The organism is Pseudomonas sp. NFACC08-1, from assembly GCF_900106735.1.
Lineage (GTDB): Bacteria > Pseudomonadota > Gammaproteobacteria > Pseudomonadales > Pseudomonadaceae > Aquipseudomonas > Aquipseudomonas fluorescens_Q.
On record NZ_FNNL01000004.1, the window covers coordinates 170211 to 227441 of the forward strand.

The following is a 57231-nucleotide window of genomic DNA, read 5'->3' on the forward strand; positions in this document are numbered from 1 at the left end:
CACCAGGGCTCACCTCTGTGGGCTCGGGTGTTAAACGTCATAAATAGGGGAAGAGCCTTAAAGCTCTTCCCCTATTTTGTATCTGGAGTCTGTACATGGAAAACCTGGATGCGCTGGTCGCTCAAGCACTAGAGGCTGTGCAAAGCGCTGAAGATATCAATGCCCTGGAGCAAATCCGGGTTCTGTACCTTGGCAAGAAGGGCGAGTTGACCCAGGTGATGAAGACCCTGGGGAACCTGCCGGCCGAAGAGCGTCCGCAGGTCGGTGCGCTGATCAACGTTGCCAAGGAACGTGTCACAGAGGTCCTTAACGCGCGCAAGGCGTTGTTCGAGGAGGCGGATCTGGCTGCCAAACTCGCCGCCGAGTCCATCGACGTGACCCTGCCTGGCCGTGGCCAGACTTCCGGCGGCCTGCATCCGGTCACCCGCACGCTGGAACGCATCGAGCAGTTCTTCACCCACATCGGCTACGGCATTGCCGAAGGCCCTGAGGTCGAAGACGACTACCACAACTTTGAAGCGCTCAACATCCCAGGCCATCACCCGGCCCGGTCGATGCATGACACCTTCTACTTCAATGCGAACATGCTGTTGCGCACCCATACCTCGCCGGTACAGGTCCGCACCATGGAATCGCAGCAGCCGCCGATCCGCATCGTCTGCCCAGGCCGTGTGTACCGCAGCGACTCCGATATCACCCACTCGCCGATGTTCCACCAGGTCGAAGGCCTGCTGGTTGATCGCGACATCAATTTCGCCGACCTCAAAGGCACGATCGAAGAGTTCCTGCGGGTGTTCTTCGAAAAAGAACTGGCCGTGCGTTTCCGCCCTTCGTACTTCCCGTTCACCGAGCCTTCCGCTGAAGTCGACATGGAATGCGTGATGTGCAGTGGCAAAGGCTGCCGCGTCTGCAAACAGACTGGCTGGCTGGAAGTCATGGGCTGCGGCATGGTTCACCCGAACGTGCTGCGTATGTCCGGTATCGATCCGGAAGAATTCTCGGGTTTTGCTTTCGGCATGGGCGCCGAGCGCCTGGCCATGCTGCGTTACGGTGTGAATGACTTGCGCCTGTTCTTCGACAACGACTTGCGATTCCTTGCGCAATTTCGCTAGGCCGCAGTCCGTAACGAATCTATTGGGAGAGCAGGATGAAATTCAGTGAACAGTGGCTGCGCGGCTGGGTAAGCCCGCAGGTAAGTCGGGACGAGCTGGTTGCTCGCCTGTCGATGGCCGGCCTCGAGGTCGATAGCGTCACGCCGGCCGCCGGTGATTTCAGCGGCGTGGTGGTGGGCGAGGTGTTGAGCACCGAGCAACACCCAGACGCTGACAAATTGCGGGTTTGCCAGGTCAGCAATGGCGCGGAAACCTTCCAGGTGGTCTGCGGCGCGCCCAACGTGCGCCCGGGTCTGAAGATCCCGTTCGCCATGATCGGTGCCGAGCTGCCGGGCGACTTCAAGATCAAGAAAGCCAAGCTGCGCGGCGTCGAGTCCAACGGCATGTTGTGCTCCCAGGCCGAGCTGCAGATTGGCGAAGGCAACGATGGCTTGATGGAACTGCCGGCGGATGCGCCGGTGGGCCAGGATATTCGTGAATACCTGGGCCTGGACGATGCGAGCATCGAGGTCGACCTGACGCCGAACCGTGGCGACTGCCTGTCCCTGGCCGGCCTGGCCCGCGAAGTCGGCGCGCTGTATGCCGTCCCCGTGACGCGTCCTGTGGTCGCGGCCGTGCCAGCGGTGCATGATGAGGTGCGTTCGGTTGAAGTCCTCGCGCCAGCGGCGTGCCCACGTTACCTGGGCCGCGTGATCCGTAACGTCGACCTGTCGAAGCCGACGCCGCTGTGGATGGTCGAGCGCCTGCGCCGTGCCGACGTGCGCAGCATCGACGCCGCCGTCGACATCACCAACTACGTGATGCTGGAGCTGGGTCAACCGCTGCACGCGTTCGATCTCGCCGAAATCAACGGCGGTATCCGCGTGCGCATGGCCGAAGAGGGCGAGAAGCTGGTCCTGCTCGACGGCCAGGAAGTGACCTTGCGCAGCGATACACTGGTGATTGCCGACCATTCCCGCGCCTTGGCGATTGCCGGCGTAATGGGGGGCGAGCACAGCGGCGTCTCCACCACGACCCGTGACGTATTCCTTGAAAGCGCGTTCTTCGACCAGATCGCAGTGGCTGGCAAGGCGCGCTCCTATGGGCTGCACACCGATGCCTCGCACCGTTACGAGCGTGGCGTGGACTGGCAACTGGCCCGTGAAGCCATGGAGCGCGCCACTGGCCTGCTGCTGGACATCACCGGTGGCGAAGCCGGCCCGATCATCGAAACCGTCAGCGAACAGCACCTGCCGAAGATCGCTCCGATCACCCTGCGTGCCCAACGCATCACCCAGATGCTGGGCATGGAAATGGACGCTGCCGAAGTCGAGCGCCTGCTCAGTGCCCTTGGCCTGGGTATCAGTGCGGATGGGGCAGGGCAGTGGCGCGTCGAAGTGCCAAGCCATCGCTTCGATATCAGCCTGGAAGTCGACCTGATCGAAGAACTGGCCCGCCTGTATGGCTACAACCGCCTGCCGGTTCGCTACCCGCAAGCACGCCTGGCCCCACAGGCCAAGGCTGAAGCTCGCAGCGACCTGCCGGAACTGCGCCGCCTGCTGGTGGCCCGCGGTTATCAGGAAGCGATCACCTACAGCTTCATCGATCCGCGTCAGTTCGAGCTGTTCAATCCGGGTGTCGAGCCGCTGTTGCTGGCCAACCCGATCTCCAACGACATGGCGGCCATGCGCTCGTCGCTGTGGCCTGGTTTGGTCAAATCGCTGCAGCACAACCTGAACCGTCAGCAGGATCGCGTGCGTCTGTTCGAAAGCGGCCTGCGCTTCGTCGGTCAACTGGACGGCTTGAAGCAAGAGTCGATGCTGGCCGGTGTGGTCTGCGGCAGTCGCTTGCCGGAAGGCTGGGCGCAAGGTCGCGATGTCGTCGATTTCTTCGACGTCAAGGCTGACGTGGAAGCGGTGCTCGGCTTCGCCGGTGCGCTCGACGCGTTCACTTTCGTGCCGGGCAAGCATCCAGCGCTGCATCCTGGACAGACCGCACGTATCGAGCGAGACGGGCGTGAAGTCGGCTATGTCGGTGCCATTCACCCGGAACTGTCGAAAACCCTGGGCCTTGATCGTCCGGTCTTCGTTTTCGAGCTGGTTCTGGCTGAAGTCGCCCAGGGGAAAATGCCGAAATTCCAGGAGTTATCGCGCTTTCCTGAAGTGCGTCGTGACCTGGCGCTGCTGGCTGATCGCGACGTTGCATCCAGCGCTGTGCTGGAGGTAATCCGTGAAAATGCAGGCGAATGGCTCACGGACCTCAGGCTATTTGACGTGTATCAGGGTAAAGGCATTGATCCGCATAGAAAAAGCCTTGCAGTTGGCTTGACCTGGCAGCATCCATCGCGCACTCTTAATGACGATGAGGTGAATACCGCAACGCAGAACATCCTCACCTCGCTCGAAAACAGGTTGAACGCCACGTTAAGGAAGTGACGTATGGGGGCTCTGACGAAAGCTGAGATGGCGGAACGTCTGTATGAGGAGCTGGGCCTGAATAAACGGGAGGCCAAAGAATTGGTCGAACTGTTTTTCGAAGAAATCAGGCACGCTCTGGAAGACAACGAGCAGGTCAAGTTGTCCGGTTTCGGCAATTTCGACCTTCGGGACAAACGCCAGCGGCCTGGCCGCAATCCGAAAACGGGAGAAGAAATCCCGATCACGGCTCGCCGTGTGGTCACCTTTCGTCCAGGGCAGAAGTTGAAGGCCCGAGTTGAGGCTTATGCTGGAACCAAGTCATAACGACGAACTACCCGTCATCCCGGGCAAACGCTACTTCACCATTGGTGAAGTCAGCGAGCTGTGTGCGGTAAAGCCGCACGTGCTGCGCTATTGGGAGCAGGAGTTTCCTCAACTCAACCCGGTCAAGCGCCGCGGAAACCGCCGGTATTATCAGCGACAAGACGTGCTGATGATCCGGCAGATCCGCGCGCTGCTGTACGATCAGGGGTTCACCATCGGCGGCGCACGCCTGCGCCTCTCCGGTGATGAGGCCAAAGACGATACAACCCAGTACAAACAGATGATCCGCCAGATGATCGCCGAGCTTGAAGATGTGCTGGTGGTGCTCAAGAAATAAATTTCTGCTTTTAAATACTTCCAGTTTTCAAAAGCTTGCGATATATTCCTGAGCGTTCCGTTGAGAAGCGGAACAAGATTCACGCCTAGTCGGGGCGTAGCGCAGTCCGGTAGCGCACTAGCATGGGGTGCTAGGGGTCGAGTGTTCGAATCACTCCGTCCCGACCATATTTTTCAATGACTTAGCCCAATCTGAAAAGGTTGGGCTTTTTCATGCCTAAAAAATACCCCCGCATTGCCTGGGTGGCAGGGCTGAAAATCCAGAGCCGTTTCTAACGTTCCTGCTTCATCCACCAGGTTCTGTCATGGACGAAAACGGCCCCAGTGCTCATCCAACAATACGTTCGGTTGTCGTGGCTCACCTTGAAGCACTGTTGCGAGAGTCGGTCATGGCCGACAAGGCCACGGAGGTCGCGGCTGTGCGTGTTTCTACACCTAACTTCACATACACATGTTCCAGATGTTTGTTCACGGTGCGTGGGCTCAGATCAAGAATGGTGCCGATGTCGCGGTTGGTCTTGCCGCAGGCCACCCAGCGCAGAACCTCGACTTCCCGACCGGTGAGCTGAAAGCGTGCCGACAGCACCCTGTGCGCCGGCTCGTCGTCCAGGCTCGGCGGGGCTGGTTGTGACGCCGCTCGGGCTGACAGCAGGATGCGCGAGGTGCGCAGGTGCGCGGCGACCCGGGCCAGCACTTCGTCGGTCTGGATCGGCTTGGTCACGTAGTCGCTGCCACCCACTTCAAAGCCCTGGACCACATGCCTGCTTTCCGTCAGCGCGGTCATGAACAGCACTGGAATATCGGCGTTGGCCGGTTGCTCCTTGATCCGCCGGCAGGTCTCGAAGCCGTCCAGGCCCGGCATCATCGCATCCAGCAGGATCAGGTCTGGACGCCGGCGTTCGATGCGGTTCAGGGCGCTGAGCCCGTCGAGGGCCACCAGCACCATGTAGCCGGCATCATTGAGGGCGTCGGAGAGCATGGCGAGGTTGTCCGGGGTGTCGTCCACAATCAACACGACACCGGGTTCAGCGACTGTGGTCAGTGCATTCATCTTCTGCCTCCTTGAGGGCGCGGTTGATTTCGTCCAGGCGAAAATTTTTCAGCAGCTTGCGTAGCGAACTGATGAAAGGGGCGGTGGCTGGCGTCTCGGCCTGGATGGCGTCGAGTTTTTCGTGCAGACCGCGTACGTAGCCGATGGCGCTGAGTTCGCCGAGGGCGATGAGGTCAGGCTGTGAGGGCAATATCCCCGGTTCGGGGAATGTCGCAGGGGCTGGTTTTTCGCGGCGCAGCCAGTGCAGGTCGAGTTGTTTCTGGATCCGCTCGAGCAGCTCCGGGGTGTGTACCGGCTTGGCAAGGTAGTCGTTGCAGACACTGGCCAGGCTGCGCTCGCGCTCGTCGTTAAAGGCATTGGCCGATATCACGATGATCGGTGCCGTGGACAACGCATTGCGGCGGATCAGCCGGCTGGTTTCCCAGCCATCCATCGTCGGCATCGACAGGTCCATGAGAATCAGGTCCGGCCCCAGCAGGGCGACCTGGCGAATCGCTTCCTGGCCGTTGCTGGCCTGGACCACTTCAAAGCCCAGGGGCGTAAGCATGCCGCTGAGGACCTTGCGATGGTCCACATGGTCGTCCACTACCAGCACCAGACGCCGCGGCCCCTGGTAGCCGATGATGTCGTGTTCGACATGGATCACCGCTTGCGGCACCCGTACTTGCGAGAGAAACAGGCGCACCTGGAAACAGGTGCCCTTGTCCTGCTGACTCTTGACCTGCAACTCGCCGCCCATCAGCGAGGTGAGCATGCGGGTAATGGTCAGGCCCAGGCCAACGCCCTTGTCCTGGCGCATCAGATCACCGCGCTCGAAAGGCTGGAAGATTCGCTCGATGTGCTCGGGGTCGATGCCGATACCCGTGTCGATGATGTCGAAGGTTGCCGTCTCGCGCATGTAACTGACCCGCAGGCAGACTTCGCCGCTGTCGGTGAAATTGACCGCATTGCCCAACAGGTTGATGAGGATCTGCCGGACGCGCTTTTCGTCGCCTCGCACCACCGCCGGCATCTTGCCGATCAGCTCCAGGCGAAAGCGCAACCCTTTGTCCCGTGCTTGTGGGGTGAACATCAGCTCCAGATCGTGGATCAGTTCCGGAAAGGGGATTTCCGTCGGTTCCAGGCGCAATTTGCCAGCCTCGATCTTGGCCACATCGAGCAGGCCGTCGATCAGCGACAGCAGGTGCGAGCCGCTGCGCAGGATGGTCGCCAGGGCATCCTGATGCTGCTCCGGCATGGCCGCATCGCGCTGCAGGATCTGGGTAAAACCGAGGATGCTGTTCAACGGTGTACGCAGTTCGTGGGACAGTCCGGTGACGTAGCGACTCTTGGCCGCGTTGGCCGCCTCGGAAGCCTCCTTGGCATCTTGCAGGGCCTGGTCGGTCAAGCGGTGGGCTTCGATTTCCTGCATCAGCAGCAGGGTCTGGCGGTCCGATTCTTCCTGGGCCACGCGGCGGCTTTCCCGCGTCAGAACGACCCACCAGGCGAGGATGGCCGCCAGTACCGAGAGCGTCAGAAAGGCCTGGAAAAATGCCTGGTACAGCGTCGCCTGGGCTTGCGGCGAGTGGGGCAGTCCCTGGGAGGCCTGGCCATAGATCAGCGCCAGAGCGCCGCTGAGCATAAGGATCAGCGCGAGCAGCAGGCCCAGGTAATGCACTAGCCGGGTGTGCAGGCGTGGCACCGTTGCATTGGGCAGCAACCAATGCAACAGCGCTTCGAACTGCGCCGACAGACGCCCGTGAGGTTTGCAGCGATCGCCGCAACGCGCGTCCAGCGAACAGCAAAGTGAGCAGATGGGCGTGCTGTAGGCCGGACAGAAAGCCATGTCGGCGGTTTCGAACGGGTTGCTGCACAGGCCGCAGGTGATCAGCGTGCTCGGTGCCACCGGTTGCAGCAGTAGCGGATCGCTGGTGCGGGCAATGTAATAGCGGCTGCGTGTGGCCCAGGCCAGCAGCGGGGTCATGACCAGCGAGGTGCCGAGGGCGACGAAGGGCGGGGCGGCCTGGGCCAGCGCACCAAATAGACCGAAGTGGGCGAGGACCGACAGCAGCGAGGCAATCAGCATGGAGCCGACGCCCACCGGGTTGATGTCGTAGAGGTGAGCGCGCTTGAACTCGATGTATTTCGGTGACAACCCCAAGGGTTTGTTGATCACCAGGTCGGCGACCACCGAGCCGATCCAGGCGATGGCGATGTTGGCGTAGAGACCGAGCACCTGGTCGATGACGTCGAATACCCCCAGCTCCATCAGCATCAGGGCAATCGCCACATTGAACACCAGCCAAACTACGCGGCCGGGGTGACTGTGGGTGACCCGGGCGAAAAAGTTCGACCAGGCCAGGGAGCCGGCGTAGGCGTTGGTCAGGTTGATCTTCATCTGCGAGACGAAGACGAACAGCACCATGGCCGCCAGGGCCCATTCCGGCGAGGCGAACACATAACCGAAGGCCACCAGGTACATCTGGGTCGGCTCCGTAGCGCGCTCGATGGGGATCTCGTGTTGCAGGGCGAGAAACGCCAGGAAGGCGCCAGCGAACATTTTCAGGGCGCCGGGCAGGATCCAGCCGGGGCCGGCGCAGAGCAGGGCGGCCCACCAGCGCTTGCGGTTGGACGCGGTTTTTTCCGGCAGGAAGCGCAGGTAGTCGACCTGTTCGCCGATCTGCGTCACCAGGGACAGGGCCACGGTACAGGCCGCGCAAAACGCCAGCAGATTGAAGTCGCCGCTGGCATCACGGCCCTGGAAACTGGTCCAGTCGCTGAAGGCCTCGGGGTTTTTTAGCAGCACAAACAGATAGGGCAGCACCAGCAGCACCAGCCACAACGGCTGGGTCCAGAGTTGCAGGCGGCTGATCAGGGTCACCCCATAGGCCACCAGGGGGATCACCAGCACAGAGCAGATCACATAGGCAAAGGCCAATGGGATATGGAAGTACAGCTCCAAGGCCAGGGCCATGATCGCTGCTTCCAGGGCGAAGAACAGAAAGGTGAAGCTGGCGTAGATCAGTGAGGTGATGGTCGAGCCGATGTAGCCGAAGCCGGCACCGCGGGTCAACAGGTCCATATCGACGCCGTAGCGGGCGGCGTAGTAGCTGACGGGCAGGCCGGTGAGGAAGATGATCAGGCTCACGGCGAGAATCGCCCAGAAGGTGTTGGTGAAGCCGTAGCTCAGGGCCAGCACCCCGCCAATCGCCTCCAGGGCCAGGAACGACACCGCGCCCAGGGCGGTGTTGGCGATGCGCAGTTCCGACCACCTGCGAAAGGACTTTGGTGTGTAACGCAGGGCGTAGTCTTCCATGGTTTCGTCGGCGACCCAGCTGTTGTAGTCGCGACGGATCTTGGCGATGCGCTGGGTGCCAGGTGGAAGCACGACGAAAGACTCCTGGGGTCAAGGCGCTCCGTGCCTGGCGGGTGTGCCCGTGGCGGATAGCCGAGCAATTTTCATGCCCTGCACCGCGCCGTCTTGCCGCGCCAACTGTTGCCTGCGCGCGCGTCCGCGCAGTGCCGTTCAGGCGGGGCCTGGAGCGATAGCCTGCGCCGCCTTGGTGCATTTTTCCCTACGTCAAATGACGTATGCGCTTACGTCAGGCTGCGTATACCCGTCGCCGATCCGCGCAGCCATGCTGATGCCACCACCGTTGCCGGCCGCCCCAAGGCGAGCTGTCAGCGTCACCGCAGAGGAGTAGCAGCATGGAACCACGATTGATCCGGACCAAAGGCCTGTTGCCGCGCCGCCTGGCGCTGGGGGCGGCGGCCCTGTCGCTATTGGCTGCCAGTGTGTTCAGCCAGGGTGTATGGGCCGACGAGGCCAATAGCACCGGCCTGGCGGTGACCGCCACTGAAGTCACGGTCGGCCAGTTGCACTCGGCCACCGGCACCATGGCGATTTCCGAGACCGGTTCGATCCAGGCCGAACGCCTGGCCATTGAGCAGATCAACGCTTCAGGCGGCATCCTCGGTCGGCAGATCAAGGTGATCCAAGAAGACGGCGCCTCCGACTGGCCGACCTTCGCCGAGAAGGCCAAGAAGCTTCTGGTCAACGACAAGGTGGCCACGGTGTTCGGCTGCTGGACCTCGGCGTCGCGCAAGGCTGTGCTGCCGATCTTCGAGAAAGAAAACGGCCTGCTTTACTACCCGACTTTCTACGAGGGGCTGGAGCAGTCGAAGAACGTGATCTACACGGGCCAGGAAGCCACCCAGCAAATCCTCGCCAGCCTCGACTGGATCGCCAAGACCAAAGGCGCCAAAACCTTCTACCTGGTGGGATCGGACTATATCTGGCCACGCACCTCGATGAAGATTGCCCGCAAGCACATTGAAAACGTGCTGCACGGCACCGTGGTCGGCGAAGACTATTACCCGCTCGGCAACACCCAGTTCGGTTCGCTGATCAACAAAGTCAAGTTGAAGAAGCCCGACGTGGTGTTCGCGGCAGTGGTGGGTGGCTCCAACGTGGCCTTCTACAAGCAACTCAATGCGGCGGGTGTCAATTCGGCCAAGCAGACCTTGCTCACGCTCTCGGTCACCGAAGATGAGTTGCTGGGCATCGGCGGTGAGAACATGGCCGGTTTCTATGCCTCGATGAAGTACTTCCAGAGCCTGGACAACCCCAACAACAAAGCCTTCGTCGACGCTTTCAAGGCCAAGTACGGCAAGGATTCGGTGATCGGCGACGTGACCCAGGCCGCGTACCTGGGCCCATGGTTGTGGAAGGCCGCGGTGGAAAAAGCCGGCAGCTTCGATGTCGACAAAGTGGTTGCAGCCTCGCCGGGCATCGAGTTGAAAACCGCGCCTGAAGGCTACGTCAAAGTGCATGAAAACCATCACCTGTGGAGCAAGACCCGCATCGGTGAAGTGCAGCCCGATGGCCAGTTCAAAGTGGTGTTCGAGTCCGATCTGATCGAGCCGAATCCGTTCCCTAAAGGCTATCAGTAAGGTCTGGGCCATCACGGCAAGCCGACTCCAACACTCCGTAGGAGCTGGCTTGCCGGCGATGGAGCTCCAACGTTTTTCCACATCCTCCCTCCAAGCAGGAGTCCATCATCATGGAATGGCTATCGGAATTTGGTGCCATCGCGGCGATGCAGGGGTTCAACGGCTTGTCCGTGTTCTGTGTGCTGCTGTTGATGGCATTGGGGCTGGCGATCATTTTCGGCCAGATGGGGGTCATCAACATGGCCCACGGCGAGTTCCTCACGATCGGCGCCTACACCACCTATGTCTGTTCGAGCCTGACCAGTCATTTCGCTCCGTGGTTTCAACCCTATTATTTTTTCCTCGCCATCGCCCTGTCGTTTCTGGTGGCCGGGGCCATCGGCTGGCTGGTGGAGTGGGCGATGATCAGTCGGCTCTACAAGCGTCCGTTGGACACATTGCTGGCGACCTGGGGGCTGTCCCTAGTGATGCAGCAGACCTTCCGTTCGGTGTTCGGCGCCCGTGAAGTCAGCGCCACGCCGCCGGAGTGGCTGATGGGCTCGTTCAACTTCACCGAGTCCATCGAGATCCCGCGCAACGGTCTGTTCATGATGGCCCTGACCCTGCTGCTCACCGCGGCCATTTTTCTCTTGCTCTACCGCTCACGCTGGGGCCTGCAAGTGCGGGCCACGGTGCAAAACCGGCTGATGAGCCGTGCCGTGGGCATCAACACGCGCAAGGTCGACCGCATGACCTTTGCCCTCGGTTGTGGTGTCGCGGGGGTGGCCGGCGCGGCCTTTACCACCATTGGCTCCACCGGGCCCACCGCGGGCTCGCAGTACATAGTCGACACCTTCCTGGTGGTGGTCTTCGGCGGCGCACAAAGCCTGTTCGGCACTATTGCGTCGGCGTTCGTCATTGCCCAGACCCAATCGATCTCGGAGTTCTTCCTCAGTGGTTCGATGGCCAAGGTGCTGACCCTGTCCGGGGTGATTCTGATCCTGATGTTGCGCCCTCAAGGGTTGTTCTCCATCAAAGTGCGCAAGTAGAGGCGAGCCAATGAAGCTTTTAGACAAGATGCTGGCGGGCAAGCAGAACCTGTTGGGCGTGGCCCTGTTGGCGCTGCTGATTCTCGTGGTCTTCCCGCTGACCCTGGATGCCTTTCGCCTGAACATGGTGGGCAAGTACCTGACCTATGCCTTCGTCGCTGTCGGCCTGGTGCTGTGTTGGGGCTATGGCGGCATTCTCAGCCTCGGGCAAGGGGTGTTCTTCGGCGTCGGCGGCTACTGCATGGCGATGTTTCTCAAGCTCGAAGCCTCCGACCCGCAGAGCACCAAAATCCAGTCGACGCCGGGCATTCCGGATTTCATGGACTGGAACCAGATCACCGAACTGCCGTGGCTCTGGGTACCGTTCCACAGTTTCAGCTTCACCCTGTTGGCGGTGATCCTGGTGCCGGTAGGGCTGGCCTTCATCATTGGCATGGCGCTGTTCAAGCGGCGGGTGGGGGATGTTTATTTCTCTATCGTCAGCCAGGCCATCGCGCTGATTCTCACGGTGTTGATCGTCGGCCAGCAGGGCCTGACCGGCGGAGTCAACGGCATCACCGATCTCAAGACGCTGCTCGGCTGGGACCTGCGCAGTGACAGCGCCAAGCTGCTGCTGTACTTCATCAACGCGGCCTTGTTGTTCGGCTGCATTTTCATCGGCCGTTTCGTCCTTGCGTCGAAGCTCGGGCGGCTGCTGATGGCGATGCGCGATAAAGAGGAGCGGGTGCGCTTCTCCGGTTATGACGTGGCCAGTTTCAAGATTTTCGTGTTCTGCATCGCCGCTGCCTTCTCGGCCATAGGCGGCGCCATGTTCGCCTTGCAGGTGGGCTTCATGTCGCCTTCGTTCGTCGGCATCGTGCCATCCATCGAGATGGTGATCTTTGCCGCTGTCGGCGGGCGCATGTCGCTGCTGGGCGCGGTGTATGGGGCCTTGCTGGTGAACTACGGCAAGACCTATTTCTCCGAGTCCTTCCCCGAATTGTGGCTGTACCTGATGGGCGGGCTGTTCATTGCCGTGGTCATGTACTTCCCCAATGGTTTGGCCGGACTTTGGGACAGCCATGGCCGCCAGACCCTTGGCCGTTTATTGCGGCGTACCCCGCAGCAAGCTGCCGTTGCCGCGCCCCTGCCGGAGACGTCGCGCACTGCACCGCCGACCCCTGCTTCTGAACGTCCTTCGCTGGAGACACAGCCATGACCGCCGTAGGTTTTCAGATGAACAAGCCGGTGCTGGTTATCGAGGGGCTGACGGTGTCCTTCGACGGTTTCAAGGCTGTGGACAACCTCAACCTGTACATCGACCGCAATGAAGTGCGGGTGGTGATCGGGCCCAACGGCGCAGGCAAGACCACGGTGCTCGACCTGATCTGCGGCAAGACCCGCGCCACCAGCGGTAGCATCCAGTTCGATGGAAAGGAACTGACCAGGATGCGCGAGTACAACATCGTCCGTGCCGGTGTCGGGCGCAAATTCCAGAACCCGTCGATCTACGAAAACCTCACGGTGTTCGAGAACCTGGAGATGTCCTACCCGGCGGGGCGCAAGGTGTTTGGCGCGTTGTTCTTCAAACGCAGTGCCGCAGTGATTGCCCGGGTTGAAGAGGTGGCGCGGGAGATCTTTCTCGGCGAGCTGTTGCAGCAACAGGCCGACCTGCTGTCCCACGGCCAGAAGCAGTGGCTGGAGATCGGCATGCTGCTGATGCAGGACCCTGACCTGTTGATGCTCGATGAACCGGTCGCAGGGATGAGCGTCAACGAGCGCGTACAGACTGCGGAACTGCTCAAGCGCATCAGCCAGGGCCGCTCGGTGCTGGTGATCGAACACGACATGGAATTCGTCAAGAGCATCGCCCATAAGGTCACGGTGCTGCATCAGGGCAAGGTCCTGGCCGAGGGCAGCATGGAGTCGGTGCAGAGCAACCCGAAAGTCATCGAAGTCTATTTAGGCCATTGAGGAAGCAGGCATGTTCAACGTAGACAAGCTGTCCTGTGGTTACGGCCAGAGTCAGATCCTTCACGACCTCGACCTGGCCGTGGCCAAACGCGAAATCGTCGCCGTGATGGGACGCAACGGCATGGGCAAGACCACGCTGTTCAAGAGCTTGATGGGCATCCTTCCGCAGTGGCGGGGGCAGGTCAGCGTCGATGGTCAGGAAGTCTCGAACCTGGAAACCCACGAGCGGGTGGAGCACGGCATCGCCTATGTGCCTCAGGGGCGGATGATTTTCCCTAGCATGACGGTGTTGGAAAACATACAGACCGGCCTGCCGGCATCGGCCCGGGGCCAGGTGCCCGAAGACCTCTATGCGTTGTTTCCGGTGCTCCACGACATGCGCTCGCGCAAGGGTGGCAACCTTTCGGGCGGGCAGCAGCAACAACTGGCGATTGCCCGGGCACTGGCGACCAATCCCAAGGTGTTGTTGCTCGATGAACCCACCGAGGGCATCCAGCCATCGATCATCAAGGACATCGCCCGCACTTTGAAAGAGATCCGTCACCTGCGCGACCTGACCATTGTTGTCTCCGAGCAGGTGCTGTCATTCACCCTGGAAATCGCCGACCGCTTCCTGGTGATCGAGAAGGGTCGCTTCGTGATCGAGGAGACCCGGGACAAGGTCGACGAATCCACCATCAGTCGCTACCTCTGCGTGTAGGCGCGATCGCCCCCCTTGTAGCAGCTGGCAAACCAGCTCAAAGGGGTACGTCATCCAACGTATTGGCCGATTCGTGCCGCCATTCGAGACTGGTTCCAACGCGGTACATCCCTAATGTTCAGGAGCTTCGCCATGACCGATACCTTGATCAAAGTCGACCTCAACCAGCCCGCCACCGAGAACGAACAGATCCACAACCGCTGGCATCCGGACATTCCCATGGCCTGCTGGGTCAAGCCGGGGGACGACTTTATTCTTGAGACTTACGACTGGACCGCTGGCGCGATCAAGAACAACGACGACGCCTCGGATGTGCGTGACGTCGACTTGTCCACCGTGCACTACCTGTCCGGTCCAGTGGGCGTGCATGGCGCCGAGCCGGGAGATCTGCTGGTGGTCGACCTGCTGGACATCGGCGCCAAGGCCGAATCGATGTGGGGCTTCAACGGCTTCTTCTCGCGGCAGAACGGTGGCGGATTCCTCACGGATCACTTTCCCAGCGCACAGAAAGCCATCTGGGATTTCAAAGGCATGTTTACCAGTTCGCGGCACATTCCCGGGGTCAACTTCGCCGGCCTGATCCACCCCGGATTGATCGGTTGCCTGCCCGACCCGGTAATGCTCGGCGACTGGAACCGCCGTGAGCAGGAACTGATCGACACCCACCCGACCCGCGTGCCGCCCCTGGCCAACGCGCCGCTGGCCGCCACCGCACACATGGGCAAGCTCAAGGGCCAGGCCCGGGATGATGCCGCGGCCACGGGCGCGCGCACCGTGCCACCGCGCGAACATGGTGGTAACTGCGATATCAAGGACTTGTCCCGGGGCTCGAAGATTTTCTTCCCGGTCTACGTCAAAGGCGCCGGGTTGTCGGTGGGGGATCTGCACTTCAGTCAGGGCGACGGCGAGATCACCTTTTGCGGTGCTATCGAGATGGCCGGCTGGGTTCATATGAAAGTCGAGATGATCAAGGGCGGCATGGCCAAGTACGGGATCAAGAACCCGGTGTTCAAACCCAGCCCGATCATCCCGACCTACCAGAACTACCTGATCTTCGAAGGTATCTCGGTGGATGAAGCCGGCAAACAGCACTACCTGGACGTGAATATCGCCTATCGCCAGGCCTGCCTGAATGCGATCAACTACCTGACCAAGTTTGGTTATTCCCCCGCCCAAGGCTATGCCCTGTTGGGTTCTGCGCCGGTGCAAGGGCATATCAGCGGCGTGGTCGATATTCCCAACGCCTGCGCGACCCTCTGGTTACCCACCGAAATCTTCGAGTTCGACATCAACCCCAACGCCAACGGTCCCATCAAACACCTCGACGGCAGTATCGATCTGCCGATTGCCCCGGACCTGTGAGACACGCCCGAGCTCGATCAATGTCTGGAGAGCGCCATGCCGACCTATGAGTACGAATGCCAAACCTGTGGTTCTTTCACAATGTTGCGGCCCATGGCCCAACGGCACGAGTCGTGCCAGTGCCCGTCTTGCGCGGGCCCGGGAGGGCGGTTGCTGTTGTCTGCGCCGGCACTGACGACGTTGTCGAGCAGTCAACGCCAGGCCATGGCGACCAACGAGCGAAGTGCCCACGCGCCGCAGACGCTTGGCGAGTACCAGCAGAACCGTCGTCATCCCAGTGGGTGCAGTTGTTGCGCACCGAGCAAACCGCTGGCCCCGACCAAAGAAAATCCACAGGGGCTCAAGCGTAAAACCGGCTCCAGACCTTGGATGATCAGTCATTAACAGAGGTAAATCTCATGCGTCATGGTGATATTTCCAGCAGCCCGGACACCGTGGGTGTCGCGGTCGTCAATTACAAAATGCCGCGGCTGCATACAAAAGCCGAGGTCATTGAAAACGCCCGCAAGATTGCCGACATCATCACGGGGATGAAAAGCGGTCTCCCCGGCATGGACCTGGTGGTGTTTCCTGAATACAGCACCATGGGCATCATGTACGACCACGATGAGATGATGGCGACTGCCGCCAGTATTCCAGGCGAAGAGACTGCGATCTTTTCCGCCGCGTGCCGTGCGGCTGACACGTGGGGGGTGTTTTCACTGACCGGTGAGCGGCATGAGGAACATCCCCACAAAGCCCCGTACAACACGTTGGTGTTGATCAATAACCAGGGCGAAATCGTCCAGAAGTACCGCAAGTGCATTCCCTGGTGCCCCATAGAAGGGTGGTATCCGGGTGATCGGACCTATGTCTGCGAGGGTCCCAAGGGCCTGCAAATCAGCTTGATCATTTGTGATGACGGCAACTACCCGGAGATCTGGCGCGACTGTGCAATGAAAGGAGCGGAGTTGATCGTCCGTTGCCAGGGCTATATGTACCCGGCCAAAGAGCAGCAGGTGATGATGTCCAAAAGCATGGCCTGGGCCAATAATTGCTATGTGGCAGTGGCCAATGCGGCCGGCTTCGATGGGGTTTATTCCTACTTTGGTCACTCGGCGATTATTGGCTTCGACGGTCGCACCCTGGGCGAATGCGGTGAAGAGGAAATGGGCATTCAGTACGCACAATTATCCGTTTCGCAAATCCGCGATGCGCGAGCGAACGACCAATCACAGAATCATTTGTTCAAGCTGCTGCATCGCGGTTACACCGGGGTCTATCACTCCGGGGACGGCGACAAGGGAGTGGCTGACTGCCCGTTCGACTTTTACCGCACCTGGGTACTGGACGCGCAGAAAGCCCGGGAAAACGTCGAAAAACTGACCCGTAGCACCGTCGGCGTGGCTCATTGCCCGGTGGGAGAGCTTCCCCACGACGGTAAAGAAAAACACGCAGGCTAAACCATGCCTTTGGTGAATGATCGCATCGACCCAAACCACCCCCAGCCTGGCCTGACCAGCGCATCACCGGCAGCAGAGTTGTTGACCTCACGCTTCGCCTTCAATCCCGCCCAAGTCATGGCGTTGTTGCGCAGTCGAATTGTCGGCCAAGAACACGTCATGCGCGCGGTCGAGGCGTTGCTAAACGTGGTTAAGGTCGATATTGGTGAACGTGAGCGACCGTTGACGGTGAACCTGTTCATGGGGCCGACCGGTGTCGGCAAGACCGAAATCGTACGTCTGCTGGCACTGGCCATACACGGTCGCGCCGATGCTTTTTGTCGCATCGACATGCACACCTTGGCCCAGGAGCATTACTCGGCGGCGCTCACCGGAGCGCCACCTGGTTATGTGGGGAGTAAAGAGGGCGTCAGTCTGTTCAATAGCGAATTGATTCAAGGCACCTACAGTCGCCCAGGCATCGTGCTGTTCGATGAGCTGGAAAAGGCCAGCAAGGAAGTGGTGCGCAGTTTGCTGGGCATTCTTGAGAACGGCCAACTGACCTTGGCGGGCGGTAGCCGAACACTGGATTTTCGCAATAGCCTGATCTTCATGACCAGCAACATTGGAGCCCGGCAAGCGACCACCTACAGGGAACGTTTTTCACGCGGTTGGCGGCGCTGGCTCGGCATCGCCCCACAAGGTGAGCAGGCTATGTTGGAGCTGGCGTTGCACGCGTGGTTCGAACCGGAGTTTCTAAACCGTATTGATCGCATCCTGGTTTTCCAACGCATCGAAACCCAATGGCTGGAAGCGTTGTTGCAGATCGAACTGAACAAACTCAACCAACGTCTCGGTCAGCATCGCCGTACGCTGGTCCTGGACGTTGCGGCAAGCGACTGGCTGTGCCAAAAGCATGACCCACGCTTCGGTGCTCGGGCCCTGACAAGGCGAGTGCGGGTTGAGCTGGAACCTGCCATCGCTGAGTGTTTGCTGGCTTATCCGCAGGCAATGCAGATGGCTGCGACGGTCGAATCAAACAGGCTCAGGGTTGTTCCATTGGCCTAAGAGACGACACCGGATTGAGGTCCGCCGTGATACCCCGCTTACCGGCGATCCTGACCAGCATTCAGTGTCTCGTTGCCGAGTTCAGCAGTCGAGGATTCAGCCGGTGCAAACTTTTGGCCGTTTTCTTCTGGTAGTTCTACAACGCATCAAGCTGACGCTATGGCCTAGGGAATCGCTGTCGCACTACGCTGGGTGATGATGCGCATTCCCCAGCGTGTCAACGCGCCAGCGCCGAAGGATTTTCCTGCAACATCACCGAACTGTGGAGGGTGGCGAGCGCTTCCTTCAATAAGGATTGTTCCTGCGCGTCCTTGGATTTCTTGCTTTCCTTGGCGGCGTATTCCAGCAATGCCAAGTGGCTGCGGCTGGTTGAAAGTTCCTTCGGCACCACTGTCTCTTCAACCATTTTGCCGATGACGTACTTCTGTGTCCGTGTGTCCTGGCTGGCGCTTTGCGTGACGGTGGCTTTGCTCAGTCGGCCATCCTTGTAGGCGAGGCTGGCCGAGCTGCGGGCCTCGTCGTGCACTTGTACGTAGAGATAGTTCTGCGAATCGGTCGTTGTGCCTAGCACGGGGGCTTTCCCGCCCTTCAGACTCTTGTGGTAACTGGCCGATAAACTCGATTGCTGGACTTGATCAACGCTGCGATTGCTCATTATGGAACCTGCAACGACAGTTTTTTGCGACAGGGTATAAGCAAAGCTATCGACTTCGGACGGGCGCATCGGGTTGGACGCGTTGTTGGTTTGTTTGATGGACGCCTCGAAGTCTGCCAGCCCAGTCAGCAGGCCTTTGTCCGTCGCGTTACGGGTCAGTGGCTGTGACGGGGTAACGCCCTGTGGATAGTGGCTGTTCATGGCGCTGAAGGCGTCCTTGAACATCTCCATCAGGGCGGCCTTGGCGCTGCCGCGCTTCTGCACCCGGTCAAACTGGGCGAGGTAGCTGTTCAGGGCGCTGGCCTGTTGCTTGGCATCACCCAGGATTGTGCTGTTTTTCAGATCCACGCTCAGGTTCAATTCGCCATCTGGACCACTCATTTGCGTGGTGCGGCTCTGGCTGTCGGCGCGGTAGGCAAGGATCAGGTCCTCACCGTCCACGCCCTTGAGCTTGGCGTTCAGGTCAATGGATGCCAATACGCTGGAGTCGAACTGCGTCAGCTTGCTCAGGTCGAGCTTGGGCGGCTCGGCGGTCAGCCCGTCGACAGCCGCTTGAAAGGCGCTGCCCAGAACGCCAATCGCCTTGAGTTCGTCCTCGCTCAGCGGGTCGCCGTCCACCGTAGCCTGAACGCCAAGTCCATCGTCCTGGCTGGTCAGGCTGAAGGTAACCGTCTTGCCACTGGCGGTCTTGATGCTGAGGGTGATCAGGTTGTCGGCTTTATTGTGCAGCAGCGCCTGTTCGGATTTTATCTCGGCGGCGTTGTGAGCCCCGTCCGTGGTGGTATGGAGCACTGACTGGGAAATGCTCGAACCACTCTTGGCGAACTGCTCCACCAAGGCTGCGCCCAGGCCGTGGAAACGGTTGGCTATCGACAGCGATCTGGGGTTGGTTCCCATGACGCGAGTGACGGCATCCTGACTGGTCTTTTCCCAGACACGAACAATCTCCTGGCCGGGCAGTTGCCCGAGTCGGGAATAGGTCTGTGATTCGACATCGGCCACGGGGTTGCCCAGGCTGACGATTGCCGCTGGTCGAGCCGCCGAGACATCAGCGCTCTCTATCACTGTTGTAGGCGATGCCGCGACGGCAGAGCGAGTCGGGATCTGGATGGGAATGGCAGGGCTGATCGGGGATAGCGTAGTCATGACAGTCCGTGTCGAGTGGGCAGAGTTACGCTCAATGTAGTGAATACACCACCCGATTGAAAGCGTGGACGTTGAAATAGGTGGCAGAGAGCTATGATCCGTCGGCGAATGCCGGAACGACACAGCTCAATCTGAACGGATTGGGTTTTTCATGGGAGCGTCAGGCAGGGACGGTTCAATGCTGCGTGATCAAGCCATCTGATAGTAAATTGAGCCCAGGCCGTTTGTCGGTTTCAGGCATAGCGCTTTTCTAAAGTAGAGGGATCCTCATGAAAGCCGTAGTTTACGAAGCCTTCTCCCAACCCCCACGTTTGATGACCGTCGAAGACCCGACCCCCGAGCGTCACGGTGTGGTGGCTCAGGTCCTTGGCACGGGCGTCTGCCGAAGCGACTGGCATGGCTGGAAAGGTCACGACCCTGACATTCGACTGCCCCATGTGCCCGGTCACGAATTGGCAGGGATCGTGGCTGAGGTCGGTAAAGATGTCACAAGATGGAAGGTGGGCGATCGCATCACCGTGCCTTTTGTCGGCGGCTGCGGCGCGTGTCCGGAATGCAATAGCGGCAACCAGCAGGTGTGCCACAGCCAGTTTCAGCCGGGTTTCACCCATTGGGGCTCTTTCGCCGAGTATGTGGGGATTCACAAGGCGGATTTGAACCTGGTTGCGTTGCCGGAAAACATGGACTTCGCCACGGCGGCGAGCCTGGGCTGTCGTTTCGTCACCTCGTTCCGCGCGGTTGTCGATCAAGGCAGGGTCTCGGCGGGGCAGTGGGTGGCGGTTCATGGCTGTGGTGGCGTGGGGCTGTCCGCGGTGATGATCGCCCACGCTATCGGGGCGAACGTCATCGCCATCGATATCTGCGACGATAAGCTCAAGCTTGCCCAGTCGCTTGGTGCCGTCGCGACGGTTAACGCAAGCCGGGTGGCGGATGTCACCGAGGCGGTACTCGAGATTACGAAGGGCGGCGCTCACGTTTCGCTGGATGCCCTGGGTCATCCAACGACCTGCTTCAACTCCATCAATAATCTGAGACGGCGCGGCAGGCATGTCCAGGTCGGTTTGATGCTGGCGGACCACAGCACGCCCTCGATCCCAATGAGCAAGGTCATTGCCTACGAGCTGGAGATCTGTGGCAGCCATGGCATGCAGGCTCACCGTTACGGCGCGATGATGGACATGATTACGTCCGGCAAGCTGGCGCCTGAAAAACTGGTGGGCAAGACCATCAGCCTTGAGCAATCGATTGATGCGCTCATGAACATGGACCGGTTTGACACCGCAGGCGTTACGGTTGTGACGCAGTTCTAAACGCTTGCCGCCGGCTGGCCGAGCGATTCCCGATACTGCGTTTCATCGACCTCGCTCAGCGTCGCATAACCGTCGTAATGGTAGAACCGATGCCTGTCACGGGCGTAGCGGTCATTCAGAAATTCGAGGGTGGCCAGGTCGATCCGCTTGGCGCTCAGTGGGCGTCGATGACAGAACAATTTGCGCGTGCCCAACAGCAAAAAGTCAGGGTGGGGCACGTGGACCTCATCGGGATCGAACGCCACGTCCAGCGGCTTGCCTTCCGAGAGAATCAGGGTAGGGCTGATGGCATAGGTGCCGAGAATGCGGGTGTCCGAGGGGTGTAGCCGCTTTTTCGCCTCGCCGTAGTAATACACCGTGTCCTGATCCTTGGCCCAGCCATGCCCGCAGGATTCGAAAGAGGCCGCTTGTGCCTTACGAATCGGTTCCGGGGGATGGTAAAAAATCCGGTGGCAGAACACGGTCTTGCCGTCGGTCAGGTAGGGTGGGCCGAGTGAGCGAAAATGTTCCGCCGCTTCCGGGGAAAAACGTTCGGGTACCTCCGTGTCGGCGTTATGGAATGGGATCAGATACAAGCCGTTGGCATCGCCGCACAGATGCGTGTCCAGCAATTTGAAACTCGCTGCGTCCAGCCCGTTGAGCACGCGTCCATGGAAATACACCTGGTCGCCTAGCTCAAAACCGAGACCGATGGCCTGTAGCGGCAGCGTTTCCGTGTGCGTTTGTGCGGCTTCAGGCCGTGCCTGCAAGCGGTGCCACCAATACCCTTCCAACTGCGGATGGGCTTCGAAGTAAGGTGCCCACGCCTCTTGCATGGCCGCATCGATGATGCCGCCAGAGCCCAGCGGGCCGTGTTTGTCACCTGCCAGCACGGGCGAGTAATCCTGGTCATTACGACAGGGCCGGGTCACGACGAAGCTTTCCACGTCGACATCGAGGCGTTTCTGGCGCCTGTAGACGTGTTGGTGATCACGGTAATAATCGAACCCCAAATGACGAAAACTCGGGCCATGGGCATCGCGAAGGCGGGTCCCGGCGGCGTAGACGTACTGGTCGTCCACGGCAAAATACTCATCCTCGTATTCGCTGGCGCTGACCACGCGACCGCCGTCATCGAACGCTGGCTGCCAGCACTGGAGCAGGTGGAAGTCGCCCACGTAGCGAATGGTTTTTCCGGTCAGGTAATAGGCGCGTTGCTTGTCCTTGGCGTAGCGTTCGTTAAGCACGGTGAAGGTCGCCAGGTCGGCATTGTCGATGCGGTAGAAGTACTCATAGGAAATGCTCGAACCTTGCTGCGCTTGCACGATGATCGACTGCCCATCGGTGCCCCAGCGTTGGGCGAGCATCTGGAAGTTGTCCGGGTTGGCGATCGGCAGCGGCGTGCCGTCCTTCTGGTGCAGGGGCTTGAAGCCCCTATAGACTTGATCGTCGATCACTCGATAGCACGGGTGGTTGCAATACCGCACCCGCGCCGTGGCGCTAGCGATAAATCGCCCCTGCAAAAAAAGATGCACGCCGTCGCAGAACAGCGCGGACGCTGAAGTCACCGAGGCCGGGGACGATGCCAACAGGGCCAGCCTGTTAGGTTGCGCCTCGTGGATTTGGGTGATCGCGTATTCGCCGAACCAATAGGCGCCGGTTGCGTCACGCCAGTACTGGTGGCCGAGACTTTCCAGGCCCTTGTCGAACCGAAACGGCAAGGGCTGCAGCGGGTGGTAGCCGTGGCGCTCCCGGTAGGCCGGAAGCAGGTAGTAATCACGCAGGGCGCCGCGCAAGACCCAAGGGTTGCGTCGATGCCGCCAAACCGGCTGACCGGCCAGCAAGGGTGAGGGCGGATAGTGCCCAGCGCTGGCCCATTGTGCCAACTCGCCGGGTCGTGCGCCTTGAGGGTTGAGCATGATGTACACATCAGGCACTTGCCCGTCGCCCAGCAGCACACCGTCCATGAAAGCGAAGCCTTGATGCCATTCAAGGTTCAGCGGTTCCCAGTCAGCCTTATCCGTCCCTGTGATTGTCATTTATTGCGATCTGCTCTCCAGGTAGGTGGGACACCAAGTCAAAGATCGCCGCCGCCACGCTCAAAAAATGAACTTGAACAGCGCAATCACCACGATCAGGCCAATCAGGAAAATGATACCTACGGTACCGCCAAGGAATTTCAACATAAGAACGCTCTCATCGGATGGGCTTATTCGTCTAGACCGCCACCGATAACGCTCGTTTCGTTGAATATTCATGCGTGGTGATCAATGAACCGCAAAGGACCTTGGCACCGGCACATGCTCGAATTTTGAAATGGTCTTGATCCAGTAGCGGCGATAGTCCGTCTGGTCCGGCGCCAGCGGTTTGTGGCTGGACCATGGATGTTTCTCCTTCAGGCTGGCGCGGTACGCTTCCCATTCTTTCTGCTCGGCCACTTCCCGGGCTTTGCTCCGGTCATCGAACCAGCCCAGAACGTAAGCTTCGCCCTGGTCCGTGCCGTGCGCTATCAGCAAATAAATCTCTGTCATGACTGACCTACCGTTCTGTCCTGCGCCCCAGTTGCGGGGTCTTATCCTGGGTATCGGCCGTTATTGGCCGTTTTTGAGATTGATCGCAGAAAAACGCTGAGCCCAACGGTGCGCCTGACGAAATTGATGAACAGTCGAGCGGTCGCTTGGGCTGGCGAGTGCTTCCGTGGCGGTTTTACCCAGATCGGTGCCTTCATCCACGATCCAGACCCCCGGTTCTCGGTCGCGCAGGGCCATTTCACCGAAGCGGGTGGAGATGACGGGCAGGCCGAGGGTGCGGTACTCGTAGTTGAGCTTGAACGGGATCAAGCCCACCGAAAACCTTGTCATGGCTGCGATTGCACCGGCATGGGAGCACTCGGGGAGCAGCTCGATGTTGGCGGGCAATACGCAAGGCGGTGGTGTGAAAAGGGGGCCGATCAGCCGGATCTGGGTGCTCAGGTAGTACTTGTCGAAATAGACGCTGCCAACGTCCCGGAACACCGAGGTACGCAGTGATTCCATGCGGTCGCTCGCAAAGGTTTCAGTGCCGAGCATCCTGGTGTCGCCCGGTTCTTCGCCAACTTCAAGATCCCCAAGGCTGACCTTGAGAAGTTGATGTCTACCGCTCGTGACAGCTCGGCAGACAAGGCCGTTGCAGAGTACTACGCCACTAACAAGCCTCGCTTCGAGGCGATGTTTGGCAGTCAGACCGCCTCGGCGACCGGCAGCCAGTAATCGCCGCGGTTTTCCGATAGGTGTTTGCAGTTCGGTGCCCTTGACGCAAAGTGAAGGGCGTCGGCTGTCATCGATTCCGTTCGGGCTACCCTTGGAACATGCTGGGGGCCCGCTTCCAGTGCCGCTGGGGTACGTTGAGCAGCCTGTCATCTTCTTCTGCGCCCGACTCAGGAATGGGATTGAAAACGATGATCACCCGTCACGAGCCTTTGTCGTTGGATTCGGCCGTCACCCGCAGCGCGCAGTGGCTTCGGCGATCGCTGCATGAAATCCTCTCGAACCACCTGGGGGACGGTACATCCGAGGCGACACAAGCACATGCCGCCGCCCTGGGCGCGGCCGAGTGGACGCTCAAGAAACCGCCGGCAACGCCTCGCGCGTTACCGGCAGTCCTGGCGCCCTATTTGGCCCAGGCATTCGACGCTGCGCCCAAAGCCCCCGATCACCTGGCAGGGGTGCTGGAGGCGTTGAGCACGCTGGTGCCTCATGTTCCCTGGATCAATCGTCAGGCCCAGGCCGGCCAGGACGATCGGTTCGTGGAGCGGCATCGCCATGGGATGGTCACCGGTCCAGGGGGATTGTTCGACTGTCCCGGCATGACCCTGGGGTTGGCCCTCATGGCGCCTGAAACCTGTTATCCGTTCCACCAGCATCCTCCGGCTGAGTTCTATCTGGTGCTATCCCCAGGCGACTGGTATCGCGAGGACGTAGGCTGGTGGACGCCCGGGGCAGGGGGCATTGTCGTCAACCCTCCTTCCTGCACCCATGCGATGAGATCAACGCAAGCGCCACTCCTGGCGCTGTGGGGGTTGCTTCATGAGCCCTGCGCTTGAGACAAAGGGTTCGAAGACTACCGTCGCGCCGCTCGTCATGGTGCGTTACTGGGTATTCCTGACATCACGTTTTCTGACTTGCCTGGACTGACCCATGGACTGTTATGAGGGCGTGCATGGTGATTGCCGGTGGCCTGTATGCGATCAAGGCGAAAGGCTAAGTGACCTGTTTAATCTTATGCTATGTAGGAATAAGCATAATTAAATATATTCCTTGTCCGTATTAGTCACCATGCTAGATTGTTCCCACCGGACAGCCGGATATGTTCAACCTAATCGATGGTACGACTATGTCCGGTGTCCGAATCTTTCCAATCAGCCTCGAGGCTTTGTCCTGTGACCAAGTCTGCGGAGCGATTTCTCATTCCGGCAATACCCGCATCAGTCCTGAAACTGTCATTGCCGTTCCATTCGTGACCGGCAAACCGCTTCCTTGCCAGGCCAACAGCGAAGCCTGCAGTGCAATCAGCGAAGGCTTGGCGTTTCTGCTCTACGCCATGTGACGCAGCGCTGTCGGCATTTCCATACCGTAACGTCAGTCAGTCATCTCCAGGTAATACCCGTCCCGGGTGGTCGCTTGAAGTGAGAGTGATTGGGCGTCTGTTCAGCGCAGCCTATCGCGACTTACCACCATGCCAAATTATTTGGATGAAGCTCATCGAGCCGAAATCGTTAAGCTCGGCAGAACCTTGACCAGCCGGACTGAATGGCCCACCTGGCTTTTACTGGTCGGCTTTTATCTGGCCTGGGCATTTATTGTTTTTCATGGGCAGGCACTTGGCCAACTCATCAGCATTGTCCTGTTGGTTCCACTGGTCGTGCTCTGGATGTCGATTCAGCATGAACTGATCCACGGTCATCCCACCCGATGGCCCATGATGAACAAAGCCTTGGGATTCCTGCCGTTTGCCGTGTGGTATCCCTACGATATCTATCGGGACACGCATCTGGCCCATCACAACGATGAAGTGCTGACTGTGCCTGGACAAGATCCAGAAAGTCGCTACGTCACCCGCATGTCCTGGGTGCAATCACCCCGTTATAGGAAGGCCTTGTTGTGGGTGAACAAGACCTTGGGCGGGCGCCTGATCATCGGCGCGCCGTTGGCATTGATGACCCTTGCAAGTACCGCGCTCGGAGGGTTGTTGCATTCGGAACGAAGCAATTGGCGGATGTGGCTCATTCATCTCCTGAGCGTTGGGGTGTTGCTGGGATTGGTTGAACAGTACAGCGCCATCAGCGCACTCCAATACCTCTTGCTTGTGGCACTTCCAGCATTGTCCATTTCAATGGTCAGGTCGTTTTACGAGCATCGGCCGTCAACGCTGCCGGAACACCGTACGGTGATCAATGAATCCTCAGGGCTTTTGAGTTGGCTCTTTCTGAACCTCAATCTTCACTTGGTTCATCACGATCTTCCCGGTTTGCCCTGGTTTTATTTGCCCCGGGTGTATAGAGCCAGGCGTGAACAATGGATCGCGCGAAACAATGGCTATGTCATTCGTGGCTACTTCCAGTTAATGCAGAGGCATTTGATCAATCCCGTGGATTGTCCTCGCCATCCTGCCAGGCACTAAAAATACTCAAGCCAATCTGGGCGTCGGAAAATGATACGTTTTGAAGCCATCAAGAAAACTCATAAAGGCAGCCCGCGAATGGCCGTGAGCGATTTGACGCTTCATGTCCGGGAGGGGGAGATCTGCGTATTTGTCGGGCCAAGTGGCTGTGGCAAAACAACCATTTTGCGCATGATCAATAGACTGGACACTCAGGACAGTGGCCGCATCCGTGTCAATGGGGTGGCGACCGATGAGCTTGACGTCGTTACGCTTCGCCGTGGCATCGGCTTCATGATGCAAAGCTCAGCCTTGTTTCCTCATCAAACCGTTGCAGAAAATATTGGCGCAGTTCCGCGGCTCTTGGGTTGGAGCAAGCATAAGATCCGCCAGCGCGTGAGCGAGCTCATTTCCCTGGTCGGACTTCAGCCGGAATTTCTTGGCAGGTACCCTAATCAACTGTCGGGCGGGCAGCAAAGTCGTGTTGCCTTGGCGAGGGCATTGGCCTCGGACCCACCGGTTGTATTGATGGACGAACCCTTTGCCGCGCTGGATCCGGTGATCCGCGAGCGACTTCAGGACGAACTGGTTGCGCTGCAAAGGCGTTTGCATAAAACCATTATCCTGGTGACCCATGACATGGAAGAGGCCATCAAGATCGGTGACCGGATTGCCATCTTCGAGGGTGAAGGAAAGCTTGCTCAGTTCGATACACCTCACAATATCCTTGCCCATCCTGCCAGCGAGTTTGTAAAGAACTTCATCGGCAAGGATCCGCTGTTAAAAAGACTTTCGCTGATGAAGGTTTCTGATCTCCCTGCGGACGAAGTCAATTGCCAATTCAAACTTCTGCTGGACGATAAATCCAATCCGCTGAAGTGGGTCAGTGAATCGGACGTGCCGGTTCCTGAACTTACCACGGTGTCGAATAATGACTCGTTGCATCATGCACTGGTTAAAATTCTAACGGCTCCGCTCGGTGTGGTCGTTCGAGTGGACGAGGCGGGCAGTTACGAAGGTTGCCTGTCGATTGCCAGCTTTCACAGCGCACTCAATGAGCGCCGCTTTGGAAGTGCGCAATGATTGACTGGTCCTGGATCGTTGAAAACTGGCAGCAGATTGGCCAGCTGTTGTTTGATCATATTCAGCTGGTGACCTTGGGCCTGTGTATAGGAATGTTGTTAGCGGGCGCAATGGTGCTCTTGACGTTGTGGAAGCCAGGCTTGGCGCAGCCCATGATTTATGTCTGCGGAATACTCTTTACCATTCCGTCCCTGGCACTGTTCATTTTGATCATGCCTTTTACCGGTTTGTCCAAGACGACGGCGGTGATTGGTTTGAGCCTGTATGCCTTGCTGATTGTGTTACAGAACACTTTGGCGGGCCTTGCGAGTAACCCCCCGGACGTGCTGGAAGAAGCCCGTGCGCTAGGGTACACGCGCATGCAGAGATTCCTCGGAGTTGAACTTCCACTGGCGCTGCCTTCGTTATTGGCAGGGCTGCGAACGACCTCGGTGACATTGGTTGGGCTGGTGACTGTTACTGCCTTGATTGGTCAAGGCGGATTAGGGCAGCTGTTCATTACCGGGTTGGCTCAAAGTTTCACTACGCCTGTGGCGGTCAGTTTGGTCCTGACGGTGATGTTGGCGCTTTGTTTTGATCTTCTGTTTTATTCAATAGATCAATGGCTGGTTCCTTGGGTGCGCTAATGAATAGGATCGCAGATGTCTACCTTTGGTTTTCTTTTCCTGAAACCTGGTTGGGAGAAGACGGGATACTGACTCGGCTGGCAGAGCATATTTATTATGTGTCTTTGAGCCTGGCCCTTGCTTGCGCAATAGCGTTGCCGCTCGGCGTACTCCTGGCCAACTACCGTAAAGGTGCGCAGGTGGCGATAGGGCTGTTCAATATTGGGCGGGCATTACCTTCCCTGGGTATTGTGATACTTGCAATCATGCTCATTGGCTATGAAACCAGCACGGTGATTATCGCGTTGGTGACCATGAGCATCCCGCCGATATTAACCAATACCTATGTTGGCATCGATCAGGTGGATTCATCGCTGAAGCAGGCTGCCAGATCGATGGGGATGCGCAGATGGCAGATGTTTATTCAGTTGGAATTACCGTTGGCTTTTCCGCTGATCTTTTCTGGATTCCGATCGGCCCTGGTGCAACTTATTGCCACGGCCACCATCGCCGCTTACGCAGGGTTCGGCGGGCTCGGCAGGTTCCTCATTGACGGGCTTGGTCGAAATGATACGCCTCAAATCATTGGCGGCGCACTGCTGGTGTCGGCACTTGCGATTGTCAGCGAGTGGGTTTGTTCAATGATCGAAACACTCATGGTTCGAAAATGGCGAGCGGGGAATGTTGAACTGAGCGCTCCATGATCAGCGGTATTTAAAAGTGCGTATTAATTCTGCAGAGGTGTAAATCCAAATGAAAAACAAACAACGTTCGAAGACTCGTTCAGCGCACTCGGTTTCATTGTTGCTGGGGTTAGGCTTGCTGGCGGGCAGCGCATTTGCCAGTGCTCAGTCCATCACCATCGGCGGGGCCAATTTTTCCGAGCAGACGATTCTCGCCAACATCTATGCGTCAGCTTTGAAAAATCAAGGGATAGACGTCAAGACCCGGCTCAATCTGGGGAACCGCCAGATCATCGCCAAGGCGCTGGAAAACGGGGATATCGACGTTGTGCCCGAATACATAGGATCGCTGTTGAGTTTCTATGACGACAAGACCGCCCTGACCAGCCAAAAGGAGATCGTCAGCGCCTTGCAACAGAAGTTGCCAGCGGGCCTCCAGTTGCTTGAGCCTTCGGCCGCAGGCTCTATTACCGCTTGGGCCGTCACCAGGAAAACCGCAGAAAAGTACAACTTGCACAGCTTGTCCGACCTGGCGCCTGTCTCTGGCGATCTCACGCTGGGCGGGCCTCCCGAAGTCACCACCGCTGCATTAGGCCTGCCCGGGTTGAAGGCGGTCTACGGTATCAACTTCAAGAGCGTCAAGTCGCTGGACATGGGCGGGCCCTTGTCGCGGCTGGCGCTGAACTCAGGCGCTATCGACGTCGCCACGGTGGTCTCCACGCAAGGCATCCTGGCGAAAGAACCTTGGGTAGTGCTCGAGGACGACAAGCACCAACAGCCCCTGCAAAACATTACGCCACTGGGACGCAAGGCGTTGCTAACCCCAGAAGTCACCAAGGTGCTCAACGAAGTCTCTGCAAAACTGACCGATGACGACCTCAAGCAACTCAATCGCCTGGTTGATATCGATCACAAGGATCCCGCAAAAGTCGCGGCGCAGTGGGTCGCTGAAAATACCGTCAAGGCGGCCAACTGAACATGAATGCGATGTGGGTAAGGTCGCGGAGGCGTTATGTCCAATAAAAGCATGATTTTGAATTTGTTCTTTTTTAATCCCCAAGGGGATCATCGTTTTTCCTGGCGCCACCCGCTATCACCGACCAAGGAAATATTGACGCTGGGTTACTACGTGAAACTGGTGCAGGCGGCCGAGGCAGCGAAGTTCGATGCGGTGTTTGTCGCGGACCACGTCGCGGTCTGGGACTCCGTTGCCAGTGGGTTGAGGCATTATGCCAACGCCCGCCTTGAACCGATTACGCTCTTGTCCGCATTGGCGGCTGTCACCGAACACATCGGGCTCATGGGCACCGCTTCAACGTCCTATAACGAGCCCTTCAACCTCGCGCGATATTTTGCTTCGCTGGACTACCTCAGCGCAGGGCGAGCCAGCTGGAATATCGTGACGTCCTGGTTGGAAGAAGAGGCTTCGAATTTCGGATTGTCAGGCGTGACGAAGCACGGCGATCGTTATCGGCGGGCCGAGGAGTTCATTCATGTCGTCAAGCAGCTTTGGGACTCCTGGGAGGAGGGGGCCCTTGAGTTTGACAAGGACAGCGGCGATTTTGCCGACCCGTCCAAGATTCACCCGATCCATCACGAAGGAGCACATTTCAACGTGCGTGGGCCGCTGAACGTGCCGCGTCCACCGCAAGGACACCCGGTCCTTGCCCAGGCGGGGTCTTCTGACGCGGGCAAGGATCTGGCCGCCGCCCATGCGGACGTGCATTTCTGTTTCATCGATACGGTCGAAGAGGGGCTGGCGTACAGGGCCGATTTGAATCGCCGACTCGAGTTGAAGGGCCGGCATTCCAGTGATCTGAAAATCATTACCGGTGTGCTTCCGGTGGTTCTGGAGGATGAGACTGAGGAGGAGCGACGTCGGCAACTGGAGGACAGCCTCATTATCGATGCCGTGGCGATTGATCTGGTCTCCAGCTACACCCGTCTTGATCTGACAGGCCTATCGCCGGACAGCCCGCTACCCGCCTTGCCGGATGAGTCTGAGTTCGATGGCATTCGAACCGAGCTGGCCTTGCTCAAGAAGTACGACACGACCTTGTCCATCCGTGAAATAGGGCGTCGGTTGGTCAAGAGTTCCAGTACCTGGCTGCTGATCGGAACGGCGGAGCATATTGCCGAGAAGCTTTCAGCGTTATACGAGTCGAATGCCGTCGATGGCTACAACCTCATGTTTCCGTTTTTGCCCACGGACTTCGAAACATTCACCCGTGGCGTGGTGCCCCTGCTGCAAGCCAGAGGGGTGTTCCGCCAGGAATACGAACCCGGGACCCTAAGGGATCGCTTGGGTTTGAAGACGCCTGCCAACCGCTTCCTGCTGTGATCAGCGTCAGTCACCATCCTCTGAATGGATTTCATATGACCAGCGATCTATCCATGTACCTCGCCCCCTCCAGGGTTTTACAGGCACAGGACGCCTGGCTCCAGCGCATTCTGGAGATTCTGGGTGAGCGCCATGAGCGAAAGCAGATCGTCGATCCCGTGTCCCATTGGCTTTCCCCCGATCTGTTGTTATCCCAGACCTGCGGCTATCCATTGGTCACGTCATTGCGGGGAAAGGTGAGGCTGATTGGGCGTCCGAGCTATGAGCTTGCTCATGGCTCGGGGGGTGACCACTGCAGTTTGCTGCTTTGTAGAGCTGATTCGGCCGTCACTGATCTGGCGGCTTTGCAGGGCAGCCATGGACTGATCAACGCCCGGGATTCCAACTCTGGAATGAATTTATTGCGTCACACGTTGGCGGGGATCAGCGACGGTGGTTTTTTCTCGAAACTCACCTTCACCGGATCCCACAGGGAGAGCATGCGCAGACTGAAAAAGGGCGAGGGCGATTTGGCTTCCATCGACAGTGTCACCTACGACTATCTGGCGAGAGACAACAGTGACGAGATCGAAGGCCTCAGGATCCTGGCGCGAAGTGTGCGCAGTCCCTGCCTGCCCTACATAACGTCGATTCGTAGAACGGCGACGCAAGCGGACTCTATCAGGCGCGCAATGAACGAAGCCCTGAGCCAGCTTCCTGAGATTTCCCGTGACCTGGCGATCAGGGAAGTGCTGCCGGCCAGTGAGGCTGACTATGAGTGTCTTCTGGAGTATGAGTGCAGTGCGGCCAATCGCGGTTTTTCGTTTGTATCATCCTGAGCGGCGAGCCGTCCCTGGCTCGCCATCTCAAACAAGCTAGAACCTGAAGCGCCCCACCAAGCCCTTGAGCTGCCCGGAAATATCCGTCAGGCGCCCCGAGCCGGTCTGCGCCGAGTGGGCGAATTCCTCGACCAACTGGGCATCGGCATGGATCTGCGCGATGTGCCGGTTGATGTCTTCGGCCACCTGGTGCTGTTCCTCTGCCGCCGTGGCGATCTGGGTGTTCTGGTCGCGAATCGAGTCCACCGAGTTGCGGATCTTGTCGAAACTGTCGCGTGCCTGTTGGATGCGTTCCACGCTGGTTTGCGACACCTGCAGGCTGCTTTGCATCTGCTGGGTGACTTCCTGGGTGCGACGAGCAAGGTTACCCAGCAGGCTGTCGATCTCGCCGGTGGAGTCGGCGGTACGCCGTGCCAGCGCTCGGACTTCGTCAGCCACTACGGCAAACCCGCGACCTTGATCGCCGGCCCGCGCGGCTTCGATGGCGGCGTTGAGGGCCAACAGGTTGGTCTGTTCGGCGATCGAGCGAATGGTGTCGAGGATGGTGTTGATGTTCTTGCTGTCTTGTTCCAGCGCCTGCATGGTCTGGGTCGACTTTTGCAGGTCGTCGCTCAGTTTCATCACGCTGCCGGTGGCTTCGCCGATGTGATGCTGGCCATCGTGTACATCGCGATAGCCTTCGTCCGCACTGGAGGCGGCCTGGCTGCAAGAGCGGGCCACTTCGTTGGCGGTGGCGACCATTTCGTTGAACGCGGTGCTCACCAGTTCCACGGCCTGGCGCTGGCGCCCGGCAGCGTCGTTCATGTTCTGGGCCACGTGGCTGGTATCGGCTGCGGCGGTTTGCAGGTCGGAAGAGGCGCTGCCGATGCGCTGCATCAGTTGCGCGATCATGCCCAGGAACTGGTTGAACCAGCCCGCCAGGGTGGCTGTTTCGTCCTTGCCTTGTACGGTGAGCTTGCGGGTGAGGTCGCCTTCACCTTCGGCGATTTCCTGCAGGCCATTGGCTACGCCGCGAATCGGCCGCACGATGACGCTGGCGAAACTGGCGCCCACCAAAGCGAACACCACGGCCAGTACGGCGGCAATGGCGGCGATCAGCCAAGTCAGTCTCGAAGCCCCGGCCATCACTTCATCGCGTTTGATCAGGCCGATGAAGCGCCAGCCCAACCCTTTGGAGCTGACCACGTTGGCCATGTAGGGCACGCCGTCGATTTCGATCTGGGTCACGCCATCGCTGCTTTTGGCCAGCTCGGCATAGTTGGGCCCAAGGTCGGCCAGCGGTTTGAAGTTGTGCTTGGCATCGGCAGCGTCCACCAGGACGTTGCCGTTGGCTTCGACCAGCATCAGGTAGCCGCTTTCACCCAGCTTGATGTTCTTGACCAGTTCGGTCAGTTGCTTGAGCGACACGTCCAGGCCCACAACGCCCACCAGCTTGCCGCTGGCGTCGGCAATCGTGTGTACGATCCCGATCAGTGACACGTCGTCCGGCGCCCAGTAGTAGGCGTCAGTACGCACGGTGTTGCCGGGCGAGGCGACGGCCGCCTTGTACCATGGACGCACGCGTGGGTCGTAGTTGGAGATCTTGGGATCGTCAGGCCAACTGGCGTAGCCGCCATCGGCCAACCCCACGGAAAGATAGGCGGTGGTTGGATGGCTCTTGGCGAATCTGTCGAAGATCTCCAAAAGCTGCTTGTTGTTTTCCGGCAGGGGAGTCTGCGCGGCGTCGGCGCCGGAATAGTTTTTCAGGTCTTTGGCGGCGACGATGCGCGGATCCTTGGCAAAGAACTCGACGTTCTGGCTGATGCCATCGAAAAACTGCTTCATGCCGTTGTCGATCTGGCGAATCTCACGACCACTGCTGTCCAGGAAGTTGGCTTTTGCGGCGTCGCGCAGGTTCAGCACGACAAGCACCGCCACCAGGATAACCGGGAGGCAGGCGATGGTCGCGAACGCCCATGTCAGCTTCTGTTTGATATTCATGACTTCTCCCGCGGAATATTTTAAGTGTTGGAGCGGCGGAAACAGCAGTGCTTGGCGTTGCGAGTCTCTGGAAGGGAAAAGCGCCCATGCCTACTGACAGTGTATCGACCAAAGTCCTAGGCACTTGAGGCTTTCCATTATGGCGCGGACCGACCGGTGGACGGCGCAGGCGCGATTGCAGCCGGCTTGACTAGCCTGGAAGATAGCGTGGTTTGCTCTGCGCCTTCGCCCTGCGGCTCAAGGCCCCCACGTGCAGCCAATCATCATCGTCTTTGATGTATTAACGAGGCCCTATGCCAAGCGCATTCGAGAGCGTACTCAAAAACAAGAACATGGCTTATCGACCGCTCGGATCAGCGCCCGCCAGCCAGGTGCCGATCCGCGTCGCGTTTGTATTGATGGATAATTTCTCGATGATGTCCTTCACCGGTGCGGTGGACGCGCTGGTGACCGCCAATCTGATGAGCGACATGCCCCTCTATGAAGTGCTGACGGTGGGGGTTTCAGGTGGGCAAGTCACAAGCGACCTGGGCATTGTCATCTCGACCGACATCGAACTGGCGCAGATGCCGGAAAACCAGGACGTGCTGATTGTCGCCGGGGGCTTTCGCGTGAAGTTGCAAGGCCATCCCTTGCTGCGGCGCAAGCTGCGTGCCAACGCGGCGTCTGGGACGATACTGGGAGGACTGTGGAACGGCGTCTTCTTTGTGGCCGATGCCAATCTGCTGGACGGTTTCGAATGCGCTGTCCACCCGGAAAGCCGCGCCATGATGGCCGAGGTGTTTCCCCATGTGAAGGTGTCCAGCCGGGCCTATGTCGTTGATCGGGAGCGGGTCAGTTGCGCGGGTGCCAACAGTTCGCTGCGCATGATGCTCCAATTGATTCGCCAGACGGGCGGGGCGGCGCTCGTGGGCGCCATCGAGGAAATTCTTCGTTGTGACGAGTCTGGCGATGATGCGACGGACTTGCCTCCGGTCTTCGTCGAAACCGACCCGACGTTGCCGGAAAGCCTCAAGCTGGCCCTGGAACTGATGTGGCAAAACGTAGAAGAGCCGTTGACCATCGATGAGCTGGCGGCGTGCGTCAAGATTTCCAAGCGGCAGTTGGAGCGGCGGTTCTGCAGTTTTCTCGGTGCGACGCCCACGCGCTATTACCTGGAACTGCGCTTGACGCGTGCCCGCCAGCTCATCCAGCAAACCAATCGATCCGTGACCGAAATCGCCGTGGCGACGGGCTTCGTCAGCTCCCCGCACTTCCAGCGTCGTTTCCGGGATTTTTTTGGTGTGCCGCCTGGCAGCTATCGCTCGAAATCGGAGCGCAAACAAACCGTGCGATGAAGGGCGCAAGCAGATCAGAGATGAGTTTTCAGGGGGGCGAGGGCGTTGCCGCGCCGTAGCGCGGGAGCTATGTGGGGGCAAGCTTTACTCCCACACAGTTCCTGCGCGACGAACGCAAGTCAGGTGTTATCGTCTGTTTGTGTTTCGGTGGGCAGGTCTTCAGTTTGTGGCGCGGCTTTCGAAGCGGTCAAGGAGGTGTCTTTGCACAGTACTTTTCCGACTTCGTCGGCTATCGAGCCATCGATGATTCGCCCTTCCATCTGGTCGAACTGAGCTTTTTCCACCCCTGAAAGACTGTTGTACATCCCCATGTGTCGAACATTGCGGTTGGCGCAGTCGAGTTCAAGCTTCGTGTAGTTGGTGAAGTAAGTGCCCGATCTTTGTACGGTGGCCTGGATGGCTGAACCGCTGTCGACAAACGAAACGATGGAGTACACGGCATCCGAATCATCGTAGAGGTACTTGATGTTCTGGACGTCCGCAGCCGCACTGCACGCAATAGAGAGTAACGCGAGGGATATAACGGTTTTCATGCTTTCTTCCGTGAATAAGCAAGTCAGGAGAATTGATGGCAAAGTGAAATTATTTTGCCTTGGTGCGCGCATGGGGTCAATTTGTGTTGGAAGCATGCAGTGACCATTGGTCAGAAACAAAACTATTTTGGGAACTTTATAGGTCAGCCTGGCTCGTGGCAACAGACGAACACATTCCGAGGCGGCCCGGTGCATCTTTCCTACTGCGCGACCCCTCCATTATCAAAGCCTGGATTATTCAGGTCGCCTGACTTTTTTTAGATGTTTTTCGCCTGAAATACGTCATTGATCATGGATTCAGGACTTTCGAATCTTTCTTAGCGTTATGCGCAAGATAACCCTTGTGGGAGCTGGCTCGCTCCCACAAGGGTTCATGGGGTTGCTTCAGGGCATCTGTGGCAGTTCCTGAGGCCGCAGATCGAACACCAGCACTTCGGCATCCTTGCCGTTGCTCAAGGTCAGGATTTGCTCCTCGCGCACCCGCACGCCATCACCTTCCTGCAGTGGTAGGCCATTGAGCTCGACAGCGCCTCGTGCCACGTGCACGTAGGCATAGCGTTCCGGCGCCAAGGTCAGGGTGGCGCTTTGCTCACCATCGAACAGCCCGGCGTAGACCCGTGCATCCTGGCGCACCTGGAGCGAGCCGTCGGTGCCGTCCGGGGAGATGATCAATTGCAGGCGACCGCGTTTCTGCTCGTTGCTGAAATGCTCCTGTTGATAGCGTGGCGTGACGCCACTGACGTTGGGCACGATCCAGATCTGCAGGAAGTGCACCGGCTCGTCCGCACTGTGGTTGAACTCGCTGTGGGCCACGCCGCTGCCGGCGCTCATCAACTGCACGTCACCGGGGCGGATGACCGAGCCTGTGCCCAGGGTGTCCTTGTGTTCCAGGGCCCCTTCAAGCACGTAGGAAAAGATCTCCATGTCCCGGTGGGGATGCTGGCCGAAACCCTTGGCGGCGGCGACCCGGTCATCGTTGATGACCAGCAGGTCGGAGAAGCCTTGTTCGTTGAGGTCACGGTAGCTGGCGAACGAGAAGGTGTGGAACGAGGTCAGCCAGCCGTGGCGGGCAATGCCGCGGTCCGAAGCTTTGCGAAGGGTCAGCATGGTCAATTCTCCTGATGTCTGTGGGCGACGACTGGGCCGTTCGCCGGGTTCAGAAGAAGGTTAATGGTTATCCAAATATTCAATAAGCGGGTGGAAAACGAAAGACTGTCCGTTACTGGTGGACAATCGAGAATGCCTACCGGCGGGTGCTTCGCTTCGACATAATGCTGACGAGAGACCCTGTGGGAGCGAGCTTGCTCCCACAGGGGGCATTTATAGTTTCTGGATTTTTTTGGCGTCTTTTTAAATGAAAACCGTTGCAATGGTGCTGTTCCCGGATTTTTTGCTGCTCGACATGGCCGGGCCTCTGGAGGTGTTTTCCATCGCCAATCGTTACCTCGCAGCGGATCAGCGTTATCAATTGCTGACCCTGGGAACCGAGCGCGGGCCGTTGCGGGCGTCCAACGGCGTGTCGGTGCAGGCCGATATCCATATCGACCAGGCATGGGCGGCCTATGACGTGTTGCTGGTACCGGGCGGGCCGGGGGCCTATAACGACCAGCATCCGGGGCTGCACACCTGGTTGCGGGCCGCGGCGCAACGGGCCACGCGCTACGGCTCCATCTGCACCGGTGCCTTTGTGCTCGGTGAGGCGGGCTTGCTCGACGGTTATCGCGTCACCACCCACTGGCATTACACCGAACGCCTGATCCAACGTTTCCCCAAGGCCCTGGTGGAAACCGACAAGATCTTCCTGCAGGACCGCCGCCTGATCACCTCCGGCGGTGTCACCGCCGGAATCGACCTGGCCTTGTCCATCGTCGCTCAGGATCACGGTCGCAAAGTCGCGTTGGATGTGGCCAAGGTGCTGCTGGTAGTGATGAAACGCCAGGGCGGACAGGCGCAGTTCAGCCCCTCGGTGGCGGCGGTGTCGACGCAGGAATCGGCCATTACCCGCGTGCAGAATCATGTGATGGAACATCTGGAAGAACCCTTCACCATCGAGCGCATGGCCGCGTTGGCTGCCATGAGTGCGCGGCATTTCGCCCGGGTCTTCGCCCGTGAGGTGAAGATGACACCCATGGAGTTCCTGCAAGGCGCGCGCATTGACCGGGCGCGTCAGTTGCTGGAAACCACCGACCTGCCACTCAAGACCGTGGCGTTTCGCAGTGGCTTCGGCAGCGTGCGGCACATGCGTTTTTTGTTCGGTGAAAAGCTCGGCCTGACCCCGGTGCAGTATCGCCAGCAGTTCAGTTGAGCCATCGGTGTCCGTCCAGGGCACTGTGATGTCCGTGGCGCTCCCTGTGCCAGCATTGTCCTGAGGCCTGCGCCTGCCAAGATAACGGCGAACCCTTTGGAAAGGATGCGCAGGAGCCAGGGCAGACGTGTCCGGTGAATCCGCACACGGACGCTCGCACCGGTTATCCGGCGCTGGATCGCCCATGAATAGTTTCGTCAAACCTTATAGCGAGCCGGCGGTGGGCTTCGGTCCGTTTGTCTTCTACCGGCAGCAGCGGCTGGTCACCCGTGACGGCCAGCCCCTCGCACTGGGCGGCCGTGCCCTGGATGTCCTGCAGGTGCTGGTGGAGCACGCCGGCCAGTACGTCAGCAAGCAAACACTCATCGCCCACGTCTGGCCGGACAGCGTCGTGGAGGCCATCAACCTGCGGGTGCACATTGCGGCGCTGCGGCGGGCCTTCGGTGATGGGCGCGGCGGCGCTCGCTATATCCTCAATCATCCTCGACAAGGCTATTGCCTTGCGCTGCCCCTGGTAGCGCAAGCGCGCGTTGAGTCGCCTTTCAGTCCACAAACCGAGCGACACAACCTGCCCAGGCGCTTGAACCCGGTGGTGGGTCGCGACAAAGTCCTGGGGCGGTTACTGGCGCAAGTGCCCCGTCAAGCCGTGACCACCGTGACCGGCCCCGGCGGGGTCGGCAAGACCACCGTGGTGGTGCGGGTGGCGGAACTGCTGCTCGAACACTTTAAGGACGGTGCCTGGTTCGTTGACCTGGCGGACGTCAGCGACCCCTCGCAAGTGGTGGCGCAAGTGGCCGGTGTGCTGGGCGTGGAGCAGGGGGCGTTGGCCCGCTCTCTCGAACCCTATCGGATGTTGCTGGTGCTCGACGGTTGCGAGCACCTGCTCGATGCTTGTCGGGAGCTGGTCCAGGCAGTGGCTGCGGCGCCCGGGGTGTCGTTGCTGGTCAGCAGTCGCGCACCCTTGGACTTGCCCGACGAAAGAATTGTGTCACTGCCGGGCCTGGCCGTGGCGTCGCCCCTGGAACCGGAGCATCAGATCGAGGCATGCCCGGCGGTGCAGTTGCTGATCGAGCGGGTCGGCGCCCGGCAGCAGGGCTTCAGGCCGGGTGGTCGCGACTGGCGGACGCTTGCGCAGATCTGCCAGCGCCTGGACGGATTGCCGCTGGCGTTGGAATTGGCGGCGGCCCAGGTCGATGCCTTGGGAGTGGCAGGGGTCCTGGAACAACTGGATCACGGTTTATCCCTCTTGAGCGTCGGGCGGCGTACTGCGGTGGCCCGGCACCGCAGCCTGGAGGCGGTGTTGGACTCGAGTTTCGAGCGTTTGAGCACTGACGAAAAAACCGCATTCCAGCGTCTGGCGGTGTTCGAGGGGCCGTTTACGCTCAAGGCGGCGCTGGCCGTGATCAGTTGCGCTGAGCTGAGTGTCGGGCAATTACCCTCGCTGCTGTCGCGGCTGGTGGGCGCGTCACTGCTGATGGTCGAGCCGCTTGCCGAAGGGGGGCGCTTCCATCTGCTCCACACCACTCGCGCCTATGCCATGGACAAATTGCGACGCAGTGGCCAGTGGCCTGTGTTTCATCGGCGTTACGTGTTGCAAGGCGCTTGGGGAGTCCGGCATTCAAGACCCCAACCGTCAAGTCAGCGCCTGGAGCAGCGCGCCGGCTTCCAATAGGTCGGGGGTCTCGAAACCTTCGGTGAAGCGTCGATAGACGGGGTCGAGCAGCGCCTGCGCAGCATGCGCCTGCCCTTGGCGCTGCCACAAACGGGCCAGGGACGTGGCGCTGCGCAGTTCCCAGGCCAGGGCCTGGTGACGACGGGCGATGCCCAGGGCGGCCAGCAGTTGCGCTTCGGCTGCTTCTTCAAGAGACGGCTCGTTCCGGGCCAGCAAGGTCTCGGCATCGGCCCGCAGGATCTCCGCCGAACACCAACCCGCGGCGCCACTGCGCGCCCGTTCGATTTGCGCCGGGCTGACGAAGTCGCTACGCAGGGTGACGGCGATGTCCTGGATCAAGCCGTTTGTCGGGCGTGTTGCCAGGGGCTGGCCATCGAATGCGCGGTCGTAATGGCAGGCCCAGTCGTGGAACAGCATCACCGAATGTTTCTTGGCCTGTTGCTTCAACAGGTCGAGCCTTTCCCGGGCAATCGAATGATCGCCGGTGTAGTGGGCGATCACGCAACCGGTCAGCGCCAAGGTGTAGCAGATCGAAATGCCGTGGTTGATCTGCAAGGCGATTTGCAGCGCCAGGTTGGCTGTGCGCCGGGCTTTTTCGGCAAAACCTTGCAGCCAGAGGATGCGCGCCAGAACCGTCAGCGCGGCCACGCTCTGATCGTATTGCACGCCGAAGCCGTGGCTGAAGCGGCTGAGGTGACCGCTTTGGGCCAGGCGCTGGATCACCTGTTCGGCTTCGCGCCGCGCCGCGCCCTGGTCGCCGGTGAAATGCAGCGCCAGCACCCGCAGGCGTTGAGTGCTCAAGGACAGGGTCGGGTCGCCCTGCAAGCCCAACCGGTCGAAATCCCGGCTGTGTGCCAGGGCCTGTTGGTAGTCGCCGCAACTGAGGTCGACGGTCATTTGCCCGGACACGGCCCTCAGTTCGCCGGCCAGTTCCTGGCATTGCCGGGCCAGCTGCCGGGCCGTGGCGAAGGCGCGGACAGTGGCCGGCGTACCGCCCTCGGTGTGGTAGTTGAAACTGGCGTGGGCCAGTTCCAGGGCCAGGGTCAAGCGCGGGCATGGCGCGGGGCTGGCCCGCAATAATTGCAGCGCTTTGTTGACGTAGAGGCCGTGTTCCTTGAGCAGCGACAGCTCCTGCCAGAGGGGCAGGGTACGGGCAGTCAGGCGGATCGCGACGGCGTGTGAACCTTGCGGGCCCAAGCCTCGGTCGAGCGCCGCGCGGATGTCGTCGCGATAGTCGGCGTAGCGGGTGATCCACAGTCGGGTGGGGGTGTTTTCCCAATCGCTTTCCGCTTGTCCCATGAGCGCCAGGCAGCGCTCGGCATGGCGTTCCTGGCTGGCCGCCAATTCCCCGGCTTCGGCCAGTTTTTCCAAGGCATAACGGCGGGTGGTGTCCAGCAGGCGATAGCGCACCTCTTCATCGCCGATCTCTACATTGAGCAACGATTTGGCGACCAACTGGCTGACCGACACCAGCACCTGATCGGGCGCGACATGCTGGCCGACGATCACTGCGGCGGCCGAGGCCAGGTTGAAACTGCCCATGAACACCGCCAGCCGCCGCAGGCAGGTCTGCTCGCAGGCCGTGAGCAGCGCGAAGCTCCAGTCCAGCGTGGCGCGCAGGGTCTGTTGGCGTGGGGCGGCGCCGGTGTCGTTGTGGAGCAGGGCGACGCTGTCTTGCAATTGCCGGTGCAGTGCTTCGAGGCTGAAGCGGCCGAGTTGTCCGGCGGCCAGCTCGATGGCCAGGGGAATCCCGTCCAGCCGCTGGCAGATGTCGACTATCAACGGCACCTCGCGGTCGCTCAGTTCGAAGTCATCACGGCTGGCCAGCGCGCGCTCGGCAAACAGTTGCAGCGCCGGGTATTCCAGGGCGGGATAGCCCTCGATGGGCATTTCCCGGGGCGGGAACGCCAGGGCATCCAGGCGCTGCACGTGTTCGCCTTCGGCGCGCAGGTCTTCGCGGCTGGTGGCCAGGATGTGCAGGTGAGGAGCGCCGCGCAGCAGGGTTTCGGCGAGCAGGGCGACGGCGTCGATCAGGTGCTCGCAGTTGTCGATGACCAGCAGCAGATGTCGCTCCTTGAGCTGCCGGGCGATGGCGTCCAGCGGATCACCGTCCTGCAGAGGCAGGTCGAGCAATGCGCACAGGTTGGGGGCGATCATGGCCGCTTCGTTGAGCGATGCCAGGTCCAGCAGATGAGTGCCGTCACGGTACTGGCCGATCAGCCGTTCAGCGACCCGCAGGGCAACGGTGGTCTTGCCGATGCCGCCGGTACCGACCAGGGTAATGAAGCGTTTTCGCGGTAGCTGGGCTACCAGGTTTTCCACCAGGGCCTGGCGCCCGATCATGCGGGTGCGCTGCAGCGGCAGGTTGCGCGTCAACGACGGATGAGGGATGTGCGCCCATTGGTCGAGCGGTTCGAATGACAGCGGCGCGACAAAACTGTAGCCGCGCTGCGCCACGGTGACGATGTAGCGCTGCCCGGCCTGGCCATCCCCGAGGGCCTTGCGCAGTGCCGCGACGTGCACGCGCAGGTTGGTATCTTCCACCACGCTCCTGGGCCAGACCCGGGCGATCAGTTGCTGCTTGCTCACCACCTCGCCAGCGTGCTCGAGCAGCACCAGCAGAATCTCCACGGCCCGCCTGCCCAGGCGCAACGGTTGCCCACCCTCGAGCACCAGGCGCTGGCGAGGATGGACCCGGTAAGGGCCGAAGTGCACCGTCTGTTCGACGGGCAGGCTGAGGTATTGGCTCATGTTGCTCTCAATGTTCTGGTCCGGTGCCTGGGCTTTACCCGAGCATATTCCTCAGGTTTTGCGTCAAGCGCAACGGCGCGGGCTTCCCACAGCCTGTCTGCCAGACACAGAACCCCGTGGCGAGGGAGCTTGCTCCCGCTGGGCCGCGAAGCGGCCCCAAAGGCCTCACCCCCAATCAATCTGACACGCCGAGGTGACAGTTCTAGGACTGCTGCGCAGTCCAGCGGGAGCAAGCTCCCTCGCCACAACAGCGAGGGTTTTTAACACTTCAGTTCCGAAAAAATTAACAACGTTTAACTCACGCAGATGCCTCCCATGGCCGGACCATAAAGCGATCCACCCACCTCAAGGAGTCACGTCATGAGCACCTTCATTACCCGCGACGGCACCGAGATTTACTACAAGGACTGGGGCAGTGGTCAACCGGTGGTCTTCAGCCACGGCTGGCCGTTGAACTCGGACAGTTGGGAAGCGCAGATGATGTTCCTGGCGTCCAATGGCTATCGGGTGATCGCCCATGACCGCCGTGGGCACGGGCGTTCCAGCCAGCCCTGGGACGGCAACGACATGGACACCTACGCCGATGACCTGGCCGAGCTGATCGAGCGGCTGGACTTGAAGGACGCGGTGTTGCTCGGCTTCTCCACCGGCGGTGGCGAAGTGGCGCGCTACATCGGTCGCCATGGGGCTGCCCGTGTCGCCAAGCTCGGCCTGATTTCGGCGGTGACGCCGCTGATGCTCAAGACCCCGGACAACCCCGGCGGTCTGCCTGTGGAGGTGTTCGACGGTTTCCGCCAGGCCTCCCTGGCTGACCGTTCTCAGCTATACAAAGATGTGGCCAGCGCGTTTTTCGGTGCCAACCGTCCGGGCGCCAAAGTCTCCCAAGGCATGATCGACTGGTTCTGGATGCAGGGCATGCTCGCCGGCCACAAGAACACCTATGACTGCATCAAGGCGTTCTCGGAGACCGATCTTTCCGAAGACCTGCGCAACATCGACGTGCCGACCCTGGTAGTCCACGGCGATGACGATCAGGTGGTCCCCATCGAAACGGCTGGCATCGCCGCCGCCAAATTGCTGAAGAACTCACAGTTGCTGGTGTACCCGGGCGCGCCCCATGGCCTGACCGATACCCACAAGGACCGGTTGAACGCCGACCTGCTGGCGTTCATCCAGGGCTGATCAAGCCACACACCTGTGGGAGCGAGCTTGCTCCGGGCGGCGTTCCGACGATGGCGGCGCAACAGTCAACATCGCCGCCGACTGACACCCGGCTATCGCGAGCAAGCTCGCTCCCACAGGATCGGTATTCGACAGGACCAACACCCATGAACCGCAACGATTTACGCCGCCTCGACATGAACCTGCTGGTGATCTTCGAGGCGCTGATGTTCGAGAAAAACCTGACCCGCGTCGCCGAAAAGCTGTTCATGGGCCAGCCGGCGGTGAGCGCGGCGCTGGGGCGGCTGCGGGATCTGTTCGATGATCCGTTGCTGATCCGCCACGGGCGCGGCATGGAACCGACCCCGCGGGCCCTGGCGATCCTGCAAGAGCTGCAACCGGCCATGGACACCATCTCTGGCGCGGTCAGCCGGGCCAAGGCCTTCGACCCGTCCACCAGTTGCGACGTGTTCCGTATCGGTCTGTCCGACGATGCCGAATTCGGCCTGTTTCCACCGTTGCTGAGCCAACTGCGCGAAGAAGCGCCGGGGATCATCGTGGTGGTGCGCCGGGCCAATTTCCTGCTGATGTCGTCGCTGCTGGCCAGCGGTGAAATCAGCGTCGGTGTCAGCTACACCACCGATCTGCCGGCCAATGCCAAGCGCAAGAAACTGCGGGACATCCCTTGCAAGGTCTTGCGTGGCGACAAGCGCCCGGGGCCTTTGACCCTGGATGAATACTGTTCACGGCCCCACGCCATGGTCTCGTTCTCGGGCGACCTGAGCGGCAACATCGACCTGGACCTGGCCCGCATCGGCCGGACCCGCAAAGTGGTGCTGGCGGTGCCGCAATTCAGCGGGCTACGGGCCTTGCTGGCCGGCACCGAGCTGATCGCCACCGTGCCCGACTATGCCGCCTGCGCGCTGGTGGAAGGCTGTGCGCTGCGCGCCGAGGACCCTCCGTTCGAGATCAATGCCGCCGAGCTGTCGATGGTCTGGAGCGGGGTGCATGACAACGACCCGGCCGAGCGCTGGCTACGTTCGCGCATTGCCAGCCACATGTCCCAACCGCTGCCAGCGGCGGCCTCGATCGCCGCGGATGGAGCCCACCGATGAACATGACCGATGAGCGCCCGCTGCAGGATCTGGGCTTGTTGTTCCTGCGCCTGAGTGGCGCGTTGTTTTTGCTGTGGGTCCATGGGTTGCCGAAGCTGTTGCACTACAGCGTCGAACTGACCCGCATCGAAGACCCGTTTCACTTGGGCGCAGCACCGACCCTGATCCTGGCGATTTTCGCCGAGGTGCTGTGTCCGCTGCTGATCATGGCCGGTGTGCTGGTGCGTCTGGCGTGCCTGCCGATCCTGTTTCTCCTGGCGGTGGCGCTGCTGGTGGTGCACCCGCAGTGGAGCCTGGAAGAGGGGCAGTTCGGCTGGCTGCTGCTGATCATATTTACCAGCGTGTTCATCGCCGGGCCCGGGCGCCTGGCAATCAATACGCGTTTTGTAGGAGTGCTTCGCCATGTCTGAATCTCAAACCATCGACTCTCCTGGGAGCCCGGCCAAACCCGGCTTCGATGAAATCGTGACCCTGGTGGTCAAGCACCGGATCAAGGCTGGCCAGGACGTGGCGTACGAGGCCTGGTTACGCCGCATCGTGCGCGTGGCCGGTCAATGGCCGGGCCACCTGGGCGTGGACGTGGTGCGCGGCAAACTGGGTGGGTTGTCGCTGTTCACCTGCGTGCTGCGTTTCTGCTCCACCGAAGCCATGCAACGCTGGCTGGATTCGCCCGAGCGCCGCGAGCTGGTGGAAGAGGCCGCGCCGCTGTTGGCCGATGGCGACCAGACTGAAGTCGCCTCGCACAAGGAATTCTGGTTCGCTCCGCTGGCCGATGCCGCCACGCCACCGCCGCGCTGGAAGCAGGCCGTGGTGACGCTGCTGGTGATCCTGCCCCACACGCTGCTGGTGCCTTTGCTCTGGGGCCCGGTGCTGCAACTCAACGCCTTTCTGTCGAACTACGTGGTTGCCACGTTTTTGATCACCCTGACCATCGTGCTCTCGGTCTGCTACGTCTGCATGCCGCTGGCGACCCGTGTGTTCGCCCCTTGGCTGGAACCGCAGGCCCATGAGCACCTGGAGCCCGAGCAGCGCTGAGCGGTTATGACAAGCACCGTTGTGGCGAGGGAGCTTGCTCCCGCTGGGCTGCGAAGCGGCCCAAAAAGAGCGGCCGCTACGCGCCCGAGCGGGAGCAAGTTCCCTCGCCACACACGGACCGTATTCACTCTTGATGTGTCCGCACATCCATCGTCAAAGGAAATCCGATGAACGCCGATCTGATTCTATTCAACGGTCAATTCCATACCGTCGACCGCGAGAAGCCTCGGGCCAGCGCAGTCGCCATTAGCCAGGGCCGCTTCGTCGCGGTGGGCACCGATGCCGAGGCCATGGCCTTGCGAGGCAGCGGCACCCAGGTCATCGACCTCAAGGGCCGCACCGTCATCCCCGGGCTCAACGACTCGCACCTGCACTTGATCCGTGGCGGCCTGAACTACAACCTGGAGCTGCGCTGGGAGGGCGTGCCATCCCTGGCCGATGCCTTGCGCATGCTCAAGGACCAGGCCGACCGCACGCCAACGCCACAGTGGGTGCGCGTGGTCGGCGGCTGGAACGAATTCCAGTTCGCCGAAAAACGCATGCCGACCCTGGAAGAACTGAACCAGGCCGCTCCCGACACGCCGGTGTTCGTGCTGCACCTGTATGACCGTGCCTTGCTCAACCGCGCCGCGCTGCGGGTGGCCGGCTACACCCGTGACACGCCGAACCCGCCGGGTGGCGAGATCGTGCGTGACAGCAAGGGCGAACCCACCGGCATGCTGGTGGCGCGGCCCAACGCGATGATCCTTTATTCGACGCTGGCGAAAGGGCCGAAGCTACCGCTGGAGTACCAGGTCAACTCCACGCGCCAATTCATGCGTGAACTCAATCGCCTGGGCCTGACCAGTGCCATCGATGCTGGCGGCGGCTTCCAGAACTACCCGGACGACTATGCGGTGATCGAGCAGTTGGCCCGCGAGCAGCAGTTGACGGTGCGCATCGCCTACAACCTGTTCACCCAGAAGCCCAAGGAAGAACTCAGCGATTTCAAGAACTGGACCGGCAGCGTCAAGTTGCACCAGGGCGATGATTTCCTGCGGCACAACGGCGCCGGTGAAATGCTGGTGTTCTCGGCGGCGGATTTCGAGGACTTCCTCGAGCCGCGTCCGGACCTGCCGCCCGGCATGGAGCAGGACCTGGAACCGGTGGTCCGCCACCTGGTGGAACAGCGCTGGCCGTTCCGCCTGCACGCCACCTATGACGAATCCATCAGCCGCATGCTCGACGTGTTCGAGAAGGTCAACCGTGACATCCCGTTCAATGGCTTGCCGTGGTTCTTCGACCACGCCGAAACCATCACGCCGAAGAACATCGAGCGCGTACGGGCGTTGGGCGGCGGCATTGCGATCCAGGATCGCATGGCCTTCCAGGGTGAATACTTTGTCGACCGCTACGGCGCCAAGGCCGCCGAAGCCACGCCGCCGATCAAGCGCATGCTCGCCGAAGGCGTGCCGGTGGGCGCCGGCACCGACGCCACTCGCGTTTCCAGTTACAACCCCTGGACCTCGCTGTACTGGATGGTCAGCGGGCGCACGGTCGGCGGCCTTTCGTTGCACGAAGAGGGCTTGCCGCGCCTGACCGCGTTGGAACTGTTCACCCATGGCAGCGCCTGGTTCTCGTCGGAGCAGGGCAAGAAAGGCCAGATCAAGGTCGGCCAACTGGCGGACCTGGCGGCCCTGAGCGCGGATTTCTTCAGCGTCGAGGAAGAAGCCATCAAGTGGATCGAGTCGGTACTGACCGTGGTCGACGGCAAGGTGGTGTACGCCGCCGGCGACTTCGAAAAGCTCGGGCCGGCCAGCGTCCCGGTGCTGCCGGACTGGTCGCCGGTGGTCAAGGTCCCGGGCCACTGGCGCCCGACCTCACCGTTGCAGGCTCAGGTCCACCAGTGCAGCGGCCCGTGCACGGTGCATGCCCACAGCCATGAACGGGCGCGGTTGTCGAACGTCCCGGTCAGCGATTTCCAAGGCTTCTGGGGCGCGTTTGGCTGTTCCTGCTTTGCCTTTTAACTGATCCACACAGATCTCCCACCAGGTTTTGTAACATCCATCCCAAAGGAGTCATCCCATGAGCAACGTTCCCGCCTACAACCGTCTGAACAAAGACGACGCGGTCGTCCTGCTGGTCGATCACCAGACCGGCCTGATTTCCCTGGTCCAGGACTTCTCGCCCAACGAGTTCAAGAACAACGTGCTGGCCTTGGCCGACCTGGCGAAGTTCTTCGAACTGCCCACCATCCTCACCACCAGCTTTGAAAAAGGCCCTAACGGCCCGATCGTGCCGGAACTCAAGGAGATGTTCCCGGATGCGCCGTACATCCCGCGTCCAGGCCAGATCAATGCCTGGGACAACGAAGACTTCGTCAAGGCGATCAAGGCCACCGGCCGCAAGCAACTGATCATCGCTGGCGTGGTCACCGATGTCTGCGTGGCGTTCCCGACCCTGTCGGCGCTGGCTGAAGGTTTCGACGTGTTCGTCGTCACCGACGCTTCGGGTACGTTCAACGAAACCGTGCAACAGGCCGCCTGGGTACGCATGACCGCTGCCGGCGCGCAGATGATGAACTGGTTCTCGGTGGCCTGTGAGCTGCACCGCGATTGGCGCAACGACATCGAAGGCCTGGGCAACCTCCTGTCCCAGCGCATTCCGAACTACCGCAACCTGATGAACAGCTACTCGGCGTTGACGGCCAAGTAAGCTGCTTTCTTGCTGAACGGATGCCCGCCAATGTGCGGGCATCTTTTTGTCTGGCAATTAACCTTGTGGCGAGGGGATTTATCCCCGCTGGGCTGCGCAGCGGCCCCAAAGTCAGCCAACCAGTTGTGGCAGAATGTGCCCATGATTCATTACCGGGTCTGCTGCGCAGCCCAGCGGGGATAAATCCCCTCGCCACAGTTCTGTGTTCGGCTGACACCTTCCGTCTACTTGGAAAGAAATGAACCCCTTCGAAGAAATGCGCATCTTTGCCCAGGTCATGGAGTCGGGCAGTTTCACCGCAGCGGCGGAAAAACTGGGGCTGTCCAAGCAGTTCGTCAGCCGCAAGCTGATGGAACTGGAACAGCGCCTGGGCGTGCGCCTGCTCAATCGCTCGACCCGGCGGCTGGATGTCACGCCCCTGGGCCAGCGCTATCACGAAGCGGCGCTGCGTCTGCTCAATGAGCTCGAACAGGTGGAGCAGGGCATCAGCGGCCAGACCAGCGAGCCCCGCGGCACCATTCGGCTCAGCGCACCGTTGTCCTTCGCCATGGCGCACCTGGGCAGCCTGCTGCCGCTGTTTCTGCAGCGCTATCCGGGCGTCAGCGTCGAGGTGGACCTGAGCGACCGCTCGGTGGATCTGCTGGGGGAGGGTTATGACCTGGCGCTGCGCATCGGCGTGCTGGAGGATTCGACGCTGATTGCCCGGCGCATCGCGACTATCGAGCGGGTGTACTGCGCCAGCCCCGCCTACCTGGCGCAAAAAGGCACACCCGCGCGGCCTGAAGACCTGCGCAATCACGACTGCTTGCCCTATGGTCACAGCCGTCAGGTGCAGTGGCGTTTCGTGGGGGCCGGCAAACCGCTGACCCTGGAGGTCACGGGACGCATGCGCGCCAATAACGGGGACTTGCTCAGGGACGCGGCCATCGCCGGCATGGGCATCACCTATCTGCCCGCTTTCATCCTCGGCGATGCCTTGAAGGATGGGCGGCTGATCAAGGTCCTGGAAGGCTTCGAGACCGAACCGTTGGCGCTGTCGGCGGTGTATCCCCAGCATCGGCAAAGTGCACGTCCGGTGCAGGCGTTGGTGGAATTCTTGCGTGAACAAATGCAATAAAGCGCCGCAGTGCATTCAGCCGTCACATGACGGCTGAAGGCATCTACCGCGCTCTGATCAGGCGGCGAGGTTGGCGCTGCTCAGTTCTTTTTTGTACTGCGCTTTCATGGCTTCCATGTCTGCACCCAAGGCATCGAGTTTTGCCTTGCCCAACAATTTTTTCGCGTGGGGGAACATCTCCTTTTCTTCTTCCTCGATGTGATGCTCGAGCAGTTCCTTGACCACTTTCACCCGACCGGCGAATTCCGGCTGGGTTGGATCGGTGGCTTTGAGGTCCGGCAGCACCAGCGAGTCGACGGTACGGTGTTCTTCCTTGGCCTCGTAATACATTTCAGCCTCGTCCTTGCCACCGGCCTGCTTGAAAGCCGGATAAAGAATTTCTTCTTCCAGGCGGGTGTGGATGGAAATTTCCATTTCCAGTTTCGCCAACAGGTCGGTGCGTTTTTTCACGGCGCGTTCAGTCGACTCGCTCAGTTGAGTCAGGATGGCTTTGACGCGTTCGTGGTCGGCTTTCAACAGATCGATGGCATTCATAGGTAGCTCCTCGGCAATACACGGAAGCGGGCAGGCTTCGAGCGCCTACGCCGCGTAAGAGCTGAATTGCATCAGCTGTGCCAGCCGAAGATCGATTTAAAAACTCTTTAAAAACAATAAGTTGGAACGAAAATAATTTCCGGCGTCGTGCAAGCTGCATGAGCGGGCTGCAAAATGCGTTGCACTTTGCGCGGGTGGCTAGACATTTTCGATCCGCTGTCGGACCCGACTGGCGATTGCCAGGCAGGACGTCAGCCCAGGCGACTCGATGCCGAGCAGGTTGATCAACCCAGGCACCCGGTGTTCGGCCTCGCTGCTGATGACAAAGTCGTGGGCCGGCTCGCCGGGGGCGGAAATCTTCGGGCGGATGCCGCTGTACGCCGGTTGCAGGCTCTGGTCCGGCAGGCCCGGCCAATAATTGCGGATCGCCGGGTAAAACGCTTCGGCCCGGGCCGGATCCACTCGGTAGTCCTCGCAGTCGACCCATTCGGTGTCCGGGCCGAAACGCGCCTGGCCGGCCAGGTCCAACGTCATGTGGATGCCCAGGCCGGCGGCTTCCGGGGCGGGATAGACCAAGTGCCGGAACGGTGCTCGCCCGGCGAGGCTGAAGTAGTTGCCCTTGCACAAAAAGTCTTCGGGCACCGATTGCATCTCCAGGCCTTCGATGCGGCGGGCGAGAGCAGGTGCCTGGAGGCCCGCGGCGTTGATCAGCAGGCGACAGGACAAGGTCATCTGCGCCGTGCCGCTCAATTCCAGGATGAAGCCCCCAGTGATGATGCGAGCGCCCAGTAAAGGCGTATGGAAAGCAATGTTCGCCCCAGCCGCTTCGGCGTCACCCTGCAAGGCGAGCATCAGAGCGTGGGAATCGACGATACCGGTGGAAGGCGAATACAGCGCGGCGACACAGGCCAGGGCCGGTTCCAGTGCCTGCGCCTGTTCTTGGTCGAGCAGGCGCAGGTCGTCCACGCCGTTCTTCAAGCCCCGCTCAAGCAATGTTTCGAGTCCGCCCACCTGTGCCTGATCCGTGGCAACGATCAGCTTGCCGAGCCGGCGGGTGGCGACGCCATGGCTTTCACAATAGGTGTACAACCGGTGCCGGCCTTCGACGCATAGCTGCGCCTTGAGACTGCCCGGCGGATAATAGATGCCCGCATGGATGACTTCGGAGTTGCGCGAGCTGATGCCCATGCCGATGGCTTCGGTGGCTTCGATCAGCAGCACTTCATGCCCGGCACGCGCCATCTCTCGCGCCACGGCGAGCCCAACGACGCCAGCGCCCACGACGACGCATTCAAAATCGACGTTCAACCTTGTCTCTCCTTCCGGGCCTGCAAGTTAGCCTTTCATAGCGCAGGTTTGATTTGATCGCTCACGCTCTCAACCTTAGGGGCAGGTCGCCTGAGGCCAACCGACACGCGCTGCACGCAGGAGGCTGGCTTTAACGACCATGCGGTGAAAGGGGGCAATAACGAAGATGTAGGCCCGGCCCAGACGGTTGTGGCACTGGACCACGGTTGAAAGAACCAGTTGGCGACGGCCTTCTGGCTCTGCCTCTGCAGAACACAGGATCGATATCCGGAAGTCGAGGTGCTTGTCGTCCTCGCCCAATACGATTTCAGTCTGGTTCGTGCTGTAGACCTTGAAGATACCAACCCGATTAGCAAGGGTTGCCAAGTGTCTGGCTGTCTTGAGACCAAAACCGGCAACGACAGTGTCTCGGACTTTCAGGAGCCATCCGATCCAGGATGGCTGGTGGGAAAAGATGAATCGAGCCAGCAAATCTGGATTGCTGGATGTGCCCGCAGGTAGCCGAATCGCAAAAGCGTCCGCCAGGTTCATCGACGTGTAAAGGTGGGTGATGCCGGACCTCGAGGGGACTGGCACGGCCGTGATGAGCTCAAATTCTCGGGGCATCGGGGATCTCTCCTGAGTTCTAACTACCAATTCGGCGACAGGCCATGTCGCGGTTCTTGTTGGGCGGCGCCCACTTCTCCTTGTCGGATACTGAGCCCGATCAAGGCATCATAGAGCGCTTGCTGCCCAGCCGGTAGAACAGGGAGCAACGTCGCACGGCGTTTGTCGGCATCGAACCAGGATTCAACCAACCATCCCACCAGATAGAGCGCCGAAAGGCATCCGCCAGCGGTTGCAACGTTTCCCTGGCATACAAGCGGTTGATCCATGGACTCAAGTCCCAGCGCTTGCAGGCTCGATCGTGCATCCGGGTGTGTAGTGGCTGGGCCGCTGAGCAGCCCAAGCCGTTCGAGAATGAACGCTCCGGCGCATATGGAGCCGATTCGCTGGCGTCTGGCGTCAAGTTCAAACGACGGCAGGAAATCCGGGGCGGCAAGTGCAGCGGGTATCCCTTCCTTGCCGCTGACGAACAATACCGCGTCAGCACTGTTGGCCTCGGAAAGCGGACCGTGTACCGAGACAGGCAGGCCGTGCGCCGATCGCACGATAGCGCTGGAACCCAATATTCGGACGTGCCAGTCCTCAGTGTTGCGGCCTAAGATGTCCCACATCAGGAATAGGTCGATGTCAGTGAATTGGTCGAAAGCGACCAGAACGATTTTCTTCAAGGCGAGCTCCATGAAAAGTGCTGGCGTGCAAAACGCAACGGCCATCTTTGCGGGTGTTCGCAGCGTACTGATCGGTTACGCACCCTACACAGTCTGTATGGTGCTAAATAAGGAGCGAAATGATCGGTGAGAAAGCTAACTCGTAACCATTGGATCGCGGCTGGTTTTGAGGCCCTCGACCAAATAGGGCATACCGGCGTTTCGGCCGAGAGTCTATCGCGCCGATTGAATGTGACCCGCGGATCGTTCTATCACCATTTCCGCAATCGCGAAGATTTTGTCCGCACCTTGCTGGCCGCTTGGGAAGAAGACTACACAGAGCGCATGCTCGCTTATGCGGGGCAGGGCAGTAGCGCGGGTGAAATCCTGAAACGCTATTTGAGTATTGCCGCTGAGAAACAACCGGGGCGGGAAGTTTCCATCCGCGCCTGGTCGCTGCACGATCCGTTGGTAGGCGAGTTTCAGCAGCGTGTTGACACAAGAAGACTGGACTTCGCGATACGGACGTGCCGCCGCTTGGTCCATATGCCAGGCGAAGCAGAAGTGATAGGTCAGATGGCCCATCTGTGCCTGATTGGTGGTCAACAGGCAGGACTGCGGCGTGATGCCGCTCGCTTCAACCGTTTCCTGCATGGCGCCTTTTCACTTTTCGAAAGGGCGCTTCCACCGTGGCGGGCTGGGTCATGAGCTAAATCGGGCAACTGAATAAATAGCATTCCAGTGCTAGCGCCCATGCCACTGGCCTGCGGCACTAAAGGGTGTTTCCCTTGCGCAAAAAAAAACGGCACCCCAAAGGTGCCGTTTCTGTTTTCTACGAGCTACCGCTAGGCGATCAGCCCGTCAAGCCAGCCTGCTGAACCAGGGTCAACAACGGCTGCGGGTACACGCCGAGGAAGAACGCCAATACGGCGATGGCCAGCAGCATCACGCCGCCTGCCTTCTGTTCCCAGTGCAGCTCGGCGTCGTGGCGACGCAGGTTCGGTTCCATCAGGTACAGGGTGACCATGACGCGCAGGTAGTAGAACACACCGATGGCACTGCCCAGCACCAGGGAGCCGACCAGCCACCATTGGTGAGCCTCGACGCCGGTGGCGATGATGTAGAACTTGCCGATGAAGCCGGCGGTCAGCGGGATGCCGGCCAGGGACAGCATCATCACGGTCAGCACGGCGGTCAGGTACGGACGGCGCCAGAACAGGCCGCGGTACTCGTACAGGGCGTCGGCGTCGCGGCCATTGTACGGCGAGGACATCAGGGTGATCACGCCGAAGGCGCCGAGGCTGGTGATCACGTAGGTGACCAGGTACACGCCGATGGCTTCCACGGCCAGGCCTTTGCTGGCGATCAGGGCGATCAGCAGGTAGCCGAAGTGGGCAATGGACGAGTAACCCAGCAGACGCTTGAGGTTGCTCTGGGTCAGCGCCAACAGGTTACCGAACAGGATCGACGCGATGGCGATGAGGGTCAGCACGTTGCTCAGCACACCGCTGCTGGCCACTGGCGAGATCTGGAACAGACGCACCATCACCGCGAACACCGCCACTTTCGATGCGGTGGCCAGGAACGCCGCCACTGGCGCCGGGGCGCCTTCGTAAACGTCCGGGGTCCAGAGGTGGAAGGGCACCAGCGACAGCTTGAACGCCAGGCCGATCAGCATCATGCCCAGGCCCAGTTGCGCGATCGGGCTAGGCAGGCCGGTGGCCGCCAGGGCCTGGCCGATGCCGACGAAGCTCAGGGTGCCGGCTTCGGCATAGAGCAGGGCCATGCCGAACAACAGGAACGCGGAACCGGCCGCCGACAGCACCATGTACTTGATGCCGGCTTCCAGGGAGCGCTTGTTGAAGAAGGCGTAGGCCACCAGGCCGTAGACCGGTACCGACAGCAGTTCCAGGCCGATGAACAGGCTGGCCAGGTGCTGCGCGCTGACCAGGACCAGGCCACCGGCGGCGGCCATCAGGATCAGCAGGTACAGTTCTTCGCGGTTGCCCGGGTAACCCGAACCGCCATCGCCGAGGTAGGCGTGGGCGAGGGTAACGCAGGCCAGGGTGGCGACCAGGATCAGCGCCATGTACAGGCAGGCGAAGCTGTCGATCTGCATCAGCGGGGTGACCGCCAGGGGCGCGACTTTCAGGGCCGGCAAGATCGACAGCAAGGCCAGGTTCAGCCCCGCCACCGACAGCAGGAAGGTCTGTGAGTGATTGCGCCGCCAGGCGATCGCCAGCATCACCACGATGATCGTGGCGCTGGTGATCAACAGCGGCGCAAGCGCGATAAAGTGTTGAATCGTGAATTCCATAGCGCTCTTACCGGGCCGAAGCGAGTTGAGAGAAGGCGGTGCCGAGCCACTGCTGCACGCCATGCATCGTGGCGGCAGAGGTGTCGAGGAACGGTTGCGGGGAAACGCCGAGGTAAACCAGCAGCACCGCAAGGCCGAGCACCATGATCAGTTCGCGACCGTCCATGCCGCGCAGCACTTCGTCCGACTTGGACGGGCCGAAGTAGGCGCGGTGGATCATGATCAGCGAGTAGACCGAACCGAACACCAGGCCGGAAGTCGCAATGGCGGTGATCCATGGCGAACTGACGAACGAGCCGATCAGGATCAGGAACTCGCCAACGAAGTTACCCGTGCCCGGCAAGCCCAGGGACGCGGCCGCGAAGAACAGGCTGATGGCCGGCAGGTAGGCGATGCGCGACCAGATGCCGCCCATCTCACGCATGTCCCGGGTATGCAGGCGCTCGTACAACTGGCCGCTGAGGATAAACAGCGCCGCCGCCGACAGGCCGTGAGCCAGCATCTGGATCACCGCGCCTTGCAGGGCAAGCTGGCTGCCGGAGTAGATCCCGATCAGCACGAAGCCCATGTGCGAAACGCTGGAGAACGCGATCAGGCGCTTGATGTCGGTCTGGGCGAACGCCAGGAACGCACCGTAGAAAATCCCGATCAGGCCCAGGGTCATGGCGATCGGCGCGAACTCCGCCGAGGCATTGGGGAACAGCGGCAGGGCAAAACGCAGCAGGCCATAGGCCGCGGTCTTGAGCAAGATACCGGCCAGGTCCACGGAACCGGCGGTCGGCGCCTGGGCGTGGGCGTCCGGCAGCCAGGAGTGGAACGGCACCACCGGCAGCTTCACCGCGAAGGCGATGAAGAAGCCGAGCATCAGCACGTACTCGGTGGTCTTGGACATCTGCACTTTCAACAGGTCGGCGTAATTGAAGGTAGTCACACCGGTGTTGTTGAAGTTGACCAGTACCAGGCCAAGGATCGCCACCAACATGATCAGGCCGGAAGCCTGGGTGAAGATGAAGAACTTGGTCGCCGCGTAGATCCGGGTTTTCTTGCCGTCCGAAGAACTGTGACCCCAGAGCGCGATGAGGAAGTACATCGGCACCAGCATCATTTCCCAGAAGAAGAAGAACATGAACAGGTCCAGCGCCAGGAACACGCCGATGACGCCGCCCAGGATCCACATCAGGTTCAGGTGGAAGAAACCGACGTGACGCTGGATCTCTTTCCAGGAGCAGAGTACCGAGAGGATACCCAGCAGGCCGGTCAGCAGGATCATCAGCAGCGACAGGCCGTCGAGGGCCAGGTGCACGCTGATGCCGAAGCGTTCGATCCAGATGTGCTTGAATTCAAGCGCCCAGGTCGGATCGGCGCCAGGGGCCGGAGCAAATGAATAGTCGCCGGTCGCCCACAGCCAGAGGCCGAGCGCGAGTTCCAGGGACATGGTCAGCAGCGCAATCCAGCGCGGGAGCGTGGAGCTGGAGCGCTCCGCGATCCAGCACAGCAGGCCGCCGATGAAGGGGATCAGGATTAGCCAGGGCAGAATCATGACGGGCTCGTTTCCTTTCGCAAGTTCGCAAGGTTCATATCAGACCGCTACCAGCACGATGGCGCCGATAACCAGCACGGCGCCAGCCGCCATGGAAGCCGCATACCAACGCAGTTGACCGGTCTCGGTACGGCTCAGGGCAGTGTGGCCGCCCTTGGCCATGCGCGGGATCAGGCCAATGGTCTGGTCGAGCGGGTCTTTGCGCAGAATGTGGCTGATCGCAAGGTATGGCTTGACGAACAGTTTGTCGTAGATCCAGTCGAAGCCCCAGGCGGCGAACCACCAGGCCGAAAGGAATCGCCCGATGCCGCTGTTGGCGATCGCCGTGACGAAACGACGCTTGCCCAGGAACAGCAGGGCGGCCAGCAGGATACCCGCCAGGGCAATGGCGCCCGAGGCGATTTCCAGGCTGTGCTTGGCTTCGCCGCCGGCATGGCCGACGCTTTGCGGCAGCACATCGGCCAGCGGTGGGGTGATCATGGCGCCGACGAAGGTCGACAGCACGATCAGCACCGACAGTGGCAACCAGTGAGCAATGCCATGGCCGGCATGGGCTTCGGTCTTGGCTTCACCGTGGAACGCGATGAAGATCAGGCGGAAGGTGTACAGCGAGGTCATGAACGCACCCACCAGGCCGGC

General features: G+C 60.3%; 51 protein-coding genes, 1 tRNA gene and 2 pseudogenes (1 of these 54 cut by a window edge). 36 read left to right on the forward strand and 18 right to left on the reverse strand.

The window, feature by feature from the left end; genetic code table 11:
* Positions 1-95: 95 nt before the first annotated feature.
* The 5 genes from pheS (at position 96) to BLU76_RS10515 (ending at position 4336) form a co-directional block, all read left to right on the forward strand.
* Positions 96-1112 (forward strand): phenylalanine--tRNA ligase subunit alpha, encoded by a 1017-nt coding sequence (gene pheS / locus BLU76_RS10495; RefSeq protein WP_063320398.1) that lies wholly within the window; start codon positions 96-98, stop codon positions 1110-1112.
* A gap of 35 nt (positions 1113-1147) precedes the next feature.
* Positions 1148-3526 carry a phenylalanine--tRNA ligase subunit beta gene (gene pheT / locus BLU76_RS10500; RefSeq protein ID WP_092144395.1) on the forward strand — a complete coding sequence of 793 codons (2379 nt, stop codon included), beginning with the start codon at positions 1148-1150 and terminating at the stop codon, positions 3524-3526.
* A 3-nt stretch (positions 3527-3529) separates the two neighbouring features.
* Positions 3530-3832 carry an integration host factor subunit alpha gene (gene ihfA / locus BLU76_RS10505; RefSeq protein ID WP_002553164.1) on the forward strand — a complete coding sequence of 101 codons (303 nt, stop codon included), beginning with the start codon at positions 3530-3532 and terminating at the stop codon, positions 3830-3832.
* Positions 3813-4169 carry a MerR family transcriptional regulator gene (locus BLU76_RS10510; protein ID WP_003179985.1) on the forward strand — a complete coding sequence of 119 codons (357 nt, stop codon included), beginning with the start codon at positions 3813-3815 and terminating at the stop codon, positions 4167-4169. The genes ihfA and BLU76_RS10510 overlap by 20 nt, the downstream gene beginning before the upstream one ends.
* 90 nt (positions 4170-4259) lie before the next feature.
* Positions 4260-4336, forward strand: a tRNA-Pro gene (locus BLU76_RS10515).
* Between the two features lie 190 nt (positions 4337-4526).
* On the opposite strand, the gene BLU76_RS10520 is transcribed toward BLU76_RS10515, so the two are convergent.
* Both BLU76_RS10520 and BLU76_RS10525 read right to left on the reverse strand, forming a co-directional pair.
* Positions 4527-5219, reverse strand: a complete 693-nt coding sequence (locus BLU76_RS10520; protein WP_092144399.1) for a response regulator — start codon at positions 5217-5219, stop codon at positions 4527-4529.
* Positions 5194-8586 (reverse strand): ATP-binding protein, encoded by a 3393-nt coding sequence (locus tag BLU76_RS10525; protein ID WP_092144401.1) that lies wholly within the window; start codon positions 8584-8586, stop codon positions 5194-5196. Before BLU76_RS10525 ends, BLU76_RS10520 begins: the two co-directional genes overlap by 26 nt.
* Before the next feature lie 320 nt (positions 8587-8906).
* On the opposite strand from BLU76_RS10525, the gene urtA reads away from it, so the two are divergent.
* The 9 genes from urtA to BLU76_RS10570 all read left to right on the forward strand — a co-directional run bounded on the left by urtA (position 8907) and on the right by BLU76_RS10570 (position 17683).
* Positions 8907-10151: an urea ABC transporter substrate-binding protein gene (gene urtA, locus BLU76_RS10530; protein ID WP_092144403.1), complete on the forward strand. Its 1245-nt coding sequence runs from the start codon at positions 8907-8909 to the stop codon at positions 10149-10151.
* Between the two features lie 110 nt (positions 10152-10261).
* Positions 10262-11179, forward strand: coding sequence for an urea ABC transporter permease subunit UrtB (gene urtB / locus BLU76_RS10535; protein ID WP_170867292.1), 918 nt, complete (start codon positions 10262-10264; stop codon positions 11177-11179).
* Positions 11180-11189: 10 nt separating this feature from the next.
* On the forward strand, positions 11190-12377 hold the full coding sequence (gene urtC, locus BLU76_RS10540) for an urea ABC transporter permease subunit UrtC (protein WP_063320402.1): 1188 nt from the start codon (positions 11190-11192) through the stop codon (positions 12375-12377).
* The gene (gene urtD / locus BLU76_RS10545; RefSeq protein ID WP_092144407.1) at positions 12374-13132 is read left to right on the forward strand and encodes an urea ABC transporter ATP-binding protein UrtD; all 759 of its coding nucleotides are present in this window, start codon (positions 12374-12376) and stop codon (positions 13130-13132) included. Before urtC ends, urtD begins: the two co-directional genes overlap by 4 nt.
* 10 nt (positions 13133-13142) lie before the next feature.
* Positions 13143-13832: an urea ABC transporter ATP-binding subunit UrtE gene (gene urtE / locus BLU76_RS10550; RefSeq protein WP_063320404.1), complete on the forward strand. Its 690-nt coding sequence runs from the start codon at positions 13143-13145 to the stop codon at positions 13830-13832.
* Between the two features lie 132 nt (positions 13833-13964).
* Entirely contained in the window at positions 13965-15194 is a 1230-nt protein-coding gene (fmdA, locus tag BLU76_RS10555) for a formamidase (RefSeq protein ID WP_092222649.1), read from the forward strand.
* A 36-nt stretch (positions 15195-15230) separates the two neighbouring features.
* Positions 15231-15578, forward strand: coding sequence for an FmdB family zinc ribbon protein (locus tag BLU76_RS10560; RefSeq protein WP_082534334.1), 348 nt, complete (start codon positions 15231-15233; stop codon positions 15576-15578).
* Positions 15579-15592: 14 nt separating this feature from the next.
* A complete protein-coding gene (locus BLU76_RS10565) occupies positions 15593-16636 on the forward strand; it encodes an aliphatic amidase (protein WP_092144409.1) in 1044 nt (347 codons plus the stop codon).
* 3 nt (positions 16637-16639) lie between these two features.
* Positions 16640-17683, forward strand: coding sequence for an AAA family ATPase (locus tag BLU76_RS10570; RefSeq protein WP_092222651.1), 1044 nt, complete (start codon positions 16640-16642; stop codon positions 17681-17683).
* 217 nt (positions 17684-17900) lie between these two features.
* Here BLU76_RS10570 and BLU76_RS10575 read toward each other — a convergent pair whose 3' ends face one another.
* Positions 17901-19340, reverse strand: coding sequence for a lactate dehydrogenase (locus BLU76_RS10575; RefSeq protein ID WP_092222654.1), 1440 nt, complete (start codon positions 19338-19340; stop codon positions 17901-17903).
* Between the two features lie 413 nt (positions 19341-19753).
* Between BLU76_RS10575 and BLU76_RS10580 the strand changes: the two genes are divergently transcribed.
* A complete protein-coding gene (locus tag BLU76_RS10580) occupies positions 19754-20794 on the forward strand; it encodes a zinc-dependent alcohol dehydrogenase family protein (RefSeq protein ID WP_092222656.1) in 1041 nt (346 codons plus the stop codon).
* Here the strand turns inward: BLU76_RS10580 and BLU76_RS10585 are convergent.
* The 3 genes from BLU76_RS10585 to BLU76_RS10595 all read right to left on the reverse strand — a co-directional run bounded on the left by BLU76_RS10585 (position 20791) and on the right by BLU76_RS10595 (position 23841).
* The gene (locus BLU76_RS10585) at positions 20791-22812 is read right to left on the reverse strand and encodes a DKNYY domain-containing protein (RefSeq protein WP_092222658.1); all 2022 of its coding nucleotides are present in this window, start codon (positions 22810-22812) and stop codon (positions 20791-20793) included. The two genes, BLU76_RS10580 and BLU76_RS10585, sit on opposite strands and share 4 nt — an antisense overlap.
* Positions 22813-23040: 228 nt before the next feature.
* Positions 23041-23304 (reverse strand): hypothetical protein, encoded by a 264-nt coding sequence (locus tag BLU76_RS10590; RefSeq protein ID WP_003203536.1) that lies wholly within the window; start codon positions 23302-23304, stop codon positions 23041-23043.
* 60 nt (positions 23305-23364) lie between these two features.
* On the reverse strand, positions 23365-23841 hold the full coding sequence (locus BLU76_RS10595) for a glycosyltransferase family protein (protein ID WP_256572668.1): 477 nt from the start codon (positions 23839-23841) through the stop codon (positions 23365-23367).
* Here BLU76_RS10595 and BLU76_RS10600 point away from each other — a divergent pair.
* The 10 genes and pseudogenes from BLU76_RS10600 to BLU76_RS10645 all read left to right on the forward strand — a co-directional run.
* A pseudogene (locus BLU76_RS10600) lies at positions 23806-24021 on the forward strand (glycine betaine ABC transporter substrate-binding protein); the annotation flags it as partial. The gene BLU76_RS10595 and the pseudogene BLU76_RS10600 sit on opposite strands and share 36 nt — an antisense overlap.
* 173 nt (positions 24022-24194) lie before the next feature.
* Positions 24195-24854 (forward strand): dimethylsulfonioproprionate lyase family protein, encoded by a 660-nt coding sequence (locus BLU76_RS10605; RefSeq protein WP_092144419.1) that lies wholly within the window; start codon positions 24195-24197, stop codon positions 24852-24854.
* Positions 24855-25117: 263 nt separating this feature from the next.
* Positions 25118-25357 (forward strand): hypothetical protein, encoded by a 240-nt coding sequence (locus BLU76_RS10610; protein ID WP_092144421.1) that lies wholly within the window; start codon positions 25118-25120, stop codon positions 25355-25357.
* 129 nt (positions 25358-25486) lie between these two features.
* Positions 25487-26431: a fatty acid desaturase gene (locus BLU76_RS10615; RefSeq protein ID WP_092144423.1), complete on the forward strand. Its 945-nt coding sequence runs from the start codon at positions 25487-25489 to the stop codon at positions 26429-26431.
* 30 nt (positions 26432-26461) lie between these two features.
* Entirely contained in the window at positions 26462-27493 is a 1032-nt protein-coding gene (locus tag BLU76_RS10620) for an ABC transporter ATP-binding protein (protein ID WP_092144425.1), read from the forward strand.
* Positions 27490-28119 (forward strand): ABC transporter permease, encoded by a 630-nt coding sequence (locus BLU76_RS10625; RefSeq protein WP_092144427.1) that lies wholly within the window; start codon positions 27490-27492, stop codon positions 28117-28119. Before BLU76_RS10620 ends, BLU76_RS10625 begins: the two co-directional genes overlap by 4 nt.
* Positions 28119-28802 (forward strand): ABC transporter permease, encoded by a 684-nt coding sequence (locus BLU76_RS10630; RefSeq protein WP_092144429.1) that lies wholly within the window; start codon positions 28119-28121, stop codon positions 28800-28802. The genes BLU76_RS10625 and BLU76_RS10630 overlap by 1 nt, the downstream gene beginning before the upstream one ends.
* A 115-nt stretch (positions 28803-28917) precedes the next feature.
* A complete protein-coding gene (locus BLU76_RS10635) occupies positions 28918-29757 on the forward strand; it encodes an ABC transporter substrate-binding protein (protein ID WP_256572669.1) in 840 nt (279 codons plus the stop codon).
* A gap of 36 nt (positions 29758-29793) precedes the next feature.
* A complete protein-coding gene (locus BLU76_RS10640; protein ID WP_092144435.1) occupies positions 29794-31122 on the forward strand; it encodes an LLM class flavin-dependent oxidoreductase in 1329 nt (442 codons plus the stop codon).
* Positions 31123-31157: 35 nt separating this feature from the next.
* On the forward strand, positions 31158-31940 hold the full coding sequence (locus BLU76_RS10645; RefSeq protein WP_092144437.1) for a phosphate/phosphite/phosphonate ABC transporter substrate-binding protein: 783 nt from the start codon (positions 31158-31160) through the stop codon (positions 31938-31940).
* A 36-nt stretch (positions 31941-31976) separates the two neighbouring features.
* Here BLU76_RS10645 and BLU76_RS32280 read toward each other — a convergent pair whose 3' ends face one another.
* Both BLU76_RS32280 and BLU76_RS32285 read right to left on the reverse strand, forming a co-directional pair.
* A complete protein-coding gene (locus tag BLU76_RS32280; RefSeq protein WP_371856946.1) occupies positions 31977-32831 on the reverse strand; it encodes a methyl-accepting chemotaxis protein in 855 nt (284 codons plus the stop codon).
* A 6-nt stretch (positions 32832-32837) separates the two neighbouring features.
* Positions 32838-33920 (reverse strand): annotated as a pseudogene (locus BLU76_RS32285) (cache domain-containing protein); the annotation flags it as partial.
* 293 nt (positions 33921-34213) lie between these two features.
* Here BLU76_RS32285 and BLU76_RS10655 point away from each other — a divergent pair.
* Complete coding sequence (locus BLU76_RS10655; protein ID WP_063320453.1) at positions 34214-35257, forward strand: GlxA family transcriptional regulator; 1044 nt, start codon at positions 34214-34216, stop codon at positions 35255-35257.
* A gap of 119 nt (positions 35258-35376) precedes the next feature.
* Here the strand turns inward: BLU76_RS10655 and BLU76_RS10660 are convergent, their stop codons facing one another.
* Together BLU76_RS10660 and BLU76_RS10665 are read right to left on the reverse strand one after the other, a co-directional pair.
* Positions 35377-35790 (reverse strand): hypothetical protein, encoded by a 414-nt coding sequence (locus BLU76_RS10660; RefSeq protein ID WP_092222660.1) that lies wholly within the window; start codon positions 35788-35790, stop codon positions 35377-35379.
* A 384-nt stretch (positions 35791-36174) separates the two neighbouring features.
* The gene (locus BLU76_RS10665; protein ID WP_092222663.1) at positions 36175-36897 is read right to left on the reverse strand and encodes a pirin family protein; all 723 of its coding nucleotides are present in this window, start codon (positions 36895-36897) and stop codon (positions 36175-36177) included.
* Between the two features lie 247 nt (positions 36898-37144).
* Between BLU76_RS10665 and BLU76_RS10670 the strand changes: the two genes are divergently transcribed.
* Positions 37145-38095: a GlxA family transcriptional regulator gene (locus BLU76_RS10670; protein WP_092144445.1), complete on the forward strand. Its 951-nt coding sequence runs from the start codon at positions 37145-37147 to the stop codon at positions 38093-38095.
* 184 nt (positions 38096-38279) lie between these two features.
* Positions 38280-39767, forward strand: a complete 1488-nt coding sequence (locus BLU76_RS10675; protein ID WP_092144447.1) for an ATP-binding protein — start codon at positions 38280-38282, stop codon at positions 39765-39767.
* On the opposite strand, the gene BLU76_RS10680 is transcribed toward BLU76_RS10675, so the two are convergent.
* Positions 39729-42518, reverse strand: a complete 2790-nt coding sequence (locus BLU76_RS10680; protein WP_092222665.1) for an ATP-binding protein — start codon at positions 42516-42518, stop codon at positions 39729-39731. The genes BLU76_RS10675 and BLU76_RS10680 overlap by 39 nt on opposite strands.
* A 360-nt stretch (positions 42519-42878) precedes the next feature.
* Here BLU76_RS10680 and BLU76_RS10685 point away from each other — a divergent pair, with 360 nt between their 5' ends.
* The 7 genes from BLU76_RS10685 (at position 42879) to BLU76_RS10715 (ending at position 49640) form a co-directional block, all read left to right on the forward strand.
* Positions 42879-43700, forward strand: a complete 822-nt coding sequence (locus BLU76_RS10685) for an alpha/beta fold hydrolase (protein WP_092222667.1) — start codon at positions 42879-42881, stop codon at positions 43698-43700.
* Positions 43701-43846: 146 nt separating this feature from the next.
* Positions 43847-44794 carry a LysR family transcriptional regulator gene (locus BLU76_RS10690; protein WP_063320460.1) on the forward strand — a complete coding sequence of 316 codons (948 nt, stop codon included), beginning with the start codon at positions 43847-43849 and terminating at the stop codon, positions 44792-44794.
* Positions 44791-45204 (forward strand): DoxX family protein, encoded by a 414-nt coding sequence (locus BLU76_RS10695; RefSeq protein WP_092144454.1) that lies wholly within the window; start codon positions 44791-44793, stop codon positions 45202-45204. The genes BLU76_RS10690 and BLU76_RS10695 overlap by 4 nt, the downstream gene beginning before the upstream one ends.
* Positions 45197-45829: an antibiotic biosynthesis monooxygenase gene (locus tag BLU76_RS10700; protein ID WP_092144456.1), complete on the forward strand. Its 633-nt coding sequence runs from the start codon at positions 45197-45199 to the stop codon at positions 45827-45829. The genes BLU76_RS10695 and BLU76_RS10700 overlap by 8 nt, the downstream gene beginning before the upstream one ends.
* Positions 45830-45996: 167 nt before the next feature.
* Positions 45997-47835 carry an amidohydrolase gene (locus tag BLU76_RS10705; RefSeq protein ID WP_024617381.1) on the forward strand — a complete coding sequence of 613 codons (1839 nt, stop codon included), beginning with the start codon at positions 45997-45999 and terminating at the stop codon, positions 47833-47835.
* A gap of 58 nt (positions 47836-47893) precedes the next feature.
* A complete protein-coding gene (ycaC, locus tag BLU76_RS10710; protein WP_003203400.1) occupies positions 47894-48523 on the forward strand; it encodes an isochorismate family cysteine hydrolase YcaC in 630 nt (209 codons plus the stop codon).
* Between the two features lie 238 nt (positions 48524-48761).
* Positions 48762-49640, forward strand: coding sequence for a LysR family transcriptional regulator (locus BLU76_RS10715; protein WP_063320463.1), 879 nt, complete (start codon positions 48762-48764; stop codon positions 49638-49640).
* 57 nt (positions 49641-49697) lie between these two features.
* On the opposite strand, the gene BLU76_RS10720 is transcribed toward BLU76_RS10715, so the two are convergent.
* The 4 genes from BLU76_RS10720 to BLU76_RS10735 all read right to left on the reverse strand — a co-directional run bounded on the left by BLU76_RS10720 (position 49698) and on the right by BLU76_RS10735 (position 52801).
* Positions 49698-50174, reverse strand: coding sequence for a hemerythrin domain-containing protein (locus BLU76_RS10720; protein ID WP_063320464.1), 477 nt, complete (start codon positions 50172-50174; stop codon positions 49698-49700).
* Between the two features lie 198 nt (positions 50175-50372).
* Entirely contained in the window at positions 50373-51482 is a 1110-nt protein-coding gene (locus tag BLU76_RS10725) for an NAD(P)/FAD-dependent oxidoreductase (protein WP_092144458.1), read from the reverse strand.
* Positions 51483-51557: 75 nt separating this feature from the next.
* Positions 51558-52088, reverse strand: coding sequence for a DUF2867 domain-containing protein (locus tag BLU76_RS10730; RefSeq protein ID WP_092222669.1), 531 nt, complete (start codon positions 52086-52088; stop codon positions 51558-51560).
* A 23-nt stretch (positions 52089-52111) separates the two neighbouring features.
* A complete protein-coding gene (locus BLU76_RS10735; RefSeq protein ID WP_371914734.1) occupies positions 52112-52801 on the reverse strand; it encodes a DJ-1/PfpI family protein in 690 nt (229 codons plus the stop codon).
* An 81-nt stretch (positions 52802-52882) separates the two neighbouring features.
* On the opposite strand from BLU76_RS10735, the gene BLU76_RS10740 reads away from it, so the two are divergent.
* Positions 52883-53443: a TetR/AcrR family transcriptional regulator gene (locus BLU76_RS10740; RefSeq protein ID WP_092222671.1), complete on the forward strand. Its 561-nt coding sequence runs from the start codon at positions 52883-52885 to the stop codon at positions 53441-53443.
* Between the two features lie 145 nt (positions 53444-53588).
* Here BLU76_RS10740 and nuoN read toward each other — a convergent pair whose 3' ends face one another.
* The 3 genes in view from nuoN to nuoL are tightly spaced (at most 39 nt apart) and all read right to left on the reverse strand, a layout consistent with a single transcriptional unit that may run on beyond the window.
* Complete coding sequence (nuoN, locus tag BLU76_RS10745) at positions 53589-55052, reverse strand: NADH-quinone oxidoreductase subunit NuoN (RefSeq protein ID WP_092222673.1); 1464 nt, start codon at positions 55050-55052, stop codon at positions 53589-53591.
* 7 nt (positions 55053-55059) lie between these two features.
* Positions 55060-56592, reverse strand: coding sequence for an NADH-quinone oxidoreductase subunit M (gene nuoM, locus BLU76_RS10750; protein WP_092222675.1), 1533 nt, complete (start codon positions 56590-56592; stop codon positions 55060-55062).
* A gap of 39 nt (positions 56593-56631) precedes the next feature.
* Positions 56632-57231: the 3' end of an NADH-quinone oxidoreductase subunit L gene (gene nuoL / locus BLU76_RS10755; RefSeq protein ID WP_063320470.1), read on the reverse strand. The gene runs 1254 nt beyond the window's last position; the window shows 600 of its 1854 coding nt (coding positions 1255-1854); its start codon lies off the right edge, out of view; the stop codon is at positions 56632-56634.

Coding starts and splice junctions, on each gene's coding strand:
- pheS (WP_063320398.1), top strand. CDS start 96: ATGGAAAACCTGGATGCGCTGGTCGCTCAAGCACTAGAGGCTGTGCAA.
- pheT (WP_092144395.1), top strand. CDS start 1,148: ATGAAATTCAGTGAACAGTGGCTGCGCGGCTGGGTAAGCCCGCAGGTA.
- ihfA (WP_002553164.1), top strand. CDS start 3,530: ATGGGGGCTCTGACGAAAGCTGAGATGGCGGAACGTCTGTATGAGGAG.
- BLU76_RS10510 (WP_003179985.1), top strand. CDS start 3,813: ATGCTGGAACCAAGTCATAACGACGAACTACCCGTCATCCCGGGCAAA.
- BLU76_RS10520 (WP_092144399.1), bottom strand. CDS start 5,219: ATGAATGCACTGACCACAGTCGCTGAACCCGGTGTCGTGTTGATTGTG.
- urtA (WP_092144403.1), top strand. CDS start 8,907: ATGGAACCACGATTGATCCGGACCAAAGGCCTGTTGCCGCGCCGCCTG.
- urtB (WP_170867292.1), top strand. CDS start 10,262: ATGGAATGGCTATCGGAATTTGGTGCCATCGCGGCGATGCAGGGGTTC.
- urtC (WP_063320402.1), top strand. CDS start 11,190: ATGAAGCTTTTAGACAAGATGCTGGCGGGCAAGCAGAACCTGTTGGGC.
- urtD (WP_092144407.1), top strand. CDS start 12,374: ATGACCGCCGTAGGTTTTCAGATGAACAAGCCGGTGCTGGTTATCGAG.
- urtE (WP_063320404.1), top strand. CDS start 13,143: ATGTTCAACGTAGACAAGCTGTCCTGTGGTTACGGCCAGAGTCAGATC.
- fmdA (WP_092222649.1), top strand. CDS start 13,965: ATGACCGATACCTTGATCAAAGTCGACCTCAACCAGCCCGCCACCGAG.
- BLU76_RS10560 (WP_082534334.1), top strand. CDS start 15,231: ATGCCGACCTATGAGTACGAATGCCAAACCTGTGGTTCTTTCACAATG.
- BLU76_RS10565 (WP_092144409.1), top strand. CDS start 15,593: ATGCGTCATGGTGATATTTCCAGCAGCCCGGACACCGTGGGTGTCGCG.
- BLU76_RS10570 (WP_092222651.1), top strand. CDS start 16,640: ATGCCTTTGGTGAATGATCGCATCGACCCAAACCACCCCCAGCCTGGC.
- BLU76_RS10580 (WP_092222656.1), top strand. CDS start 19,754: ATGAAAGCCGTAGTTTACGAAGCCTTCTCCCAACCCCCACGTTTGATG.
- BLU76_RS10585 (WP_092222658.1), bottom strand. CDS start 22,812: ATGACAATCACAGGGACGGATAAGGCTGACTGGGAACCGCTGAACCTT.
- BLU76_RS10590 (WP_003203536.1), bottom strand. CDS start 23,304: ATGACAGAGATTTATTTGCTGATAGCGCACGGCACGGACCAGGGCGAA.
- BLU76_RS10595 (WP_256572668.1), bottom strand. CDS start 23,841: ATGCTCGGCACTGAAACCTTTGCGAGCGACCGCATGGAATCACTGCGT.
- BLU76_RS10605 (WP_092144419.1), top strand. CDS start 24,195: ATGGGATTGAAAACGATGATCACCCGTCACGAGCCTTTGTCGTTGGAT.
- BLU76_RS10610 (WP_092144421.1), top strand. CDS start 25,118: ATGTTCAACCTAATCGATGGTACGACTATGTCCGGTGTCCGAATCTTT.
- BLU76_RS10615 (WP_092144423.1), top strand. CDS start 25,487: ATGCCAAATTATTTGGATGAAGCTCATCGAGCCGAAATCGTTAAGCTC.
- BLU76_RS10620 (WP_092144425.1), top strand. CDS start 26,462: ATGATACGTTTTGAAGCCATCAAGAAAACTCATAAAGGCAGCCCGCGA.
- BLU76_RS10625 (WP_092144427.1), top strand. CDS start 27,490: ATGATTGACTGGTCCTGGATCGTTGAAAACTGGCAGCAGATTGGCCAG.
- BLU76_RS10630 (WP_092144429.1), top strand. CDS start 28,119: ATGAATAGGATCGCAGATGTCTACCTTTGGTTTTCTTTTCCTGAAACC.
- BLU76_RS10640 (WP_092144435.1), top strand. CDS start 29,794: ATGTCCAATAAAAGCATGATTTTGAATTTGTTCTTTTTTAATCCCCAA.
- BLU76_RS10645 (WP_092144437.1), top strand. CDS start 31,158: ATGACCAGCGATCTATCCATGTACCTCGCCCCCTCCAGGGTTTTACAG.
- BLU76_RS32280 (WP_371856946.1), bottom strand. CDS start 32,831: ATGATCGCGCAACTGATGCAGCGCATCGGCAGCGCCTCTTCCGACCTG.
- BLU76_RS10655 (WP_063320453.1), top strand. CDS start 34,214: ATGCCAAGCGCATTCGAGAGCGTACTCAAAAACAAGAACATGGCTTAT.
- BLU76_RS10660 (WP_092222660.1), bottom strand. CDS start 35,790: ATGAAAACCGTTATATCCCTCGCGTTACTCTCTATTGCGTGCAGTGCG.
- BLU76_RS10665 (WP_092222663.1), bottom strand. CDS start 36,897: ATGCTGACCCTTCGCAAAGCTTCGGACCGCGGCATTGCCCGCCACGGC.
- BLU76_RS10670 (WP_092144445.1), top strand. CDS start 37,145: ATGAAAACCGTTGCAATGGTGCTGTTCCCGGATTTTTTGCTGCTCGAC.
- BLU76_RS10675 (WP_092144447.1), top strand. CDS start 38,280: ATGAATAGTTTCGTCAAACCTTATAGCGAGCCGGCGGTGGGCTTCGGT.
- BLU76_RS10680 (WP_092222665.1), bottom strand. CDS start 42,518: ATGAGCCAATACCTCAGCCTGCCCGTCGAACAGACGGTGCACTTCGGC.
- BLU76_RS10685 (WP_092222667.1), top strand. CDS start 42,879: ATGAGCACCTTCATTACCCGCGACGGCACCGAGATTTACTACAAGGAC.
- BLU76_RS10690 (WP_063320460.1), top strand. CDS start 43,847: ATGAACCGCAACGATTTACGCCGCCTCGACATGAACCTGCTGGTGATC.
- BLU76_RS10695 (WP_092144454.1), top strand. CDS start 44,791: ATGAACATGACCGATGAGCGCCCGCTGCAGGATCTGGGCTTGTTGTTC.
- BLU76_RS10700 (WP_092144456.1), top strand. CDS start 45,197: ATGTCTGAATCTCAAACCATCGACTCTCCTGGGAGCCCGGCCAAACCC.
- BLU76_RS10705 (WP_024617381.1), top strand. CDS start 45,997: ATGAACGCCGATCTGATTCTATTCAACGGTCAATTCCATACCGTCGAC.
- ycaC (WP_003203400.1), top strand. CDS start 47,894: ATGAGCAACGTTCCCGCCTACAACCGTCTGAACAAAGACGACGCGGTC.
- BLU76_RS10715 (WP_063320463.1), top strand. CDS start 48,762: ATGAACCCCTTCGAAGAAATGCGCATCTTTGCCCAGGTCATGGAGTCG.
- BLU76_RS10720 (WP_063320464.1), bottom strand. CDS start 50,174: ATGAATGCCATCGATCTGTTGAAAGCCGACCACGAACGCGTCAAAGCC.
- BLU76_RS10730 (WP_092222669.1), bottom strand. CDS start 52,088: ATGCCCCGAGAATTTGAGCTCATCACGGCCGTGCCAGTCCCCTCGAGG.
- BLU76_RS10735 (WP_371914734.1), bottom strand. CDS start 52,801: ATGGCCGTTGCGTTTTGCACGCCAGCACTTTTCATGGAGCTCGCCTTG.
- nuoN (WP_092222673.1), bottom strand. CDS start 55,052: ATGGAATTCACGATTCAACACTTTATCGCGCTTGCGCCGCTGTTGATC.
- nuoM (WP_092222675.1), bottom strand. CDS start 56,592: ATGATTCTGCCCTGGCTAATCCTGATCCCCTTCATCGGCGGCCTGCTG.